Source organism: Streptomyces sp. NPDC012827 (assembly GCF_042900905.1).
Lineage (GTDB): Bacteria > Actinomycetota > Actinomycetes > Streptomycetales > Streptomycetaceae > Streptomyces > Streptomyces gulbargensis.
Genome location: NZ_JBIBBY010000011.1, coordinates 1 through 56,159 on the forward strand (window position 1 = coordinate 1; position 56,159 = coordinate 56,159).

Here is a 56,159-nt window from a genome sequence, read left to right on the forward strand (position 1 = left end):
ACCGCAGCGGCGAACGGCGCGATCTTCGCCTCCGCCAGCGCACGCACCGACTCCCGGAGCATGTCGTGCTCCTCCGAAGGCCGATACAGGTCGAAGTCCTTGCCCATGGTCTGGAGCTCCCCTAAAGACGCGTGGCACCGCAGATTCGCTTGTGGCGCCGCTGATGGCACTGAGTACCCTCAGCAAAACACACTCAGTGCCATCACGCCAGAGCGCCCCGACGGTGATTCACGTCGGGGCGCTCTCGGCGGGGTCCGGGACCGCACGGTCGGTTGGGTTCGGGTTCCGTTCAGGAGTACACCTCGGCGAGGCCGCCGCTCTCCCGGCGCAGCCGGTTGGCGTCGTACTCCCGGCCCAGCCGGCGGGCCCGGTCCTCACTCATGTCCACGCGGTTCAGCAGGACCGGGGTGCAGATGCTCGGCAGGACGTACTGGAGCAGCACCGCCACCCGGTGCGCGAGGTCGTCGCGATCGCAGAGGATCTGCGACATCGCCTGGATCCCGGAGAAGGCCCCCGAGAAGAACTCGGCCGTGTCCGTCACGTCCACGTGCAGCAGCAGCTCCCCGCGCGCCTTCGCGACCGTCAGGATCTCCGACACCTGGTCGATCCAGGCACGGAACGGCGCGGCCCTGTTGACCTCGGACGCACCGCTGTCCAGGGCCAGGGCGACACTCGCCCGCACCAGCGCGTCCCGCTGCAACCGGTGGGTCAGCAGATACGCCTGGTCGACCAGCTCCTGGATCTTGACGTCCTGCGGGGTGAGCGGCACGTCGAGCATCTGGGCCTCCAGCACGCCGAGGGCCAGCTCCTCCTTGGAGGCGAAGTGGAAGTACAGGGCGCCCTTGGTCACCCCGGCACGGGTCAGGATCTCCCCGATGGTCGTCCGCTCGTACCCGCGCTCGGCGAAGACGGACGCGGCCGACTCGAGGAGCAACCGCCGCGTTCGGATTGCACGCGCTTGCTGCGCCAAGGCGCCTCCTGCTGTCTCGCTGTCTGTGCTCAACGTGTGACGTGAAGCATTGAAAAGAAAACCGTGCTCTACGTAATCTACGTCGGGCGGTGTCACCGCCCGGGGGCGCGGGGACGCGAGGGGATTCCATGGATCAGAACCACCGAGGAACGACATCGACCGTCCCCGGGGAGTTCGTCCACCGAACGGATCCCGAGGACATCCTCCCGACGAGCTGGACCCAGCTCAGGGAGAACCGTTTCACCGTGACCGCGCACTGGCCCGCGTCCCATCCTTTCTTCTCTCCGGTCGCGGGAGACCGGCACGACCCCGTTCTGGTGGCCGAGACGATACGACAGGCCACCATGCTCGTGGCTCACGCCGAACTCGGGGTACCCGTGGACGATCAGTTCGTCATGTGGGGCCTCTCCTACTCCGCCGATCCCGAGGTCCTCGCGGTCGACGGGCTCTCCTCCGAGATCACCGTCGACCTCGTCTGCTCCGACCTCACCAGCCGCGGCAACAGCCTGCGCAACCTGCGCAGCACCCTGGTCCTCACCCGTGACGGCCGGCTGCTCGCCACCGGCAGTGCGCTCGCCCGCTGCACCTCCGCCCTCGCCTACCGCAGGATCCGCGGACAGCGCATGGCCGCGCTCGGCCGTCCCGTCCCGCTCATCCCCGGCGTCGAACCGCACCTGGTCGGCCGCGCGCACTCCCGGGACGTGACCCTCGCCCCCGGTCCCGCCCCCCACCAGTGGCAGCTGCGCGTCAACACCGCCCACACCACCCTCTTCCGGCGGCCCAACGACCACGTGCCGGGCATGGTGCTCCTCGAAGCCGCACGCCAGGCGGCCGCCCTCACCGTCGGCGGCGGCAGCGCCTACCTGCCCACCGTCATGAACGTCTCCTTCGCCCGCTACGCCGAACTCGACAGCCCCTGCTGGATCGAGGCCGAGACCGTCCCCACCCGGGACGACTCGGTGACCACCGTCAAGGTCACCGGCCACCAGGACGGCCGGCCCGTCTTCCACTGCGAGCTCACCTCCCCCTCGCGCGGCCTGGCCTTCGCCGGCCTCGGCCTGGGACTCGACCGCCGGCTGGCCGGCTGAACGGGACGGACGCGACCGTGGCACCCCGCCTCCTCCTCACCGGCGCGACCGGCTTCATCGGCAGCCGGGTCCTCGCCGCCACCGCCGGACGCGACGACCTCGCGCACGTACGCCTGCTCACCCGCCGCCCCGTCGCCCCGCCGGCCCGCACGGTGGACGGAGCCGGCACCGCGCCCGCGTACGAGACCGTCCCCGGCGACCTGGCCGACCCCGACTCCCTGCGCCGGGCCTGCGAGGGCGTCGACGTCCTCGTCCACTGCGCCGCGGCCATCGGCGGCGACGAGGAGCTGCTCCGTACCGTCAACGACGAGGGGACCCGCGCCCTGGTCCGGGCGGCCGTACGGGCCGGGGTCACCCGGATCGTCGCCCTGAGCACCGCCTCCGTCCACGGCCGGGGCCCCTTCCGCGCCGCCGCCCCCGGCACCCTGCCGCTCGCGCCGGGCTCCGCGACCAGCCGCACCCGCGCGGCCGCGGAAGGGCACGTGCTCGACGCCGGGGGCACCGTCCTGCGGCCCCATCTCGTGTACGGCACGGGCGACCGCCAGGTGATGCCGGGCCTCGTGCGGCTCCTGGACGTGCTGCCCGGACCCCTCGCGGCCGGCGACACCCTGCATTCCATGATCGACGCGGACACGCTGGGGCGCGTCCTGCTCGGCGCGGCGCTCGCGCCCGGCACCGGACCCGGCCCCTACCACGTCGACCATCCCCGGCCCGTGCCGGTGACCGAGCTGCTCGCCGCGGCCGAGAGGCTCCTCGCCCACCGTGGGGGCCCGCCCCGGGGCGCCGCCGTGGACCTCACCACGGCCCGCGCGCTGCTCGCGGACGTCCCCTTCGCCGCGCACCACCTCGCCATGCTCGCGACCGACCACTGGTTCGCCGACGACCGTCCCTGGACGGAGCTCGGCTGCGACCCCGGCCCCGGCTTCACCGCCGGGTTCGCACGGCACGAGGCCTGGTACCGCCGATCCCTCGGCGGCGTCTGAGGGACGGGCGGTCAGAGCCAGCCGTTGCGGCGGAAGCCCCGGTGGATCAGGAAACAGCCGACGGCGATGACGGCCAGGACCAGCGGGTAGCCGTAGGTCCAGCGCAGTTCGGGCATGTGGTCGAAGTTCATGCCGTACACGCCGCAGACCATGGTGGGGACGGCGACGATCGCCGCCCACGCGGTGATCTTGCGCATGTCCTCGTTCTGCGCGACGGTCACCTGCGCCAGGTGGGCCTGGAGTATCGAGTCGAGCAGGGCGTCGTAGGAGGCGATCTGCTCGGTGACCCGGGAGAGGTGGTCGGCCACGTCCCGGAAGTACGCGCGGATGTCCGGGTCCACCAGCGGTATCGGCCGCGTCGCCAGCTGCTGGAGCGGCCGGCCCAGCGGCGCCACCGCCCGCCGCAGTTCGAGCAGTTCGCGCTTGAGCTGGTAGATGCGCCCGGCCTCCCGCCGGTCCGCCGGTTCACCGAAGACCGCGTTCTCGATGGCGTCGAGGTCGTCCTGCACGGCGTCTGCCACGGCGAGGTAGTCGTCCACCACATGGTCCGCCACCGCGTGCAGGACGGCGGACGGCCCCTTGGCCAGCTGCGCGGGCAGAGCCTCCAGGGCCTCCCGCAGCGGCCCGAGCGAGCCGTGCCCGCCGTGCCGGATGGTGATCACGAAATCGGGGCCGACGAAGGCCATCAGCTCGCCGGTGTCGACCACCTCGCTGGTGGCGGTCAGCTCCTCGTGGTCGACGTACCGGACCGTCTTGAAGACGGCGAACAGGACGCCGTCGTACTCCTCCACCTTGGGCCGCTGATGGGCGTGGACGGCGTCCTCCACCGCCAGCGGGTGCAGGCCGAACAGCTCGGCCAGGCCGGTCAGCTCCTTCTCCTCCGGCTCGTGCAGGCCGATCCACACGAAGCCCTCGCCCGTCCTGCGGACCTGCCGCAGGGCCTCCTCGACCGAGCCGCGGCCGGAGCGTCGTACACCGTCCAGGTAGACCACGCAGTTGACGACCGAGCTGCCGAGCGGGGAGCGCGCGGGGTGGCTGAGGTCGACCGTCCGCCGGTAGGACCGGCGGACGGCGCTGCGCAGACGCTGGATCATCGACACGGGGACACTCCTTCGGCAGAACGACGGTCAGTCTGCCACCGTCCGCGCCCCCGGTGTACGGGGCGGGAGCCGTGCACCGGGGGCGCGGAGCGAAGGAGCGGGGATCCCGCCGGGCCTTCAGGTCACAGGACGACCGGCTTGCCGCCCAGCGTCACCGCCAGCCGGCCGTCGGACGCGTAGGACCAGGCCAGGGCCCCGGTGAAGGAGGAGCAGCGGGACCCGTTCGTACCGTTCCAGAACTGGTTCGAGGCGTCGGCGTCCCCGACGGTCCGGTCGTTGGTGCCGCTGCCGCTCCGGCAGGAGGTGTTGCCGCGGAAGACGGACGTGCCGGCGTCGAACTGGAAGTTGCGCTGGGCGTTGTCCACGGCGAGGTTCCGGGAGACGGACATCGACCCCGGGTTGCTGTTGTAGGTGAAGCCGTGCTTGCCGTTGCGGAAGGCGATGCTGCGGCGTACGACGTGGTCCACCGCGATGCCCTCGCCGCCGAGCTTGTAGCCGTTGCGGTCGCCGTTGGCGTTCTGGGTGCCGTCGGAGAGCGTGCCGTTGTCGTGGGCGAGGGAGTCCTCGATCGTCACGGTGCCGATGGGGCCGGTGTCGGTCTTGGTGTAGAGGTCCCAGCCGTCGTCGATGTTGTGGTGGGCCACGGTGTGGCGGAAGACGTTGCCGGGGCCGACGGTGAGCTTGGCGGCGAACCCGTCCGCGTTCTCGCCCGCGGCGTCGGCGTTGTCGTGGGACTCGGCGCTCAGGATCAGGTTGTTCGACGGCCACTGGTCGCGGGGGGTGGTGGAGGCGATCCGGGAGAGCTGGAGTCCGGAATCGCGGTTGAAGCGGGTGACCGTGCGCTCGATGACGTTGTTGCTGCCCCCGACGAAGATGCCGTTGTCCCCGGCCCGTTCGACGACGATGCCGTGGATGTGCCAGTAGGAGCCGTTGACGGCGAGGCCCCGGTTCGCGGAACCCTCGCTCATCGCCGAGAAGTTCAGCACGGGCGTCTCGCCCGGGTAGGCGGCGAGCTTCGTCCGGGCCGCGGCGGTGCCGTTGTTGCCCGGCGGGATGGTGATCGTCTGCGCGTGGCGGTACGTGCCGCCGCGCAGGTGGATCGTGCCGCCGGGGGTGACCCGGGAGATCGCGGAGGGCAGCGTCGTCGGGTCCGCGAGGGTCCCGGCCGCGCCGGCGGTGCCGTTCGGGGCGACGTACAGCGCCGAGGCGGAGGGCGGCGGGGTGGTGGTGCCGGACACCTCGGCGTCCAGGTGGTCCACGTTGGGCAGGCCGGCCGCGGTGGTGGGGCTCAGGCGCACGGCGTGGGAGCCCGCGGCGACCGGAACGGTCAGGGTCTTGGTCGTCCAGGCGTCCCAGGCGCCGGTGCTCTCGAAGGTGACGGACGCGGCCGTCGTCCCGTTGACGAGGACGTTCGCGGGGCGCGCCGCGGTGGTGCCGTTGGCGAAGCGGACGTGGAGGGTCGCCGTGCCGGCGGTGGGCGCGGCCACGGTGAACTGGACGGCGGCGCCGACCGCGTTGGTGCCGTTGCAGAAACCGCTGCCGGTGTAGCCGGCCCAGTCGGACTCGACGGTGCCGGTGCAGACCGCGGGGGCGGTCTCCGCCTCGTGGCGGGTGGTCGCGGCCTGCGCCGTGATGCCGGACAGCGCCACGAGCGTGCCGGCCAGCAGGCTCACGCTCGCGGTGACGGATCGGGTGCGCATCGATGGGCTCCTGATGTGGGGGAGTGTCGGCCAGAATTCAGCTGAGTGAACGCGAGATGCCGAAAAGGGGGCTAGAAAGCGCTTTCTTCGACGCTAGGGCGAGCATCGTGAACACGTCAATACGTAGGAACGTGAGGGACATTCAGTGATGTGAACACAAGGGCGGGGTGCGACCGGGTGGGGTGGGCTCCCGCCCGGGTGCGGCGCACCGCTCGGCCGCCTACCGTGACGAACGGAAGCGGCCGGTGCTGCCCCCGGCCGGAGGCGGCCGAGGCGGCCGGGCCGGCCCGCGGGCGAGGACCCGGCGGCCGAGCGACCGGCGACGACGCGCGAAGGGGTCATGCCCGTGCCGATGCCCGAGCCCGCTCCCGGTTCCGGTCCCGTCCGGGACCCCGCGCAGGCGGCTCCCGACCGCCGCGTCACCGTCGTCGTGATCACCCACAACCGCCGGGACCAGCTGCTCCGCACCCTGGACCGCCTCGTGGCCCTTCCGGAGCGGCCGGAGGTGGTCGTCGTCGACAACGCCTCGACCGACGGCACGCCCGCCGCCGTCGCCGGCCGCCACCCCGGCGTGGCCGTTCTGACGCCCGGCCGCAATCTCGGCGCACCCGGCCGCACCCTCGGCGTGCGGTACGCCCGGACCCCCTACGTGGCGTTCTGCGACGACGACTCCGGCTGGGAACCGGGCTCCCTGGCCCGCGCCGCCGACCTCTTCGACCGGCACGGCCGCCTGGGTCTCGTCGCCGCCCGGGTACGCGTCGGGGACGGCGGTGAGGACGACCCGCTCAACGAGGTGCTCGCCGCTTCACCCCTCGGTTCGCCCGGCGGTCCGCCCGGACCGCGCGTGCTCGGCTTCCTCGCCTGCGCCGCCGTCGCCCGTCGCGCCGCCTACCTGGAGGCGGGCGGCTACCACCCGCTCCTCTTCCTCGGCGGAGAGGAGACCCTCTTCGCCTACGACCTCCTGGCCCGCGGCTGGGACGTCCGCTTCTGCCCCGAGGTGGTGGCCCTCCACAGCCCCGTCGGCGGCGTCCGCCCCGGCCGGCCCGCCGTGCAGCGCCGCAACGCCGTCGTCACCGCCCTGCTGCGCCGGCCGCTCCCGGTGGCCCTGCGCCAGGCGAGGGCCCTGGCCCTCGACGCCCGCCGGGACCCGGACGCCAGGGACGCACTGCGCGGCGTGCTGGCCAGGCTCCCGGCGACCCTGCGCGAGCGGAGGACCCTGCCGCCGGCCGTGGAGGCGGCGGCGCGCCGCGTCGACCTCCAGGGAACGGCGGCGGGGAAAGCGCGTCCCGGACGCCGGGCCCGGGGCGGGGCGTCCCGTCGCACCTCCCCGCGCGCGGGGAGCTCGGCCGACCACGGCTGAACGGCGCGGTGTGAGCGGGCGTGGGGCCCGGCCGTCGGCCACGGGGGCCCGCCCCTCGGGACGGTAGGACGGTCCCGGGGCTCGGCGGCCCGCCGGCAGGGGTGCCTGCCGGCACTCACCGCCCCGGGCTGGCTCGGGCCCCGCGGTGGTCCTGCCGTCAGGAGCGGGCCTTGCGCGTCCGCGAGCGGTTCTCCTTGCGGATCGCCTCCAGCAGTTCGTCACGGCTCATGCGGGACCGGCCGCTGATCTCCAGGCGCTGGGCCAGCTCGTAGAGGTGGTGCTTGCTGGCCTGCTCGTCCACGCCCTCACCGCTGGGTGCCGGCCGCTCGCGCGGTGTCGCCGCCCGGGCGTCCGACGGCCCCTTGCGGCCGTGTTCCTTGCGCTCCCAGTGGTCCCCGACCTTCTCGTACATGTGCTTGAGGGCGCTGAACGCCACCCGGTGCGCCCGCTCGCCCTCCCCGTACTGGTCCACGGCCGCGTCGTGCGCCTTGATCCAGGTGTGCTGCGCCTCCTCCGGGGAACGTTCGAGGGTCGACGGGAGCTCGTCTCGTCCCGGCATGGTTCACCTCCGCTGCGGTCCGTGGCCGGGGCCCGTCGCCGGGCGCCCCACACCCGGCGGGGCGACGGCCCTGCGACGCAGGGCGCGTTCCCCGGCGGATCCGGACGAAACGCCCTCCGGTCGCGGCCCCGCGCCCTCCCGTGGCGGGTTCGGTGCGCGGGGTGCTCAACCCCGTGGGCGCCACCCCGTGACCTCCTCCGGGTCCACCCCCGTACGCCGGATCTCCCGGCGCAGCCGGTCACGCTCGCGGGCGTACGAGGCGGCCAGGTCACCCGTCACCGAGGCCCGGTGGCGGACGTGGGCGAGGGCGGTGACCGCGAGATCGTGCCGGGAGACGCCGTTGGCGGCGAGGAGGTCGTACGGGGTGGTCGTCGTGCCCTCCTCGACGTAACCCCGGACGTGGAACCGGTCCGGGTTCGGCCGCCCGTGCAGGAGCTGGTGGACGGCGGAGGGGTAGCCGTGGAAGTCGAGGACCACGGGGGTGTCCCGGCCGAACAGCTCCTCGAAGTCGGCGTCCGTCATGCCGTGCGGATGCCGGCCGGGAGGCGCGAGCGAGCAGAGGTCGACCACATTGACCACCCGGAGGCGTACGCCGGGCAGGTCGCGGCGGAGCATCCGTGCGGCGGCGAGCGTCTCGACGGTCGGGATGCCGCCCGCGCAGGCCAGGACGACCTCGGCGCCGTCGTCCGGCTCCGGGTCGCCCCCGTTCCCCTCCTCACCGCTCCCGCGCAGGCCGGTGGAGGCCCACCGCCAGACGGACGCGCCGGCCGCGCAGTGCCGGCGGGCCTCCTCCAGGCCGAGCCACTGGGCGGCCGGGTGCTTCCCCGCCACGACCAGGTTGATCCTGCCGGTGTCGGCGAGGACCCGCTCCATGGTGACGAGGAGGGTGTTGGCGTCCGGCGGCAGATACACCCCGGTCACGGTGCGCCGCTTCGTCAGGAGGTTGTCGATGAAGCCGGGCCCCTGGTGGCTGTAGCCGTTGTGCTCCTGGCGCCACCCCTCACTGGTCAGGAGGTACGTCAGACTGCTGACGGGTGTGCGCCACGGCACCTCGCCGGACGTCTTCAGCCACTTGGCGTACTGGTTGACCATGCTGTCCACGACGGAGGCGAAGGCCTCGTACGTCGGGAAGAGGCCGTGCCGGCCCGTCTGCAGGTACCCCTGGAGCCAGCCCTGACAGGTGTGCTCCGACAGCACCTCCATCACCCGCCCGTCCGGGGCCAGACCCTCCGCGTACAGGTCGACCGGCCAGGTGTACGCGCGTCCCGTCGCCGCCAGCACCCCGTCGAGCTTGTTGGAGGCCAGTTCGTCCGGCGACACGATCCGGAAGTCACGGCGCGCCCCGGTCCTCCGTACCGTCTCGGTCAGCCACTCGGCCAGCACGCGGGTCGGGCTCGCGGAGGCGGTCCCGGGGCCCTCCGTGACGTCGACGGCGTACGGCTCCAGGGGCGGCAGATCCAGGGGGCGGCGCAGGCGGCCGCCGTTGCCGGCCGGGTTCATGCCGATGCGCCGCCCGCCCTCGGGGCAGGCCGCCAGCACGTGGGGCAGGGGACGGCCGTCCGCGTCGAACAGTTCCTCCGGCCGGTACGAGCGCAGCCACGCCTCCAGCGCCGCGAACTGCTCGTCGTCCTCGTGGACGGCGGGCAGCGGGATCTGGTGCGCGCGGAACGTGCCCTCGATGCGCTTCCCCCCGACCTCGGCGGGCGCGCCGAGGCCCTTCGGGCTGCGCAGCACGATCATCGGCCAGGCCGGCCGCTCGGGCACCTCGCCGCCACGGGCCCGGCGCTGGATGTCGGCGATGGCGGCGTGGGCGTCCCGTACGGCATGGGTCATCCGCTCGCTCAGGGGGTCCTCGGTCATGTCCACGATGCGCGGGGCCCAGCCGTACCCCCGGAACAGAGAGGTGAGTTCGTCGGCGGACATGGTGCCGAAGACCGTCGGCGAGGAGATCTTGTACCCGTTGAGGTGCAGCACGGGGAGGACCGCGCCGCTCGTCACGGGGTCCAGGAACTTGGTCGCGTGCCAGGCCGCGGCCGTCGGTCCCGTCTCGGCCTCGCCGTCCCCGACGATGCAGGCGACGAGCCGGTCCGGGGCGTCGAGCGCGGCCCCGAACGCCGTCGACAGGGCGTAACCGAGTTCGCCGCCCTCGTGGATCGTGCCGGGCACGGCAGGGGAGAGGTGGCTGGGGAAGCCGTCGGGCGCGCAGTAGCGGCGGGCCAGTTCCGTCAGGCCGTCCGCCGTGCGCGCGAGCGCCGGGTCGTACTCCGCGTGCGTGCCCTCCAGCCACAGATGGGCGTGGTTGGCGGGGGCGCCGTGGCCGGGCCCGGTGACGAGCAGGACATCGGTGCCCCGCTCCTTCACGAGCGCGTTCAGCGCCGCGTAGGTGAGGGTGATGCCCGGACAGGAGCCCCAGTGGCCCAGGAGCCTCGGCTTGAGGTGCTCCCGGCGCAGGGGCTCGCGGAGCAGCACGTTGTCCCTGAGGTGGATCATGACGGCGGCCACGTAGTCGGCCGCACGGCGGTAGGCCACCGTGCCGGTCCCCGCCCGCTCCGGCACCGGCCGGTCCCAAGCCGTGCCGTCTCTCGCCGCGCCGGCCTGGGGCGTTCCGTCCCGCGCCGTTCCGTCGCGCACCATGAATCGTTTCCTCGCCGCTCGTGGGTCGATGCTCCGGGCGCCGTGGCCCGCCCGGCCGCCGTGGCCCGCCCGGCCGCCGTGGCCCGCCCGGCCGCCGGGGAGCGCCCGGTCGCCGGACGGGCCGCCGGACGGTCGCCGGGTGCGGGCCGGCTCCGTGCCCGGTCGCCGGACGGTCCGGCGGTCAGCCGCCGAGGCGGGCGCGGAGGAGCTGCTTGCCGAGTTCGGCGCCCTTGCGGCTGTCGGACTGCGCCTTGCGGAAGAGTTCCGCGACCTCGCTGTCGTTCTCCCGCTCGGCGTCCTGGATGTACGTCTCCAGACGCAGCGCGTTGTCGAGGCAGCTCTCGACGTACCAGACGAGGTTGTAGTCCTTGTCCTTGGTGCCGGTGATGCCGCCGGTCTCGGTGTCGTGCGTCATGGCGTTTCCCTTCCTTCCTCGGTGGAGCGTTCGGGGGCCGGGCGGGGCGGACGCCGGCGCGCCGTTCTCCGGAAGGGCCGGCGGAACGGACGGGACCCGGCCCGTTCGTCCCGAGGGTTCCGGATTTCCGATGTGCGGCTCTTGTCGCTTCTCGCCCTTTCCGCCCGTACCCGCTGCCCCCTGCGGTATGCGGCCTCCTCTCCGCCAACGGGCGGCGGGTGGCGCGAGGCGGGCGACGTACGGCCGACGGCGTCGAAATTCCGTCGCGCCGCCCCGGGCGAGGGGCGAGACTCCTCCCATGGCTGACATGGGGGCGTTCCGGGAAGCGGTCACGGCGTGGGCGGCCGGGGGGCCCGGCGACGCCGTGACCGAGAGGGCCGCGCTGCTGTCCGTCCGCACGGTCGTCCTGCTCGAAGGCCCGAGCGACGTCGCGGCGGTCGAGGCACTGACCGCACGCCAGGGCCGGGACCCGGCCGCCGAAGGCGTGTGCGTCCTGTCGATGGGCGGGGCCATGAACGCCGGCCGCTTCGCGCGCCTCCTCGGCCCGGCGGGCCTGGGCCTGCGCCTCACGGGCCTGTGCGACGCACGCGAGCGCGGCTACTACGCCCGCGGCTTCGACGCGGCCGGTGCGCGCCACGACTTCTTCGTCTGCGCCGCCGACCTGGAGGAGGAGCTGATCCGCGCGCTCGGCGCCCCCCGGGTGCGCGAACTCGTCGAGGCGGAGGGCGACCTCCGTCCCCTGCGCACCTTCCTGAGCCAGCCCGCCCAGCGGGGCCGTACCGCCGAACAGCAGCTGCGCCGCTTCCTCGGCACCAAGAAGGGCCGCAAGATCCATTACGGCCGGGTCCTCGTCGAGGCCCTCGACCCCGGCGCCGTACCCGCCCCGCTCGAAGACCTCCTCGCCGCCCTCTGACAGCCTCCGGGCCCGACCCCGCGCCGGCTCGCCCCGTGCCGCCCGGCCGGGGGCACCCGGCGCGGGTGAGGCGCCGGCGGTGCTGGAATGGTCCCCATGGCCGACAGCCCGCCCCGCACCGGCACGCCCGCTCCCCCCGAGACGGCCGGCCTCCCCGACACCGACCTGCTCGTCATCGGCGGAGGCCCGACCGGCTGCGCGGCGGTCCGCATGGCAGCGTCCGTCGGCATGCGCTCGGTCCTGGTCGAACCGCGGACCCTGTGCCACACCCTGCACCGCATTCCCGCACTCGACAACGTCCTCGGCGGCCACACCAGCGGTCCCCGGCTCGCCGAGGCCGTCACCGAGGAGGTGACCGGCACCGACCTCTGCCACCTGCTGCTCGGCCACCGCGTCAGCGCGCTCCACGCCACCGGCGACCACGTCACCGCGACCCTCGGCACCGGTGCCCGGCTCTCCGCCCCGTACGCCGTGGTCGCCACCGGCGTCGGCCCCCGCCGCCCCCGCGACACCGCCTGGATCACCGCCCCCGACGGCCCCGTACCGCCACCGCTCTGGGAGGCCGGCGCGGCCGACGCCGAAGGCCGTACGCTCCTCGTCCTCGGCGGGGACCGCCCCATCGGCACGTTCCTGCGGGCCCACCCGGCGGCCCGTACGCGGCTCGTCGTCGCGTACCCGGCGGCCGACGCGTACAAGACCGAGGAGATCCGCGAGGACCCGCGCGTCACCCTGCTGCCCGTCGAGCACCTGACACTGAGCGGCGGAGCCGGCGCCGCCGTGGCGGCCGACGCCGTGGGGCGTGACGGTGCACGGCACACGGTCACGGCCGACGCCGTGTACCTCAGCCTCGGCAGCGCCCCCGTCGCCCCGCCCGGTGATCTCGTGCGCGACGGCGACGGCTACTGCCCCCCGGCGGCGCAGCACCCGCGCGTCCTCGTCGCCGGCGACCTCCGGTCCGCCCGCCACCAGCGGATCATGACCGCGTTCGGTTCCGGAGCAGAGGCCGCCCTGCACGCCTACTACGCCATGTCCTGAGGGGTGACCTGGCCGGCCGGAGGAGGGGGGGCTTCACCCTCCGCCGGGCGGCGGCCCGGGGCTCCGCGCGCCCGTGGCGGCCGCCGCCGGGCGGAGCATCTGCCCCGCCGCGAGCCCGCGATAGGCCGGGCTGCCGGCGAGCAGCTCCTCGTGCCGTCCGGCGGCGACGGCACGGCCCTCGTCCAGGACGATGATCCGGTCGGCGTGCTGGACCGTGGAGAGACGGTGGGCGATCACCAGGACGGCCGCCTCCCGTGCGGCGTCCCTCATGACGGTGGTGAGCGCCGTCTCGTTGACGCTGTCGAGGTGGGAGGTGGGCTCGTCGAGCAGGAGGAGCGCCGGGCGGACGAGCAGGGCCCGGGCCAGGGCGACCCGCTGGCGCTCACCCGCCGAGAGGGTGCCGCCACGGGGCCCGAGCACGCCGCCCAGACCGCCGGGCAGCCTGCGGACCACCCTCTCCAGCCGGGCGAGTTCCACGACGCGCCGCACCTCGGCGTCGGTGGCGCCGGGGGAGCCGTAGGTGAGGTTGTCCCTCAGCGTGCCGTGGACGACGTGGAGGCCCTGGTCCACGACCGCGATCCGCTCCCGGCAGGCCGCGCGGCTCAGCTCCGAGGCGGGCCGCCCGTCGAACAGCAGGCGTCCGGAGTCCGGTTCGTAGAAGCGGGCGGCGAGCGCGAAGACCGTGCTCTTGCCGGCACCCGACCTGCCGACGAGGGCCGTCTGGCCGCGGCGCGGGACGGTGAAGGAGACGCCCCGCAGCACGGGGCGGCCGGCCGTGTAGCCGAAGTGCACGTCGTCCAGGGCGAGCGCCGGCGCCGCCTCCGCGTTCACGCGCTCCCGTTCCCACTCCCGTACGACGGTGATCGCCGCCCGGGTACGCGGCCCGGTAGCCGTCTCCGGCTCCCTGTCCGGTCCCGGCGGTTCGACCGGCAGGCGCAGGGCCCGGTCGATGCGCTGGTAGGCGCCCATGCCCCGCTGGATCAGCCCGACCGCGCGGAAGACCGAGGAGAGCGGGAGGACCAGGTAGGAGGCGTAGAGCAGGAAGGCGACCAGGTCGCCCAGCGAGTTGTCCCGCCCGGCCACCCGCAGGCCGCCGATGACGAGGACGATGAGGAAGGAGCCCTGGACGGCGAGTTCGACGGCGGGGCTCATCAGGGAGGCGAGCTTCGCGGTCCGTACGCCCGCCCCGTACGCCGCCTCGACGCGCTCGCCCACGCGCGCCGCCTCCCGGTCCTCCGCACGGTGGACGCGGACCATCGGCAGGGCGCCGAGCGCGCGGTCCAGGTCCGCGGCGATCGCCCCGACCGATTCCTGCATGCGTTCGGAGGCGGCGCGGATGCCCTGGAGCAGGGAGGCGACCACCACGGCGGCGACGGCCACGGTCAGGGCGACCAGAAGCAGCAGGAGCGGGTCGATCCACAGCATCAGCGCGATCGCCCCCGCCGAGACCAGGGCACCCGTGACGAGGTCGACCAGCGCCTGGGACACCACTTCCCGCAGCAGGGTGGTGTCGGTGGTGACCCGGGAGATCAGATCGCCGCCGCGCTGCCGGTCGTACTCCCGCATCTCCAGGCGGAGCAGCCGCCCCACCAGGCCGTGGCGCAACTGCCGGACGACACCCTCACCCATGCGCTCCAGGACGAAGCGCCCGGCCGCGCCCGTCACCGCCTCCGTGACGAACAGGGCGGCGAGGCCCAGGAGAAGCGGCCACATCACCTGGCCCCGGCCGCTCGCGTCGACGGCGTGCTTGGCGACGAGCGGCTGGGCGAGGCCGAGGGCGGAGCCGACCAGCGTGAGGACGGTCGCGACGACGACGGACGCCCGGTGGCCGGAGGTCAGCCGGTACATGGTCGCGACCGCCGCCCGGGTGGACCGGTCACCCTTCGCCGCGCCCCCCGCCAGGGCCGGGCCGTCCGCCGGAGCGGTGCCGTCCGGGTCCGGGGCGTCCGTGGGCGTGGTCCCGCCCGGGCCCTGCGGGACGGTGTGGGTCATGGGGCCCGCCGGCTCACGGGGGCGACCGTGATCAGCCGGGTGAAGTAGTCGTCGGGGACGCCCTCGTCGACGGGCCGGCCGTCCGCCTCGATCCAGGCGTGCGCGGTGAACGGCGGCACCACCCGCACTCCCGTGCACCAGGTCGGCCAGGCCCCCGTCAGCCGGCACAGCAGCGCCGCTCCCAGCGAACGCGGCAGGCAGCCCTTGGGGCCGGCGCAGCGCAGACTCACCGCGCACATGGCGCTGCGGGCCCGCGCCGCCCGCGCCGGGGTGGCGGGCGCGGCGCCGCGGCGCGCGAGGCCGAGCACCGAACGGATCCGGCGGGGCGGCAGGAAGGAGAGCCCGATCGCCGGCAGCAGGACGAGCCGGGCGGCCAGGCGCCACACCACCGGGACCCCCGTCGGGCGCTCCAGCGCGCTGGGGGTCGTCACGCGGCCAGCCCGGAGGTGCGCAGCTGCCGTACGAGCGCCTCGACGTCGTGACGCGCCTGATCGGGCTCGATCTCGAAGGCGCCGGTGAGGGCGGCGACCGCGTCGGCCTCGTCGCCGCCCGCCATGAGCGTCCTCACCACCAGCGAGCCGGTGGGGTTCAACTCCCAGTACTCCCCGGAGCGTTCGTCCAGGAGCACCGTGCCGTAGTCGGTGTCCGCCGCGGAGACGCCGGCGCCGAACCGCAAGGCCATGGTGTGCGTACCTTCCTGTGAGGGGTTCAGGGCCGGTTCCCGGTACCGGTTCCGGCGGTGACCGCCGGGTCCGCGGGCCGGGACAGGCCGCGCAGCCACACTTCGGCGGCGATGGTCGAATAGAGGATCGCGTCGCGCAGTTCGGGTGTGGACGGGCGCCGGGCGAGCCGGCGCAGGGCCTCGCCGTCGACCAGGCCGAGCCGTTCGAGGTGCGAGTCCTCCCACAGCGCCATCAGGTCGGCGCGGTGTTCGCGCAGGCCGTTGGACGCGTCCATGGACGCGGCGGCCTTCGTGGTGCGCCGCAGGCAGGGTTCGGGGACGATCCCGCTCATCGCCGCCGTCAGGAGCGGCTTGTACCGCCAGGGCGTGACCCGTTCGTCCGGCCGGACCGCGAGGCAGGTCTCGACGACGCGGTCGTCCAGGAACGGCGAGGCCATCGGCACTCCGGCGCGCGCCGCCATCCGGTCCCACTGGCGGATGATCCGCGTGCAGGAGCGGATCTGGTCGAGATCGGCGTGCAGCCCGCGGTCCGGGTGGAGCGGACCGGTGCTCCCGGCGGCCTCGCGCAGGACCCGGTGGATCATCCGTTCGGCGTCGGGGGTGACCCAGTCGAAGATCCGGGGCGGCATGCCCCAGCCGAGGCCGGTGCGCACCGTCGCGGGCAGCGGCGCGCGCAGCTGTCCGGCGGCGTCGCCGAGCCACTTCCCGTACGGCCGGGCGTCGGCCAGCGCGCGGACCGTCTCGCCCAGCGGCCACTGCCACAGGGCGCGGAAGCCGCGCAGCTGACGCAGGGCGAAGAGGGGCCGGGTGCGCGCCAGCCGGTGGTAGTACGCCTCGGAGCACCAGGCGACGTGGTCGCCCCCGATGCCCGTGAGGTGCAGCCGGCTGCCGCGCTCGGCCATGGCCGGCAGGTGGTGCAGGACGCGTGAGCGGTCCATGACGCCGATGGTGGGTTCGTCCAGCAGATCGTCGATCGCCAGCAGATCCTCGTACACGAGCGGTGAGGCGTCGGCGTCCCACACGACGTGCTCGACGCCGGGCATGGCGCGGGCGGCCTGCTCGGCCCAGTACAGATCGGTGTCGGCGGGGTCGCGCCCCGGCCAGGTGCTCGCCACCACGCGGGCGGGGGAGCGGTCGGCGAGGAAGCAGACGGAGGTGGAGTCCAGGCCGCCGGACAGGTCGCAGCTGACCACCCCGCCGCGGGCCGTACGGGCGTCCACCGCCGCGGTCAGGGCCTCCCTGACGGCGGGCGCGCCGTCGGCGAGCGGCCGTACCGGCTCGGGCGGCGTCCACCACGTCGCGTGGCGTACGGTCCTGCCGTCCGGGGCGACGATCAGCGCGTCCCCGGGGGGGACGGCGGTCACGCCCCGCCACATCGGGGCCTCGCCGAGCGGATGGGGGACCGGCCACAGCAGTCTCACCGCCACCTGCTCCGGGTCCGGTTCGGCACCCAGCGCGGCGGCGAGCACGTCGGCGCGGGTGGCGGCCACCCGTACCCCGCCGATGGCGGCGTGGAACACCAGCCGGAGCCCGGACGCCGTGCCCTGTACCCGGAGCCGTCCGTCGAGCGCGCCGACGAGGTGGAAGCTCCCGGGCAGCGTCCGTGCCAGGGCGTCGAGCTGGGCGAGGTCGGACAGGCGTGCGGCACGGCGTTCCAGCTCGGCGGCGTCCACCGGGCAGCAGCCGACGACGGCGAGGGCCGCGCGGCCGGCGTGCGCGGTCACGAGCTCCTGGTCGTGCCACCGCCCCACCAGCCAGGGCCGTCCCGAGGGGTGTGCCAGGACACGTGTCCCGGGGCGCGAGAAGGAGCGGGCCACGGCGGCCGCGTCCTCACGGTCGGTGAAGACCGCGAAGTGCGCGTCGCCGGGGCCCGTCCCCGCACTCTCGTGCAGTTCAGTCATGACGTCGGGTCGGAGCCGTCGGTCGTCAGTTCTTGCTCAGGATGAGCCGGTCGTTGCCGGAGCTCTGGAGGAGCCCCGTCTTCTTCCGGAACGACCCGAGCTTGGCGAGCGTCGGTGCCTCGTATGCCTTCTTCATGACTTCTCCTCAGGTGCGGCTGTACGTCCGCCTCCCTGGCCGTCCACGAACCGGAGCCCGGCCCGCGGCGACCCGGCCGGAGCTCATCGGGAGCCCCCGGGCCGGGAAGCGGTGCGTGTATCCAGCTATGCGCACCGCGCGGAGTCCAACAAGAGTGCCCAAGAAAGTGTGACTATCGGTCGATTTGGTGTGCTGGCCGAAATGCCACCGAGCGTGAAAAGACCATCCGCGTGCGCCCCTGCACGCTCCCCACTCGCCCGCGCACGGAACGGCACGCTCGCGATGAGCGGTCCCGGGAAGCCCCGCGGGGAAACCCGGCGGGGGCGCACGCCGGTGTCGCACGCACACCGATCCCCGCCTCGTCCGCCGATCCGCGCCACCGGGTTCCCTCCGGAGCCGACCCCGGACGAATGGCCGGATCCCGACGCGAGGCGCTGCCGACGCCGGCGCTCCGGGCGCCTTCGATCCCCGGCACCCGGCCCGTTGTCGGTGGGCGTTCCTATGCTGAGGCCATGAAGATCACCGAACGGACACTCGCGGAGGCCTGGCAGCGTACGGCCGCCGGACACGACCTGCTCCACGGGGCCGCGCTGCCGCCCGTGGCCCGGTCGGACGACGAGCTGGAGGAGCTGGCCGACCACTCCGAGGAAGTGGTGGACGGCGGCCTGTGCCTGGTCGTCGACGAGGACGGCACCGTGCGCGTCCATCACGGTCCCTACCGGCAGGTGTTCGCCACCCGTGACCTCGGGCAGGTGCTGTACCTCATCGCCGAGGACGCGGTGCTCCGGCGCGCCGGCGGCCCCGCCGAGGCGGCCGGTGCGCTGGAGCGGATCGACCCGGTGTGGGGCCGACGCTTCCAGGGAGGCGGCCTGGACGACCCGGGGACGGTCGGGGCGTGCGGGCGCGACCCGCTGGAGGGGCTGGCCTGGATCGCCCGGTCCTGGCGCCGGCAGGAGCCGTACACGACCCTCGCCTTCTTCCGCGCGGCGCCCGGCGAACCCGTCGACGCCGAGCGGCTGGCCCTGCTGTACGGGGCCGATCCCGCCCAGGTCGCGGCAGGCACGCGCCTGAAGGACCTGAGGGCGGTGGACGGCGGCCGGACCTACGCGGACCGGCAGTGGGAGAGCTGCTGTTTCGGGCAGGCGGGCGGCTGGACGTACCTGCTGCACCACGACACGCCGCCAGGGGCCTTCGCCGACAAGGAGGCCTACCGGGCGCTCGGCATCACCGAGACGGTCCGGCTCAGCGCCACCACCGCGAAGGCCATCTACACCTTCGACCACGACCGGGACGGCCGCCGCGTCGACGACGGCCTGGGGATGCTGGAGCTGATCTGGTACGAGCGCGGCCGCGCGCCGTACCCCCGGGGCGGCGAACTGGACCACCTCAACCGGGCCGTACGCCGGGCCGAGCTCGACCACCCCGAGCTGACCGACACGTTCGCCCTGTACTTCCACGCCCTGGAGACCTCCCTCGGCCTGCGGCTGCCGCGCCGCCACGTCGAGGAGGGGGAGATACGGGCCGCGTACTGGGCCTGACCGGCGGGCCCGCACCGGCCGGCCCCCCGTGGAGTGACGCCGCGAGGCGAATGGAGCAAGGGCCGGTGACCGGGCGCGGACACCGTCGTTGGGCGTCGCCGAGTGCGACGAAGCGACGAGAGGTGGACCTTGTGGTGGTCAGCGCGGAACACGGCGGCCGGAGCGGGAGCCGGTGGGCGTACATCGGGTCGTTCACGGCCGGGGGCGGCGACGGGATCACCGTCGCCGAGGTGAGGGACGAGGACGGGGCGCTGGTGCCGCGGGCGACGGTGGCGACGGTCGAGAACCCCTCCTGGCTGGCGCTCGACCCCGGCACCGGGGTCCTGTACGCGGCGAGCGACACGGAGCGGGGCGCGGTGGCGGCCCTGCGGGCCGAGGGGGAGAGGCTGACCCCGCTGGGCCCGGCCGTGGAGGTGGGCGGGGAGGGGCCCGCGTACGTCGACTTCGTGGGGCGCCGGGTCCTGACCGCGCACTACGGCTCCGGCGGCGTCGGCACCCTGCCGGTGCGGGAGGACGGGAGCCTCACCGGACCGCCGGTGGTGCTGGCGCACCGGGGATCCGGGCCGGACCCCGAGCGGCAGCGGAGCCCCCACGCGCACCAGGTGCTGCCCGACCCCGGCGGACGCTGGGTGCTGAGCGTGGACCTGGGCACCGATTCCGTACGGGTCTGCGCGCTCGACCCGGAGACGGGGGCGCTGCGGGTGCACTCCGAGACGGTGCTGCGCGCCGGCTCCGGGCCCCGCCACCTGGCGTTCCACCCGGACGGCACCCTGGTGTACGTCCTGCACGAGCTGGAGCCGCAGCTGACGGTGTGCCGCTGGGAGGCGGAGGCCGGGCGTCTGGAAACGCTCGCGGAGGTCGCCGTCGACACGACGGGGCTCCCCGCGGGCGAACGGGCCTACCCCTCGGTGGTGTCCGTCTCGCCCGACGGGCGCTTCGTCCGGGCCGCCGTGCGGGGCAGCGACCGCGTCCTCACCTTCGACCTCACCGACGACGCCGGGAAGCCGCAGCTCGTCGATGTCGTCGAGTGCGGCGGCAGCTGGCCGCGCGACCTGGTGACCGACGCGTCGGGGCGCCGCGTTTACGTCGTCAACGAATGGTCGGGCGACATCACCTGGTTCGACGCGGACCCGGAGACCGGCCGTCTCGTCCGCGCCGGCGCGGTGGCGGTGCCGGCCGCCGCCTGCCTCGTCCTCGCCTGAGCGGGCGGGGCCCGGCCGCCCGCCCGGCGGCGCTCACTCGGCGATCTCGGTCCGTTCCCACCACTCGTACACCGGAAGGGTGCCCTCCGCCGTGTCCTGGCGGCGCGGCGTCGGCCTGAAGTGCTCGTAACCGCCCCGGCGGGGGATCTTCACGTCCTCGCCGGGGTGCCCGGCGGGGACGACCCGCTCGGGCAGCTCGTCCGGCCCGCCTTCCAGAAACACCTTGTGCGCCATGGCACCAGTCTCACCACGGGCGCCGCCGGGCGCACCCGGGGAGCCCGCGTACGGGAGGAACGCCTCGGCCTTCGCGGCGAGCATCGCGTCGAGGAAGGCCGGCGCGTCGTCGCCGAGCATCCGGTACAGCGTGACGAGGCCGGTGATGGCGGTGTCCGCGACCTCCTCCTGCACGTGCCGCCACGTGTGGCTCCGCCCCTTCCGGGGATTGGTGCCCATGGCCCCGATCACGGCCTGCGCCGACTCACCGACCTCCTCGGCCAGCTTCAGCACCTGCAGGGTCCACTGCTGTTCGGGAGAGATCCCCCGTGCGGTGTCCAGGGCCGTGAAGAGGCCGGCGAGGCGGCCGATGGTCTCCCACGGGGCATGCGTGGCCAACGGGGGCTCCTTCCGGGGCGGAGGTCACGTCGGACGATCGGCGATGACGGACCGTCCCGCCGCAGACCTCCCCAGGAAACCCCTCCCTCACCCGCCCGCCGTCTCCCGCTCGTACGGACGCCGGGTGAGCACGCGGACCCCACCGAGGGCCCGGCCCGGCCCGGCCCCGGCGCGGGGGCGTCGGCCTACAGCCAGCCCCGCCGCTTGAAGACGACGTACAGGCTCGTGCACACCACGGCCATCAGGAGGACCGCGAAGGGGTAGCCACCCACCCAGTGCAGCTCCGGCATGTGGTCGAAGTTCATGCCGTAGATGGTCCCGACCAGGGTGGGGGCGAAGGGGATCGCCGCCCAGGCGGAAATCTTTTCGAAGTCCTCGCCCTCGCAGCCCTGACCTGCGCCTCGTACGAGCAGGGGCTCTGGCCCAGTGCCTGGCCGGCCCCGGCCCGCAGCCGCTGACCTCCCTGCCCACTGGCTCCGGCCCGAACGGGTCATCCGGGGCTTCGCCCGCGGCGGCACCGCTGCCCCATTGCAGCGCACCTTCCCTTGCCTGTGCCCTCACCCTCAGGAGATCCCCTTGCGTTTCGCCCGCACCGCCCTGTGCGCTGTCGCTCTCGCCAGCGTCGCGATCCCCGCCACCGCCACCGCCACCGTCGCAGCCAACGTCACACCGGCGTCCCTCCCGCTCGTGCGGGACTGCGACCGACCCGGGCCGTGGGCCATCGGCACCAGCGCCGTCGATATCCGCAAGAACCCCACGGCCCGCTGCTCGACCTGGCCGAGAGCGCACGTACGACGACAGTCCCATCACCGAGATCCTGCGCAACTCCCGCTCCTACGTGAGGGACATGCTCGGCCTCCCCCTGGACCGGGGCATGCTCGCCGAAGCCGCCGCCGTCACGCGGCTCACCGGCCGCCGCCTCGGTCCCGACCGCCGACGCCCTCGAACGCATCGCCAGCATGTCGATGGACAAGCAGCGAGCCCTCGTCCAGGCCTGGCCGTTTTGAAGGCATCCACGGGCCGAGATCTCTCCGACGAAAGTCTTGATGTCGCCGGGCTCACCGCAGTCATGGCCTGCTGTAAGAACTCACTGCGATTGCCAGTGAGACACCGTCTAAGGTCATGATCACTACAAGTGCATTTCCTGCAAGGAGAGTTTATGAGGACCAGCGTCCGCAGACGCCTGTCAGCGACCTTCATCGCCCTGGTGCTGACCGTCGGCGCCATCGGTTCCGCGCAGAGTGCCACCGCCGAGGAGACGGCGCCGGCCGAGACGGCCGCCGTACCGGCGCTCGGGCCGCTGTTCAACACCCCGACGTCCGCCGATCCGGCCGCGCAGAACGCCATCAAGAACCGCGTCCGCGAACTCATTGCGGCTGCCGACGACGGCTCGACGATCCGCATGGCGATGTACCACCTGTGGGACACCACCATCGCCCAAGAACTCGCGCGTGCCCACAGCACACGCGGGATCGACGTCCAGGTGGTCCTCGACGAGACGACGGTCAGCGCCCCGGAGGGCAACCCCGCGTCGTACGACACGCTCAAGGCGGCGCTCGGCACCGACATCGCCAAGAGTTCGTACGTCACCCTGTGTGCCAAGGGCCGGTCGTGCCTGGGCTCGACCACGAGCGGGATCAATCACAACAAGTTCTTGCTGTTCAGCAGCGTCGGCGGCGGCGCGGCTACACAGGTCGTCCTGCAGACGACTTCGAACCTGACCACCTCGAACTACTCCCGTTACTGGAACAGCGCCGTCGGCTTCGCCGGTAACCCCACCCTCTACGCGGCGTACACCTCGTACTTCACCAAGCTGACGCAGCAGGACCGGGCCGCCTGGGACTACACGTCCGCCGGCGCGGCCGACTACAAGGCGTACTTCTTCCCGCGCGCCGGTACCACCGACGAGACCGACACCGTCGTCAACACCCTCGACAACGTCGGCTGCACCTGGAGCGACTCGGCCGGGACCCACCGCACCGCGATCCGCGTGGCGATGCTGAAGATCACCCGCCAGGCGGTCGCCGACAAACTGCGCTCGCTCGCGGCGGCGGGCTGCACAGTTGACATCGTCTACAGCGAGACCGACACCGGTACCTGGAACGCCCTCCACGGCCAGTCCCGCCTCACCGCCCGTTGTTACCAGCACGACCATGACTCCGTCTCCGAGACCCCGAACCGCATCGTGCATTCCAAGAACCTCATGATCGACGGCATGTACGCGGGGGCGCGGGAGAAGCTGGTCTTCACCGGCAGCCATAACTGGAGCGGCCCGGCTCTGCGCGACAACGACGAGACGATGCTGCGGATCACCACGCCCGCGGTGTACGACGCATTCGTGGCCAACTTCGCTCAGACGAAGGCTGCGTCCTTCCCGGGCACGGCGGACGACACCGGCGCCTGCCGCTGACCCCCGCCACGGCGTCCCGCCCGCCGGCTGCCCTTGCCCCACACAGGCCACCAGGCAGGCCCTCCACCACGCGCCCGATGCGGTGGTCGGTGCAGCCGGCAGGCACCCACCAGCGGTGGCGCCATGGACGCGCCCCTCCGGCCGGGGAAGCGCGGAACCCTCTTGAAGGGACGAACGGCGGTGGTGGCGGCAACGGATGGCGTGACGGTGCGCGCACGGAGATCGAGTCAACCGAGATGTCCAGTCGCTGTCACCGGCCGCGTCCGCCTCGGCCTGGACCCGCCGGAGAAGCAGCTCCCACGTGCCGTCCGCCGACCAGCGGCGATCGTAACGTGGCGGCGCGCGCAGATGATACTGCCGTCCGTGCAGGGCATGGCCGTGGCGAAGATTGCCGAGGTGACGTTCACGAGCCCGGACCGGGTTCGTGACGTGATCCATGACTTCAACGCCGACGGTTTCGAGGCGCTTTACCCGAAGTACAAGGGTGGACGCCTAAAGACCTTTGCCCTGCCTGAGTGACGCGAGATCAAGACAATCGCCAAGTCAAAGCCAGCTGAGCATGGCCTGCCGTTTTCAACCTGGAGCCTGGCCAAGTTGGCCGACCTTCTGGTCGCCGAGGGGGTGGTCGACGACATCGGCCACGAGGGCCTGCGGGGCCTGCTCCGCGAGGAGGGTGTCTCCTTGCAACGCGTGAAGACCTGGAAGACCTCCCGCGATCCCGACTACGAGGCCAAGAAGGCCCGGGTCGAGCACCTGAGACGCTCGTCCTCTACCAGGACAAGACAGGAATCGACCCCGCCCACCGCACACCCATCGTGGAAGAAAGGGCCCGTGACGTCGTAGGGGTCCTTCCGTCGGCGATAAGGACCAGCCGAGCGGCACGCGAGCTGCCGGTGGCTGGACACCGCAACGAACTCCGACGCTCTGCAGTCGGGGAGGTAAGCGCTCGCCCCTCAGTACCGCGCATGCTCCCCAAAACCTCGGAACGGCCCGGCCATGTCGTTCGCTATTGTGAAGTTGATCAGCGAATCCAGGTTGCCGTCTACAGCCAGTCCCGCCGCTTGAAGATGACGTACAGGCTCGAACACACCACGGCCATCAGGAGGACCGCGAACGGATAGCCGTACACCCAGTGCAGCTCCGGCATGTGGTCGAAGTTCATCCCGTAGATCGTTCCCACCAACGTGGGCGCAAACAGAATGGCGGCCCATGACGAGATCTTTTTGATTTCCTCGTTCTGTTCGAATCCGGCTTCGGCGAGGGCCCGCATCTCGGCGTTCTGCTGCTGGGTGACCAGAGTCCCGTTGACCGTCAGGATCTCCGTGAGGGCCTGGCGGAATCCGTCGACGCGTTCGCTGGTGTGGGTGACGTGATCGGCGACGTCACGGAGGTAGCGCTGGAGTTCCTCGTCCGTGCCGTATTTGGCGAAGCCCGCCATCAGGCCGTGGAGCATGCCGACGAGGGGGCGGGTGGCGCGCTGGAACTCCACCATTTCCCGGGAGAGTTCGTAGATGCGGCGCGACACCGCCGGGTCGCCGCCGAAGACCTCCGTCTCGATCTCGTCGATGTCGTTCTGGACGCCGGCGACGACGGGGGCGTAACCGTCCACCACCGCGTCGAGGATCGCGTAGAGGACCGCTTCCGGGCCGAGGGCCAGCAGGTCGGGGTCCGCCTCCATGCGGCGGCGCACGGCGGAGAGGTCGGGGGCCGCGCTGTGGCGGACCGTGATCACGAAGTCCGGGCCGACGAAGACGTGCAGCTCCCCGAACTCGACCTCCTCCTGGGCGTCGAGGTAGCGGGCGGCGCGCAGGACGACGAAGAGGGTGTCGCCGTACCGTTCCAGCTTCGGGCGCTGGTGGGCCTCCATCGCGTCCTCGACGGCGAGCTCGTGCAGGTCGAACTCGGCGGCCAGGGAGTGCAGTTCCTGTGCGGTCGGCCGCTGGAGGCCGATCCAGGCCATGCCGTCGGGGTGCTCCCGCAGCTGCCGGAAGGTGTCCGCGAGCGTCGCGGGGGAGGCGACCCGCCGGCCGTCCCGGTAGAGGCTCGCCTGGACGACGCTCGGACCGTCGACGCGTGCGGGCGCGGACGGCGCCGCCGGGGCGGGGGGCGGTTCGGACGGGCTGCGCCGGGTGGCGCGGGGGCGGCGGTCGGGCACGGACCCTCACCTCCTGGATCTCCGGGCACGCTCCGCAGGATATCGGGGGCGGGGTGCCTCCCGACCCCCGGCGCCCCGCAGCGGACCGGCCGGCATCCGGCGCCGGCCCCGCCCCCACCCGGCGCCGGCCCCGTCGGGTACCTCCCCGCCCCCGCCCGCCCGACGCCCCCGCCCTGCCGCGCTCCTGGCCCCCCCCGGAGCGCGAGTACCGTCCCGGGCATGGCCTCCACGACGACGTACCCGGTCCTCGGTCCCCGTGCCCTGAACCGGGCGACCCTCGACCGCCAGCTGCTGTTGCGCCGCGCGCCGCTCACCGCCGAGCAGGCGGTCGGCCACCTGGCCGGGCTCCAGGCGCAGAACACCAGGCCCCCGTACTACGCGCTCGCCGCCCGGCTCGACGGCTTCCGGCCCGCGGATCTGTCGGGGCTCATGGAGTCCCGTACCGTCGCCCGCATCGTGACGCTGCGCTCCACCGTCCACACCCACACGGCCCGGGACGCGGTCGCCCTGCGCGGGTTCGTGCAGGCCGGGGCCATCGACCGCGAGCTGGCCCAGTTCCGCAAGGGCCTCGCCGGGGTGGACCTGGACCGGCTCGCCGCCCGCTCCCGCGCGCTCGTCGAGGCGCGGCCCCGCACCCCGAAGGAACTGCGCGAGGAACTCCTGCGCGACTGGCCCGGCGCCGACCCGCAGTCCCTCTCCGTCGCGGCCCGCTGTCTCCTCCCGCTCGTCCAGGTCACCCCGCGCGGCCTCTGGGGCCGCTCCGGGCGGGTCGCCCTCACCACCGCCGACGCCTGGTTCGACGGACCCGCCCCCGGGCCGGCCGACGCCGACGGGACCGTCCTGCGGTACCTGGCCGCCTTCGGCCCCGCCTCCGTCAGGGACATGCAGACCTGGTGCGGCCTCACCCGGCTGCGCCCCGCCTTCGAGCGCCTGCGGCCCCGGCTCCTCACCTTCCGGGACGAGCACGGCACCGAACTCTTCGACCTCCCCGACGCGCCCCGACCCGACGAGGACACCCCCGCCCCGCCCCGCTTCCTGCCCGAGTTCGACAACCTGCTGCTCTCCCACGCCGACCGCACCCGCGTCGTCCCGCCCGCCCACCGCACCCGCACCTGGACCGGCAACCAGGCCCACCGCGTGTTCCTGCTCGACGGGTTCCTCGCCGGCCTCTGGCACCTCACCGAGGAGAAGGACCGGACCATCCTCACCGTCGAACCCTTCGCCCCCGTGACGCGCGCCCAGCGCGCCGCCCTCACGACCGAGGCCGAACGAACCCTGCGGATCACCGTGCCGGAAGGCGTTCCGTACGACATCGTCCTCACGGAGGAGCGGTAGCCGCCGCCCCGACCGGAGGGAGCGCGGACCGTGCCGAACATGACGGCCTGAAGGCGCGATCGACCACGTTGGCGGGTCGTGCGGGGCTCGCGGTCGACAGCCGGTGGTGGTCGAGCACGGCACTTGACCTCGATCGCGGTTGAGGTCGGAGGCTGACGCCATGACTGCCCACGTCGCCGGCCTCCGGCCGCTCGCACTGCCCGACCCCGCCCGTCCGGACGCCGGCCTCATCCTGGCGTCGCTCTGGCACACCAGGGGGCCCGAACAACAACAGAAGGTCATGACCGGCGTCATGGACGCCTGGGAGAAGGCCCGGCTGCCGGCCGCGTACCTCGCGCGGCACTGTCTGGCGGGTTCCGACGGCCGGACCGTCCTCAACTTCGCCCAATGGACGAGTCCCGAAGCGCACCGGACCTTCGCCGCCGACCCCCGCAACCAGCAGACTCTCGGCAGTGCCATCCGGGCGCTGTACGCGGCGGAGCCGCCAGGCCGTTACGTGCCCTACCGCTTCGCGGGGCGGCACGACGAAGCCGCCCGCCACTTCACCGCGACGTGGTACGACACCGAGGACGACAGGACGGCCCGAGCGCTCGCTGACGAGCTGGCCGAGCGGGTCCCCACCGCCCCGGTGCCCTCGGCCGCGGCGACGTCGTATTTCTTCATCGGCGAGGAGGGACGGCAGCTCCTCGTGCTCGCCGGTTTCCAGGAAGAACCCGGCGGTGCCGGCCCATGGTTCCGGCCCTTCCGCGGGCTGGTGCGGACGAGGCGCTGAACGGGACGCGCGCGTTCCCTTCCGACTCCGACTCCGACTCCGGCGCACGGGGACCTGAAGGTTTCTCCGGATCACGTGGCGGACCTCCTCGCGGAATGTGCCGCGATCCGGAGCAACCCCGGCGTCGAGGCCTCCAGCACCGGTCCGCCGAGGTCGCACGGGGAGTACGTGAGACACCTCCCGGAGCGCCTTCGCAACATCGTCCCTACGGCAGCACCCCCGCCCGCCGCGCCGCCACCACCGCCTCCAGACGGGTGTGGGCGCCGAGTTTGCGCATCGCCGAGCGCAGGTAGCCCTTCACCGTCTCCGGGCGCAGGCCGAGGCTCCGGGCCGCCGCCGCGTTCGTGGCACCCGAGGCGACCGTCGCGAGGACGTCCGTCTCGCGGGGGGTCAGCGTCACCGACGGCGGTCGCGGGGGCGCGCCGGCGGCCGATTCCAGGCGGCCGCAGACGGCGAGCAGCCGCTCGCGGAGGGCCGGGTCGGTCACCCGGGGCAGCAGGCCCCGCAGTTCGCCGTGGGCCTGGCGGACCTCCTCCCAGGAGGGGGCCGGGGGCGGCGGGGCGAGGAGGCCGCGGACCTCCTCCCGGACGGCGAGGGCCTGCTCGACGTCCCGGGCCGCCGCGACCGCCGCGTCGAAGACCCGCTCACCGAGAGGCAGGGCGTCGCGCAGCGCCCCGTACAGCACCCCGCGCACCGTACGGCGGACGACCACCGGCACCGCGATCACCGCGCGCAGCCCCTCCGCCGCCACCGGCCCGTCGTACTCGTGGGTGATGTGCCGGGCCGAGCGGTAGTCCGTGACCGCGCACGGCCGGGACAGGGCCAGGCACTTGCCGCCGAGCCCGGCGCCGGTCGAGACGGCGAGCCCGCGCAGCGCCGGGGTCACCGCCCCGCTGAGCTCCGCGATCCGCATGGCGCGGCCCTCCTGGAGCAGCCCGCCGAAGACGACGGGCAGCCCGCTGGCGCGGCGCAGCCGCAGCAGCGCCCCGCGCAGCTCCACCGTTTCCATCCGCTCGGCCACGGAACCACTCCTTCACCCCCGAACGGGGGTAGTGAGACCTGGGTCACCGATTACACGATGGGCGGGACCGGTCCCGCAACGAGGAGGAGACATGACGGCAACGAGGGCGACGGACGCCACGGAGAGGTTCCGGACCGCCCGGGACTTCCTGCTCCTGCACCGCGAGGAGTACGAGACGGCGTACGAGGGCTTCGCCTGGCCCCGCCCGGAGCGCTTCAACTGGGCGCTCGAATGGTTCGACGTCATCGCCGAGGGCAACGACCGCACCGCCCTGCACATCGTGGAGGAGGACGGCGGCGAGACGCGGATCAGCTTCGCCGAGATGTCCGCCCGCTCCAACCGCGTCGCCAACTGGCTGCGCGCCCAGGGAGTCCGCGCCGGTGACCGGATCGTCGTGATGCTCGGCAACCAGGCCGAGCTGTGGGAGACGATGCTCGCCGCGATGAAGCTGCGCGCGGTCGTCATCCCCGCAACCCCGCTCCTCGGCCCCGCCGACCTGCGGGACCGGGTCGAGCGCGGCCGCGCCCGGCACGTGATCGTGCGCGCCGAGGACACCGCCAAGTTCGACGAGGTGCCGGGCGACTACACCCGGATCGCGGTCGGCGGGAACGGGGTGAGCTGGCTCGGGTACGAGCACGCCGCGCGGGAATCGGCGGAGTTCGAACCCGACGGCGTGACGCTCGCCGACGACACCCTGATGCTCTACTTCACCTCCGGCACCACCGCCCGCCCCAAGCTCGTCGAGCACACCCACACCTCCTACCCCGTGGGGCATCTGGCGACCATGTACTGGATCGGCCTGCGGCCCGGCGACGTGCACCTCAACATCTCCTCGCCGGGCTGGGCGAAGCACGCCTGGTCGAACCTCTTCGCGCCGTGGAACGCGGAGGCGACCGTCTTCATCCACAACTACACCCGCTTCGACCCGGCGCGCCTCATGCGCGAGATGGACCGCCACGGAGTCACCAGCTTCTGTGCCCCGCCCACCGTGTGGCGGATGCTGATCCAGGCCGATCTGGGACTCCTGAGGACCCCGCCGCGCGAGGTCGTCGCGGCCGGCGAACCGCTCAACCCGGAGGTCATCGAATCCGTGCGGCGCGCCTGGGGCGTCACCATCCGGGACGGCTTCGGCCAGACGGAGACGGCCGTACAGGTCTCCAACAGTCCCGGCCAGCGCCTCAAGGAAGGGTCGATGGGCCGCCCGAGCCCGGGCTTCCGGGTGACGCTCCTCGATCCGGTGACCGGCCGGCCCGGTGCCACCGAGGGCGAGATCTGCCTCGACCTGTCCGCCGACCCGGTGGGCCTCATGACCGGCTACCACGGCGACCCGGAGCGTACGGCGGAGGCGATGGCCGGCGGCTACTACCGCACCGGTGACATCGGGACCCTGGACGAGGACGGGTACATCCACTACGTGGGCCGGGCGGACGACGTCTTCAAGGCCTCGGACTACAAGATCAGTCCCTTCGAGCTGGAGAGCGCGCTCCTGGAGCACGAGGCCGTGGCCGAGGCCGCCGTCGTCCCCGCGCCCGACCCGGTACGGCTCGCCGTCCCCAAGGCGTACGTCGTCCTCGCGGACGGCTGGGAGCCCGACGCCGACACCGCGAAGCTGATCTTCGCGCACGCCCGGTCCGTCCTCGCCCCGTACAAGCGCGTCCGGCGCATCGAGTTCGCCGACCTCCCCAAGACCGTCTCCGGCAAGATCCGCCGGGTCGAACTGCGCCGGCTGACCGCCGAAGGCGCCTCGACCGGACCGGAGTTCGCGGAGGGCGACCTGTCGTGACGGCACCGAACCTCTCGTACGCGCACGGGGCCGACCTCACTCCGCTCCTCGGCGACACCATCGGTGCCAACCTCGACCGGGCCGTCGCCCGGTGGCCCGAGCGCGAGGCCCTGGTCGACCTGCCGACCGGCCGCCGCTGGACGTACGCCCGCTTCGGCGCCGACGTGGACCGGCTGGCCGGGGCGCTCCTCGGCAGCGGGGTGCGCAAGGGCGACCGGGTCGGCATCTGGGCGGTGAACCGCGCCGAGTGGGTCCTCGTCCAGTACGCCACCGCCCGTATCGGGGCGATCATGGTCAACATCAACCCGGCCTACCGGGCGCACGAACTCTCCTACGTCCTGCGGCAGGCCGGCGTCTCGTTCCTCTTCGCCTCGCTCGCCCACAAGAGCAGCGACTACCGGGCCATGGTCGAGCGGGTGCGCGGCGAGTGCCCCGCGCTGAGGGAGACGGTGTACTTCGGCGACCCGAGCTGGGACGCCCTCCTCGCCCGGACGGCCGGGGACCTGCGGCCGGAGCCGCTCTCCTGCGACGAACCCGTCAACATCCAGTACACCTCGGGGACCACGGGCTTCCCGAAGGGGGCCACGCTCTCCCACCACAACATCCTCAACAACGGCTACTTCGTGGGGGAGATGATCGCCTACACCGAGCGGGACCGGATCTGCGTCCCCGTGCCGTTCTACCACTGTTTCGGCATGGTGATGGGGAATCTCGCCGCCACCTCGCACGGTGCCTGCATCGTGATCCCGGCGCCGTCCTTCGACCCGGCGGCCACCCTCCGCGCGGTCCAGGACGAACGCTGCACCTCCCTGTACGGCGTGCCCACGATGTTCATCGCCGAGCTGAGCCTGCCCGACTTCGCCTCGTACGACCTGTCCGGCCTGCGCACCGGGATCATGGCGGGTTCGCCGTGCCCGGTGGAGGTCATGAAGCGGGTGGTCACCGAGATGAACATGGCGGAGGTGTCCATCTGTTACGGCATGACGGAGACCTCGCCCGTCTCCACCCAGACCCGCCGCGACGACGACCTGGAACGCCGCACGGGCACGGTCGGACGGGTCATGCCCCACGTGGAGGTGAAGATCGTCGACCCGGCGACCGGCCTCACGGTGGAGCGCGGGACCGCCGGTGAGCTGTGCACCCGCGGCTACGGCGTGATGCTCGGCTACTGGGACGAGCCGGAGAGGACGGCCGAGGCGATCGACGCCGGGCGCTGGATGCACACCGGCGACCTGGCCGTCATGCGGGAGGACGGGTACGTCCGGATCGTCGGCCGCATCAAGGACATGATCATCCGGGGCGGGGAGAACGTGTACCCGCGTGAGATCGAGGAGTTCCTCCACGGGCACCCGAAGATCACGGACGTGCAGGTCGTCGGTGTGCCGGACGAGCGGTACGGCGAGGAGATCCTGGCCTGCGTGATCCCGCGCGACCCGGCCGACCCGCCCACGCTGGAGGAGCTCACCGCCTTCTGCCGGGACCGGCTCGCCCACTACAAGATCCCGCGCCGGCTGGAGGTCCTGGACGCGTTCCCGATGACGGTGAGCGGGAAGGTCCGCAAGGTCGAACTGCGCGAGCGGTACGGGGACGGCGGCTGAGGTTCCCGTACGGGCGCGAAGGCGGCACCGGTACGGGTGCGGGCCCGCCCCCGCCGCGCCCGTACCGGTGCCCGCGCCTCAGGCGGGGCCGGTCAGCTCGCGCCGCATGCAGACGCGGGGCCAGGCGGCCAGACCGTGCGCCGCCTCGGCCCGGCGGATCGCCCGCAGACCGTCGGTGAGCGCGGGGTCCGTGTCGTCGAGCGGGCGGAAGCCGAGCCGCGTGTAGTACGGGGCGTTCCACGGGACCTCGGCGAACGTGGTCAGGGTGAGGGCCGCCAGGCCCCGGTCCCGGGCGGCGGACGCCAGGTGCTCGATGAGCGAGCGGCCGATGCCCCGGCGGGCCACGGCCGGATGGACGGAGATCTGCTCGATGTGGGCGGCGCCGTCGACGGGTTCGGCCAGGAGGTAGGCGACGGGCCGGTCGTCGGGGTCCGCCGCGACCCAGGCGTGGCCCGCGCGGCGGTAGGTGTCCAGGACGTCCAGGGGCAGCGGGTCGTCGTCGGCGACGGCGGTCATACCGAGGGAACGGAAGGGCTCGCCGGCCGCCCGTTCGATGTCCTGGAGCAGCGGAAGTTCAGCCGGAGAGGCCGTTCTGATGCGCATACCACAGTATGGCGCGGACTCATGGGAGGACACCGCCCGCGTCGCGGCCGGGCCGCCGGGACGGCTGGTTCCCGTCGGCCTCGAAAGGACGGTCGAGCAGCCCGCCGTCGCGCGAGAAGCGGGGCAGGAACAGCGCCAGCGCGGGATCTCCGTACAAGGCCACGTACAGCTGCACCAGTCGTCCGTCCGTCACCGCGCTGCGGTGCGAGGGCAGCGGGTACCGCTCGCGCAGGCCGGCGAGCAGGTCCCGCGCCGCGGGCGTGGCCGGGGGCACGAGCAGCAGTGCCGCCGCGGCGAGGACGGCGGCCGTGCCGGCCGCGAGGGGCGCGGCCCCCGCGCCCGGGGCGAGCAGCGCGGCGGCCACCGTCGGGAGCACGCACCACAGCACCCCGCGGGCGGCGCGCCGCCGGTGCGGCGGACGCAGCAGCCCCGCCCGGCCCAGGTCGGCCCGGAGCGCCTCCAGGGCCCGCCGTGCCTCGGGGCGCGGGACCAGTTCGCGCAGAGGGAGGGCCCGGCGCAGGGCACGGTGCACACCGAGCTGGAGGGGATCGGGGGTGCGACCCGGCCCGCCGTTGGCCCGAATCGTACGTTTACGGCCCGCCGCGACGGCCCCGCGCTGATGAAGGGCCACGAGCGCGACCGTGACGGCGGCCCGGGGGCCGCCGCGCAGCATGGCGAGCGCCTGCGGCGAGGGCTCGGAGCCCTGAGGGCCGCCCCCGCTGCGGATTCGCCGGACGTGCAACAGCAGGGCGGCGCACAGCAGTTCGCCGCACGCCGCTCCGATGAACCACCATGTCCCCGTCGGCATGACGCCCCACCCCCCGTGGATGTTCTGCCCGGGAAAGCGTGATCATCACGCGCGATTGGCCGAATTCGTGTACATGGCGCGCCCGCTGTACGGAGTTCAGGCGCCGCCCTCGGCCAGTTCGCCGGCGGCGCGGTTCACGGGCTGCGGGGTACCGGTGAGGTCCAGGACGAACAGCGGCAGTCCGATCTCGGCGGCGCGGGCGCGGGCCTCCGGGGTGTAGCCGGCCAGCGAGAAGAAGACGCCGACGGCGGAACTGCTCAGTCCGGTGAGCCACAGGCACTCGACGGCCCGTAGTCCGGCCGGCCGGGTGCTCGGGTTGACCTGGGCGACCAGGCCCGGCCCGCGCAGATCGATCCCCGAGGCCGGACGCTCCTCGGGCTGGATCACGTCCCGGAAGCCGAGCCACCGCAGGTAGCCGGCCGCTGCCGCCACCGCGTCCCGCGCGGTCCTGATCGTCACGGGCCGGAAGGCGGCCCGCAGGGGCGCCCGGCGGAGCGCGGCGAGTGGGGGCGGGAGGTCGGCGGGATGGCGCTCGGCGAAGGGCCGGGGCGCGGGGGAGCCGGGCGCCGCACGGTCCGGGTCCGCGCCGGGCACGGCCGCCGGACCCCCGGACGGCGGCTCTCCGTCCCGTGGCGCGCCGGCCACCGGTCCGGTGGCCCCGGGCTCGCCGGGGTGCGGCCCTCCCGTCCCCGGGTCCGTGGTGGTCCGGCCGGTGGGGCCCGGGCCGAACCAGTCCGAGCCGGGGGTCCGCGCGGCGGTGCGGGGAGGGGGACCGGCCGGGTCGCCCGCGCCCGTGCCGGCGGAGCCGGGCAGCTCCGCCGTACGGGACGGGGTGCCGGAGCCCGCGGCCGTGCCCGGCCGGTACGCCAGCGGGCCCGGGCCGCCGGTGAGCGGGATCTCCGGGCGCGGCGTCCCGGGCTCCCGCCGGAGGGGCGCGCCGTCGTCGGGGCCGGATCCCGCCACGGGCGGTGCGGGCGCCTCGCCGCCGTTTCCGGCCACGGGACCGGCGGCTCCCGCCTCGGGCGCGGCCTCCTCCACGGGGCCGGACCCGCCGTCACGCCGGTCGGGAACGCGGGGCCCGGACGCCTCGGCGGCACCGGCGGCCTCCCGGTCCCCGGGTGTCGCGGAAGCCTCGCGTACCCCCGGAGTCCCGGACGCCCCGGGCCCGTGGTCCGGCCGACCGTCCGCCGGTTCCGTCCCGTCCACCGCGCGGACCGGGACCCGGAGCACCGCGCCGCAGGCGCAGCCCAGCTCGGGGTGCGGCCAGTCGTCCTCCCGGCCGCAGGCGCGGCAGCGGACCGTGACCCACTCGTCCGTCCAGTTCCGGTGGGTGATCGGCGGGGCCGTCGCGCCCGCGATCACCGGCGGGGTCACCGGGCTCCCGCACGCGCAGGGGAAGACGGGGGCCGTGTACCCCTGGGTCCGCCGGCACTCCGAACAGCGCACCGCCACCGACTCAGCCACACCCAACCCCCTCGCGCTCCGTTCCATCGTCCACCCATCGCGGGTCCGGAGGGAGGGTGTTCGGCCACATCGGTCGTCCCGGCGTACGACTTCTCTTGACGACCCCCGCGCCCCCACCTACATTGCTTCCGTATAGCAGAACAGTATTTCCGCATTACGGAAACAAGCGTTGGAGCCTCCCGAGTAGAGAGTCCCGCTTGCCTCCGCCCGGCCGAAGCAGGAGCACTCCCATGCCTCGTATGACCGCCGCCGCAGCGGCCGTTGAGATCCTCAAGCGCGAAGGCGTCACCAACGCGTTCGGCGTGCCCGGCGCGGCGATCAACCCCTTCTACCGCGAGCTCAAGAACGTGGGCGGCATCGGCCACACGCTCGCCCGCCACGTCGAGGGCGCCTCCCACATGGCCGAGGGCTACACCCGGGCCAAGGCCGGCAACATCGGTGTCTGCATCGGCACCTCCGGCCCGGCCGGCACCGACATGATCACCGGCCTCTACTCCGCCATCGCGGACTCGATCCCGATCCTCTGCATCACCGGCCAGGCCCCGGTCTCGAAGCTCCACAAGGAGGACTTCCAGGCCGTCGACATCGCCTCCATCGCCGGCCCGGTCACCAAGAAGGCCACCACCGTCCTGGAGGCCGCGCAGGTCCCCGGCGTCTTCCAGCAGGCCTTCCACCTGATGCGCTCCGGCCGTCCCGGCCCGGTCCTCATCGACCTGCCGATCGACGTCCAGCTCACCGAGATCGAGTTCGACCCGGAGACCTACGAGCCGCTGCCGGTCTACAAGCCGCAGGCCACCCGCGCCCAGGCCGAGAAGGCGCTGAGCTTCCTCCTGGAGTCCGAGCGCCCGCTGATCGTCGCCGGCGGCGGCATCATCAACGCCGACGCCTCCGACCTGCTCGTCGAGTTCGCCGAACTGACCGGCATCCCGGTCATCTCCACCCTCATGGGCTGGGGCACCATCCCCGACGACCACGAGCTCGCCGCCGGCATGGTCGGCGTCCAGACCGCGCACCGCTACGGCAACGCCACCTTCCTGGAGTCGGACTTCGTCCTCGGCATCGGCAACCGCTGGGCCAACCGCCACACGGGCTACAACCTCGACGCGTACACCCAGGGCCGTAAGTTCGTCCACGTCGACATCGAGCCCACCCAGCTCGGCAAGATCTTCGCCCCGGACTACGGCATCGCCTCCGACGCCAAGGCCGCGCTCGAACTGTTCGTCGAGATCGCCAAGGAGTGGAAGGCCGGGGGCAAGCTCCCCGACTTCACCGCCTGGGCCGCCTCCGCGCAGGAGCGCAAGGCCACCCTCCAGCGCCGCACGCACTTCGAGAACATCCCGATGAAGCCGCAGCGCGTCTACGAGGAGATGAACAAGGCCTTCGGCCCGGAGACCCGTTACGTCACCACCATCGGTCTCTCGCAGATCGCCGCCGCGCAGTTCCTGCACGTCTACAAGCCGCGCCACTGGATCAACTGCGGCCAGGCGGGCCCGCTCGGCTGGACCATCCCGGCCGCGATCGGCGTCGCCACCGCCGACCCGGAGACCCCGGTCGTCGCGCTCTCCGGCGACTACGACTTCCAGTTCATGATCGAGGAGCTGGCGGTCGCCGCCCAGCACAAGGTCCCCTACGTCCACGTCCTCGTGAACAACGCCTACCTCGGCCTGATCCGGCAGGCGCAGGGCGGCCTCGGCATCAACTTCGAGGTCAACCTGGAGTTCGAGAACATCAACACCCCGGAGATCGGCGTCTACGGCGTCGACCACGTCAAGGTCGCCGAGGGCCTCGGCGTCAAGGCGATCCGCGTCGAGGACCCGGAGAAGCTGGGCGAGGCCCTGGAGCAGGCCAAGAAGATGGCCGTCGAGTTCCAGGTCCCGGTCGTCGTCGAGGCGATCCTGGAGCGCATCACCAACATCGCGATGAGCAAGACGGTCGACATGAGCGACGTCACCGAGTTCGAGGAGCTCGCGACCGAGCCCGGCCACGCGCCGACCGCGATCAAGGCCCTCAAGGCCTGACCTTCCCCCGTACGACCCGGGTGCCATGACCAGGCCCCCGCCCCGAGGAGCACCGGGGCGGGGGCCCGGTGTCTTCCCTCGGGCGCCCCGTCCTCAGGAGCCCCCGGCCCGCCCGGCCCGCACCAGAGCGGCGCCCGCCTCCGTCCACTCGTACAGGACCGACCGGCCCGCCCGGCTCCCGCGGACGAGCCCGGCCTCGCGCAGCACCTTCAGGTGCCGCCCCACCGATCCGAGGCCCTGCCCGGTGAGCGCCACCAGCTGACTGGTGGACTTCGGTGAGGCGAGCCGTACGAGAACCCCGGCGCGGGCCCCGCCGAGCAGCGCGCCCAGCGCGCGCGGCACCACCGTCCCCGTCGCGTCCGTCAGGGCGCCCGAGCACGGGTAGACGACCGCGTACCGTTCGGAGCCCTCCCAGGAGACCCACCCCCGGGCCGGGGTGACGGGAACGAGGAGCAGCCGGCCGGCGTCGAGCGAACGGGGCGGGTAGGCGCGGGGATTCACCTGGAGCCGGCCGTCACCCAGCCAGCGCGTCTTCCCGGGGCACAGCTCGTCGAGCGCCGCCGCCCAGCCGTCCCGCGCCAACCGCGCGGTCCGCGCCACCACATCGGCCTCCAGGATCCGGCGGCGACGCGGCCAGTCGGGCAGCACCGTCTCCCGCCACACCCACTCCAGGACGCCCGCCATCCGGCGCGGCAGGTCGTCCGCCGAGCGCAGCGGCTCCGGCACGGGCCCGCCCACCGCGACCTCCAGCTGCTCCACCGCACCGTCCGGCCCGGCATCCCGGACCGCCGCGACCTCCTCCTCGAAGGACCGCTCGCGTTCGCCCGTCGGGGTCGGCGTCAGGAAGTCGGCGTTCCAGGTCGGGCCGATGGCCGCCCGCACGAGGAGCCCGTCCAGCGGTTCCGCGGCGAGGCGCGCCCGGTACGCGGGCAGATGGGCGGTCAGCCAGTCCCGCTCACCCGGGTGGGCGGCGGCCGCCGTGTGCAGGGTCTTCAGGGCCGCGGTCGCCTCGGCGAGCGGCGAGACGACGAACCTGCTCGCCGCCAGCGCGTCCGTACCGATCCGCCACCAGCCCATGTTTCGCCTCCCCGCGAAACATTACCGGTGGCCCCGCGGCCCGGTGAGACTCCGCTCCATGCCCCGCTACCGCGACCTCTTCCGCACGCCGGAGTTCACCCCGCTCTTCCTCGGTGGCGCCGCCCACACCGCCGCCCAGACCGTGACCGGGCTCGGCCTCGCCACCCTCGTCCTCCGGGCGACCGGATCGCCGTTCCTCTCGGCGCTCGCCATGTTCGGCCCGTCGCTCGCCCAGCTCCTCGGCGCCACGACCCTGCTCTCCGCGGCGGACCGGCTGCCGCCGCGTACCGCCCTCACCGCCGTCGCCCTGCTCTTCGCGGGCGGCACCGCGCTCCAGGCGCTGCCCGGGCTGCCGGTGGGCGCGGTCTTCGCGCTCCTCCTCGTCCTGGGTGTGGTGGCCTCGCTCGGCGGGGGCGTCCGGTACGGGCTCCTCACCGAGATCCTGCCGCGCGAGGACCTCCTGCTCGGCCGGTCGGTCCTGAACATGGCCGCCGGGTTCTTCCAGATCCTGGGGTTCGCCACCGGTGGCCTGCTCATCGCCCTGCTCTCCCCGCGCGGCGCCGTCCTCGTCGGCGCGGCCTGCTATCTGGTGGCCGCCCTGTGCGCGTGGTTCGGCCTCGGCGACCGGCGGCCACGGGCCGCCGGCCGGGTCTCACCGGGCGAGACCTGGCGGACCAACGCCCGGCTGTGGTCCTCGCGTCCGCGCCGCCGGGTGTATCTGGCGCTGTGGGTGCCCAACGGTCTGGTCGTCGGCTGCGAGTCCCTCTTCGTCCCGTACGACCCCGGGCACGCCGGGCTCCTGTTCGCCTGTGCCGCGTTCGGCATGCTGACCGGGGACACCGTCGTCGGTCGGTTCCTGCCGGCCGGGCGGCGCCGCTCGTCCGCGGCGCCGCTGCACGTGCTGCTGGCGGCCCCGTACCTGCTCTTCGCGCTCGGTCCGGGGCTGCCGCTCGCCGTCACGGCCGTGACCGTGTCCGCCGTCGGCTACAGCGCGAGCCTGCTCCACCAGGAGCGGCTGGCCGCCCTGGTCCCGAGGGAACTGGTCGGCCACGCCTTCGGGTTGCACGCCTCCGGCATGCTCGCCCTCCAGGGGCTCGGCGCGGCACTCGCCGGAGCCGTCGCCCAGCTCACCACGCCGGCCACGGCGATCACCGTCCTCGCGGCGGCCTCCCTCGCCGTCACCCTGGCGCTGGTGCTCACCGAGGAGCCGTCGAGCGGACCACGACGGTCTCCTCGCACGGCCCGTCGGCGAACAGCTTCAGGGCCTCCAGCTCCGCCGCGTCGACGCTGAGGTCCCAGCGCAGCTTGGTGCCGACCCACTCGCCGACGTAGCGGCAGTAGGCGGCCTGCTCGGCGGGCACCCACCCGGCGGGGTCCCGGCCGGCCTTGTCCTTCTGGCTGCGGGCGGTGACGGCGACCAGCGTGCCCGGCGCCCCCTGGTCGTTGGCGAAGCGCTCGCGGCGGGCCGCCGGCCAGGCGGACGCCCCGGACTCCCAGGCCTCCGCGAGCGGCACGAGGTGGTCGACGCGGAGCGCGGCCGGGTCGCGGACGCTCTGGCCGTCGTAGTACGAGACCCACCGGCCGCCCGTGAGGGCGCAGCCGGCACTGACGGTGGGGGCGTCGGCGGCCTCGTCGAGGAGCACCTCGGCCCGGGTGTCGCAGCCGTCGGCCGCGTCCTCGCCCTTGTTCCAGTGCGGGAAGTGGGATTCCTTGAAGCCGCCCGGGGCCTCGGCGGCCTCGGTGAGCCGGCCCAGGGCGTCGGGGAGGAACAGCACGTCGGCGGAGAGGGCGGGGGAGGGGGCGGCGAGCGGGGAGAGGATCAGCGCGAGCGGGGCGAGACCGCGCACCAGGTTCCTGACCGCGTACGAGTTCTTGATCACGGCAATGGGATAGCGCGCGCGGGGGCCCGAGGGGGCCGTTTCGCGGTGCGTTCCCCCGGCCGGGAACGGCCCGTCACCGCAGAAACGATGCGCTGGATTTCCCGGGGACGTGAAAGAGCGCGGAACCAGGGACCGTAAACCTGGTTCCGCGCTCTCGTTCGTGACCGCCCGACGGCACGAGGCTGGCGCGACAGGACGTTCGCGCCGCCGGGCGGAGTCATGGCCCCTCACGGGGCGGGGAGGTAAGGGGCGTTGGGACCGCGGCGGTGCCGACGGACGTCCGGGCGGTTCCCCTTCCTTCAGGTCAAGAAGGGGGCCCGGGGTCCTGACCACCGCACTGGCTCGGCGCCGCCGCGGTCCTCACGCTGTCCGGTCCGCCGGCCACCCCTCATCCGGGCCGTCGGTCCGGACCGCGTACGGCACCGACCTCCCGTCGGGTACCGTACGCAGCCTTGTGCCGCCTGGACGTCAGTCCTCGCGCAGGGCGTTGACCGCCTCGGCCACACGGCGGCCGTACTCGGGGTCGGCCGCGGCGAAGTGCGCGATGTTCTTCTCGATGACGTCCTCGCGGGAGACCTGGGACAGGCCGCCGGCGATGTTGGCGATCAGACGCTTCTTCTCGTCCTCGGACATCAGGCGGTAGAGCTCACCGGCCTGGAAGAAGTCGTCGTCCTTGGTGTGCAGCGGGGCCTCGTGGTTCCCGGTCCAGCCCTGGACGGCGAGCGGCGCCGAGAGCGGGGTGTCGGTCTGCGCCGGGCCCTGGTACGAGTTGGGCTCGTAGTTCTTGTCGTGGCGCGAGCCGTAGCGGGTGGCCATGACGCCGTCCCGGCCGTAGTTGTCCACGACGGCCGCCTTCGGGGCGTTGACCGGCAGCTGGGTGTGGTTGACGCCGAGGCGGTAGCGGTGGGCGTCCGCGTAGGCGAAGAGGCGGCCCTGGAGCATCTTGTCCGGCGAGGGGCCGATGCCCGGGACGAAGTTGTTCGGGGAGAACGCGGCCTGCTCGACCTCGGCGAAGATGTTGTCCGGGTTGCGGTCGAGGACCAGGCGGCCCACGCGCCGCAGCGGGTAGTCCGCGTGCGGCCAGACCTTGGTGAGGTCGAAGGGGTTGAAGCGGTAGTCCGCGGCCTCGGCGGCCGGCATGACCTGGACGTACAGGGTCCAGGAGGGGTTCACGCCGCGCTCGATGGCCTGGAGCAGGTCCGTCTGGTGCGAGTTGGCGTCCTTGCCGACGAGCTCGGCGGCCTGCTCGGCGGAGAGGGAGCGGATGCCCTGGTTCGTCTTGAAGTGGTACTTGACGAAGAAGGCCTCGCCCGCCTCGTTGGTCCACTGGTAGGTGTGCGAGCCGTAACCGTTCATGTGACGGTACGAGGCCGGGATGCCGCGGTCGCCCATGAGCCAGGTGATCTGGTGGGTGGCCTCGGGGGAGTGCGCCCAGAAGTCCCAGACGTTGTCCGGCTCCTGCTTGCCCGTGAAGGGGTCGCGCTTCTGGGAGTGGATGAAGTCGGGGAACTTGATCGGGTCCTTGATGAAGAACACCGGGGTGTTGTTGCCGACGAGGTCGTAGTTGCCCTCCTCGGTGTAGAACTTCACCGCGAAGCCGCGCGGGTCACGGACCGCGTCCGCGCCGCCGAGCGAGTCGGCCACGGTGGAGAAGCGCAGGAAGAGCTCGGTCTTCTTGCCGACCTCGGAGAGGAAGGCCGCCTTCGTCCAGGCGGTGACGTCGTCGGTCACCTCGAAGTGGCCGTACGCGCCGGAACCGCGGGCGTGCACCACGCGCTCCGGGATGCGCTCACGGTTGAAGCGCGCCAGCTTCTCCAGCAGGTGCTGGTCCTGCAGCAGGAGGGGGCCACCGACGCCGGCGGTGGCGGAGTTCTGGTTGTCGGCGACGGGGGCGCCGGACTCGGTCGTAAGCACGCGCTTCGACATCGTGACCTTCCGTACGGGAGCTGCACTGCTGGATGAAGTGCTCTGGAGCGTAAGTACGCCCGGCAAATAACGTCAACAGTTTGTTGAAAATGAAGACTGGTGTTCCGGACGGCGGCGACGCCTGGGCGCGACAGGACAGGTGTCAGCGCCGCCGCCGCCCGGAAATCGGGGCCCCGCGAGGCGGGGGGCGGGGTCAGACCTGCTGGCCGGAGAGACGCTCGACGGCGCGCAGCAGGGCCGAGTGGTCCAGGCCGCCGTCGCCCTGCGCACGCAGGGAGGCGACGAGCTGGGCGACGACGGCACCGACCGGGAGGGCCGCGCCGACGTTGCGGGCGGCGTCGGTGACGATGCCCATGTCCTTGTGGTGCAGGTCGATCCGGAAGCCGGGCTTGAAGTCCCGGTTCAGGAAGTTGTCCTTCTTGCGGGTCAGCACGGTCGAGCCGGCCAGACCGCCGTTGAGGACGTCGAGGGCGGCGGCCAGGTCCACGCCGGACTTCTCCAGGAAGACCACGGCCTCGGCGCACGCCTGGATGTTGACGGCCACGATGAGCTGGTTGGCCGCCTTCACCGTCTGGCCGGAGCCGTGCGGACCGCACAGGACGATCGTCTTGCCGAGCGCCTGGAGGATCGGGAGGGCCTCGTCGAAGTCGGCCTGCTCACCGCCGACCATGATGGACAGGACGGCCTCGATGGCGCCGGCCTCACCGCCGGAGACGGGGGCGTCGATGACGCGGATCCCCTTCTCCTCGGCGTTCTTCGCCAGGTCGACCGAGGTCTGCGGGGTGATCGACGACATGTCGATGACCAGCGCGCCCTGCCTGGCGTTCTCCAGGATGCCCTCGGGGCCGTAGGCGATCGCCTCGACCTGCGGGGAGGCCGGCACCATGGTGATGACCACGTCGGCGTCCTTGACGGCCTCGGCGATCGAGCCGGCGGCCGTGCCGCCCGCGGCGGCCAGCCGGTCCAGCTTGTCCTGCTCCAGGGTGTAGCCGGTGACCGAGTAGCCGGCCTTGATCAGGTTCTCGGACATGGGCGAGCCCATGATGCCGAGGCCGATCCAGGCGATCTTGGGAAGGTTGCTGCTCATGGGGAGGGTGCCTCTCGAAACAAGGTGGTACGGGGAGAAGTCCTGCGTCAGCGGGCGGCGCGGGCCTCGGCGGGAAGCCATCCGAAGGAGGCGGCGGCGTCGGCGGCCTTGTACTCCAGGCCCACGAAGCCGTCGTAACCGGCCTTCCGCAGCTCGTCGAGCAGCTGCTCCAGGGGCAGTTCACCGGTGCCCGGGGCGCCGCGGCCCGGCATGTCGGCGATCTGGACGTGACCGGTCCTGTCCGCGTACGCGGCGATGACCTGGGAGACGTCCTCGCCGTTCATGGCCAGGTGGTAGATGTCGAGCAGGAACTTGGCGTTGCCGAGCCCGGTGGCCTCGTTGACCTTGTCGACGATCTCGATCGCGGAGGGGGCGCTCACCAGCGGGTAGAGCGGCGACTCCGGCTTGTTGAGGGTCTCGATCAGGAGGATCGCGCCCACCCGGTCGGCGGCGCGGGCGGCCGTGACCAGGTTCTCCAGGGCGAGGGTGTCCTGGGTGGTGGGGTCCACGCCCTCGACGCGGTTGCCGTAGAGCGCGTTGAGCGCCTTGCAGCCGACCGAGGCGGCGAAGTCCGCCGCCACGTCGATGTTGGCGCGGAAGCGCTCCGACTCCTCGCCCGGCACCGAGACCGCGCCGCGGTCCGGGCCGGGGAGCTGTCCGGCGTAGAAGTTCAGTCCCACCAGCTGGGTCCCGGCGTCCTCAAGGGCCTTCTTGAGGGCGTCGAGCTCGCTCTGCTCGGGGGTGGCGGTGTCGATCCAGGGCCACCACAGCTCGACCGCCGTGAAGCCGGCCGCGGCGGCGGCCGCGGGGCGCTCCAGGAGCGGGAGTTCCGTGAAGAGGATCGACAGGTTCACATCGAAGCGCTGGTCCGTGAATCCCATGAGGGGTGCGCTCCTTCCGTATTGCGGAAGTAAGTTTCTGTCTGACGGAATGCTGCAAGGCGGGTGCCGTACTTGTCAAGAGGTCCCCGCAGGTCCGGGGCTGCCGCGGGCCGCGCCGGGCCCGTAGCGTGGGGGCATGGTGCGTTTGAGAGTGGAGTTCACGACCGAGCCGTTCGACCTCGACGAGGCGCCGGCGCACGCGGTCGTGGCCCGTGAGGTCATCCAGTCGGCCGACCTGGACGCCGTGGACGTCGGTCCCTTCGGCAACACGGCGGAGGGCCGGGGCGACGCGGTGCTCACCGCGGTGGACAGGCTGCTGCGCGAGTCCCTCGCGGCCGGGGCGACCCGGGTCTCGCTCCAGGTGAATGTGATCGGGGAGGGCGAGAAGTGACCGAACACCCCTTGGTCGTCGCGGTGAAGCCGCTGGCCGACGCCATGGGGGCCGAGCTGCTCGGCCCCGAGCGGGCGGAGGCGGACGACGTCGTCCTCTCCTGGGAGGGCGAGGAGGTGGTCGCCGTACGGCTGCCGCAGCTGTCGGAGTCCCTCGACCACATCCTGGCGGCGATGGAACGGCGGCACGGGATGCCGCTGGCCGCGCTGGACCGCAAGGCCAAGCAGGAGGTGGTCCGCATCCTGGAGGCACGGGGTGCCTTCTCGGTCCGGCACGGAGTGGAGACGGTGGCCGGCGCCCTCGGGGTCAGCCGGTTCACCGTCTACAACTACCTGAACCGGGAGACCGCCCTGAACAGGGAAAAGGCCGCCAACGACGGTTAGTTGATCACGTACGTCCACAAGCCGTCGTCCGGATGTCGGGACGACGGCTTTTGTGTGGCCGAGTTTTCAACAAAGTGTTGACGTGCTGTTGCGGAGGGCGTTAGCTATCCGCAGCCCGTCCGACGCACAGCGAAAAACAGCCACGGAGGCTTCCCGTGACTTCAGGTACGACCCCGGGCCTCGCCCGGTTCAACACCTCGGCGGACGGCGACGCCGTCGCCGCGCTCCACGAGGTGTGTTCCAGCCCGGCGTGGGGGAGCAAGATCCTCGCCCAGCGCCCCTTCCCCACCGCCGAAGCCCTCTTCCTCGCCAGTGACGCCGCCATGGCCGAGCTGACCGCCGAGGACCTGGCCGAGGCGATGGCGGGGCACCCGCCGATCGGTCGTCCGAAGGCCGGGGACCCGACCTCCTCGCGCGAACAGAGCGGGATGGCCGGCGCCTCCGCGGAACTCAAGGCCGAGATGCTCGAGCTCAACCTGGCCTACCAGGAGAAGTTCGGGCACGTCTTCCTCATCTGCGCCACCGGCAGGACCGGTGAGCAGATGCGCGACGCCATCCGGGAACGGATCGGGAACACGCCCGAGGAGGAGCGCGAGATCGTCCGCACCGAACTGGGCAAGATCAACCGCATCCGCCTGACCCGCCTCGTGGAGGAAGACACCGCATGAGCACCGACACCACGGCCTCCGTGTCCACGCACATCCTGGACACCAGCATCGGCCGCCCCGCCGGGGGAGTGGCCGTCACGCTCGCGGCCCGCGCCGGCTCCGACGCGGCGTGGACCGTGCTCGGCGGCTCCGCCACCGACGCGGACGGACGGTGCAAGGACCTCCCGGCCCTGCCGGAGGGCATCACCCACGTACGTCTCGACTTCGAGACCGAGGCGTACTTCCTGAGCAAGCAGAACAAGCAAGCCGAGGCGCAGCAGGACGCCCCCGCGAATCGGGACAGTGGTGCTGCGGTCGCGTTCTTCCCGGAGGTGGCGATCACGTTCGCCGTCGTACCGGGGGAGCACTACCACGTACCACTGCTGCTCAACCCGTTCGGCTACTCCGTTTACCGAGGGAGCTAGCAGACATGCCCACGATTCTCGGCCAGAACCAGTACGGCAAAGCAGAGAACCGCGTCGTCAAGATCACGCGGGACGGCGCCACCCACCACATCAAGGACCTGAACGTCTCCGTCGCCCTCTCCGGCGACCTCGACGACGTCCACCTCACCGGCTCCAACGCCAACTGCCTCCCCACCGACACGACGAAGAACACCGTCTTCGCGTTCGCCAAGGAGTACGGCATCGAGTCCGCCGAGCAGTTCGGCATCCACCTCGCCCGCCACTTCGTGACGAGCCAGGAGCCGATCAAGCGCGCCCGGATCCGCATCGAGGAGTACGCCTGGGAGCGCATCGCCACCTCCGAGGCCAACTCCAAGTTCATCGGCGCCGACGAGGTGAACCACTCCTTCGTCCGCAAGGGCCAGGAGACCCGCGTCACCCAGATCACCTACGACGGCCAGAAGTGGGAGGTCATCTCCGGCCTCAAGGACCTGGTCGTCATGAACTCCACCAACTCGGAGTTCTGGGGCTACATCAAGGACAAGTACACCACCCTCCAGGAGGCGTACGACCGCATCCTGGCGACGCAGGTGTCCGGCCGCTGGCGGTTCAACTGGACCGACGACGACCAGCGCATGCCCAACTGGGAGCGGTCCTACGAGCAGACCAGGCGCCACATGCTCGAGGCCTTCGCGGAGACGTACTCGTACTCGCTCCAGCAGACGCTGTACCAGATGGCCACGCGCATCATCAACCACCGCTCGGAGATCGACGAGGTCCGCTTCTCGCTCCCGAACAAGCACCACTTCCTGGTCGACCTCGAGCCCTTCGGTCTGAAGAACGACAACGAGGTCTACTACGCCGCCGACCGCATGTACGGCCTCATCGAGGCCACGGTCCTGCGGGACGGCGCCACGGCGCAGATCCCGGTCGACATGACCAACCTCTAAGCGGCACTGAGTCACCGGCCCCGTCCGCCCGCAGTCGGCGGGGCCGGTGCACCAGACCGGAGGGAACCTCCCATGGCTCAGCCTGCACAGGGGCCGGCAACCGCCGAAGGCCCGTGTTCCACCCCGCCGTCCACCTCGGCCGACTGCCACCCCGTGGACGAGAAGCTCCCCGCCTCGCGGCTCGTCCCCGCGGCTCTCCAGCACATCGCCGCCATGTACGCCGGCGTGGTCACCCCTCCGCTCATCATCGGCCAGGCGGCCGGCCTGGACGCCGCCGGGATGACCCGGCTCATCGCGGCCGGCCTGCTCATCGCCGGCTGCGCGACCATCCTCCAGACCCTCGGCCTCGGACGCTTCGCCGGCAACCGGCTCCCGTTCGTCAACGCCGCCTCCTCCGCCGGCATCGCGCCGATGCTCGCCATCGCCGAGACCAGCGCTCCCGGACACCAACTCCCCGCGATCTACGGCGCGGTGATGGTCGCCGGAGTCTTCTGCCTCGCGGTCGGACCCTTCTTCGGCAGGCTCCTGCGCTTCTTCCCGCCGCTCGTCACCGGCGTGGTCATCACCCTCATCGGGGTCACCCTGATGCCCGTGCCCGTCAGCTGGGCCCAGGGCGGTGACCGCACCGCGGGCGACTTCGGCGCCATGAGGTACCTGGCACTCGCCGCCTTCACGCTCGTCGTCATCCTGCTCTTCCAGCGCTTCGGCAAGGGCTTCGTCAAGCAGATCGCCCTGCTGCTCGGCCTCTTCCTCGGCACCCTGGCCGCGATCCCCTTCGGCATGGCGGACTTCAGCGCCCTGCGCGAGGCCCCGCTCGCCGCGCTGCCCGCCCCCTTCGCCTTCGGCGCCCCCGAGTTCCAGCCCGCCGCCATCCTCTCCCTCTGCATCGTCATGCTGGTCCTGATGACGGAGTCCAGCGCCGGCATGCTCGCCCTCGGAGAGATCTGCGACCGGCCCAGCGACGGCCGGACCATCACCCGCGGCCTGCGCACCGACGGCGTCGCCACGCTCCTCGGCCCCGTCTTCGGCGGCTTCCCGACCTCCGCCTTCGCGCAGAACGTCGGCGTCGTCTCGCTCACCCGGGTCCGCTCCCGGTACGTGGTCGCCGCCGCCGGCGGCGCCCTGCTCGTCCTCGGTGCCTTCCCCGTGCTCGGCGCGGTCGTCTCCATGGTGCCGATGCCCGTCCTCGGCGGCGCCGGCATCGTCCTCTTCGGCTCGATCGCCGTCAGCGGCATCCGCACCCTCTCCGAGGCCGGACTCGACGACAGCTCCAACATCATCCTGGTGGCCGTCGCGCTCGGAGCGGGCATCATCCCGCTCGCCGCGCCCACCTTCTACGCCGGCTTCCCGGCCTGGGCGCAGACCGTGCTCGGCTCGGGCATCAGCGCGGGCGCGCTCGTCGCCGTCCTGCTGAACCTGTTCTTCCATCATCTCGGCACCCGGAGCCGCCAGGCGGCCCCGGCACTCAAATCCTCCTAGGGTCCTGCCGTGCCCACCCCACCCCAGAGGAATGAAGGAAGCACCGCCATGGCAGCACCTTCGGCAGCCCCCCAGCGGACCGTCATCGAGAACGCGGCGATCGCGACCGTCGACGCGCACGACACCGAGTACGCCTCCGGCCACCTCGTCGTCGCCGGCAACAAGATCGAGTCCATCGGCGCCGGACGGGCCCCCGAGGGCCTGGAGAACGTGGTCCGGCGGATCGACGCCACCGGCCACCTGGTCACGCCCGGCCTGATCAACACCCACCACCACTTCTACCAGTGGATCACCCGGGGCCTGGCGACCGACCACAACCTCTTCAACTGGCTGGTCGCGCTCTACCCGACGTGGGCGCGGATCGACGAGCCGATGGTGCGCGCCGCGGCCCGGGGCTCGCTCGCGATGATGGCGCGCGGCGGCGTCACCACCGCCATGGACCACCACTACGTGTACCCGGTGGGGTCCGGGGACCTGTCCGGCGCCATCATCGGCGCCGCCTCCGAGATGGGCGTCCGCTTCACCCTGGCCCGCGGTTCCATGGACCGCAGCGAGAAGGACGGCGGCCTGCCGCCGGACTTCGCCGTCGAGACGACCGAGGGTGCGCTCGCCGCGACCGAGGAGACGGTGAAGAAGTACCACGACGCCTCCTTCGACTCGATGACCCAGGTCGCCGTCGCCCCCTGCTCGCCCTTCTCCATCTCCACCGAACTGCTCCGTGAGGGCGCGGCCCTCGGCCGGCGCCTCGGCGTGCGGATGCACACCCACGGCTCGGAGACCGTGGAGGAGGAGAAGTTCTGCCACGAGCTGTTCGGCATGGGCCCCACGGACTACTTCGAGTCCACCGGCTTCCTCGGCGAGGACGTGTGGATGGCGCACTGCGTCCACATGAACGACTCCGACATCGCCGCCTTCGCCCGGACGAAGACCGGTGTGGCGCACTGCCCCTCGTCCAACGCGCGCCTCGCCGCCGGCATCGCCCGCGTCCCCGACATGCTGAAGGCGGGCGTCCCCGTCGGCCTCGGCGTCGACGGCACCGCCTCCAACGAGTCCGGCGAGCTCCACACCGAGCTGCGCAACGCCCTCCTCATCAACCGCCTCGGCGCGCACCGCGAGGCCGCGCTCAACGCCCGCCAGGCGCTGCGCCTCGGCACCTACGGCGGCGCCCAGGTCCTCGGCCGCGCGGACAGCATCGGTTCGCTGGAGGCCGGCAAGCTCGCCGACTTCGTCCTCTGGAAGATCGACGGCCTCGCCCACTCCACGATCGCCGACCCGGTCACCGCCATCGTCTTCGGCGCGGCGGCCCCGGTCACCGCGTCCTTCGTCAACGGCAAGCAGATCGTCGAGAACGACCGCCTGCTCACGGTCGACGAGGACACCATCGCGCGCGAGGCGCGCACGGAGTCCCAGCGCCTGGCCCGCATCGCGGCCCAGGGCTGACCTCCCCCAGGAGTCCGACCGGGGGGGACGGCCCCCGGTCGGTCGCCGCGGACCCGAGCGGGGTCCGCGGCAGCCGGTCCGGGGGGTGGCGTACGCCAAGTCGTACGGCACCCCCCGGGACGGTGAACCCGCGTCCGCGCCCCCACCGGACACCCCGTCAGCGCGCCGGACCCCTCCGCCGGCGCGACCCGCACCGCCCCGCAACGAGCCGCACCTCCTGCACCACGCACCGCACGCACCACCTCCCTGACACCCTCGTCGCCGCCGACGTGTAACCGACCGGAGGAACCGCCGTGGCCGCCAAGCCCCAGGTTCGCAATGTGCCAGACGCAGGCTCAGCCCCAGAAGACCGGACCAAGCACCCGGTCGACGAGACCCTGCCCCCCGTCAAGATGCTCACCAGCGGTCTCCAGCACGTGGCCGCGATGTACGCGGGCGTGGTGGCCCCGCCCCTGATCGTCGGAGCGGCCGTGGGCCTCTCCGGCACCGAACTGACGTTCCTCACCGGGGCCAGCCTCTTCACCGCGGGCCTCGCCACCTTCCTCCAGACGCTGGGCGTCTGGAAGATCGGCGCCCGCCTGCCGTTCGTCAACGGTGTCACCTTCGCCGGTGTCGCCCCCATGCTCGCGATCATCGACACCACCGAGGACAAGGCCGACGCCCTTCCGGTCATCTTCGGCGCGATCATCGTCGCCGGACTCATCGGCTTCGTCGCCGCGCCCTGGTTCTCCCGCCTCGTGCGGTTCTTCCCGCCGGTCGTGACCGGCAGCGTCATCACCCTCATCGGCGTCTCCCTCCTCCCGGTCGCCTTCGGCTGGGCTCAGGGGCCCGATCCCAAGGCGTCCGACTACGGCTCGATGACCTTCCTGTCGCTCGCCGGCATCACGCTCGTCGTGGTGCTGCTCCTGCGCCGGTTCACGCGCGGCTTCCTCAAGCAGATCGCCGTTCTCGTCGGCCTGGTCATCGGCACGCTGATCGCCATACCGTTCGGCGTCACCGACTTCTCGCCGGTCGCCGAGGCCGACATCGTCGGTTTCCCGTCCCCCTTCCACTTCGGCGCCCCCCAGTTCGCCGTCGCCGCGATCATCTCCATGTGTGTGGTCATGCTGGTCTCCATGACGGAGTCGACCGCCGACATGCTGGCGCTCGGCGAGATCGTTGACCGGCCCGCCGACGAGAAGACCATCGCGGCCGGACTGCGCGCCGACACCCTCGGCTCCGCCATCAGCCCGTTCTTCAACGGCTTCATGTGCAGCGCCTTCGCGCAGAACATCGGCCTGGTCGCCATGACCCGGATCCGCAGCCGCTTCGTCGTCGCCTGCGGTGGCGGCTTCCTGGTCCTGATGGGCCTCTCGCCGGTCGCCGCCTCGCTGATCTCGGTCGTGCCGCGACCGGTGCTCGGCGGCGCGGGAGTCGTCCTGTTCGGCTCGGTCGCCGCCAGCGGCATCCAGACCCTGGTCAAGGCCGGCCTGGAGAAGGACAACAACGTCCTGATCGTGGCCGTGTCGCTGGCCGTCGGCATCATCCCGATCACGAAGCCGGAGTTCTACCACTCCTTCCCGGAGACGGCGAAGATCATCCTGGACTCGGGCATCTCCACCGGCTGCGTCGCCGCCGTCCTGCTCAACGTGGTCTTCAACCACCTCGGCCGGCGCAAGGACGACGACCAGGTCACCGCGCCCATGGAGCCCGGCGAGGAGATCTCCGGGACCCGCGAGGCGAAGGCGGCGCACGTCCACTGAGCCCCGCCGTCCCGCCCCCGGCCGCCCCGGTCCCCGCGCACGCCGCGGAGGCCGGGGCCGTGGTGCTGATCAACCCCAACACCTCCACCGCCACGACCGCGATGATGACCGGCCTCGCCCGGCGGGCCCTGGGACCGGACCGCCCCGTCCGGGGCGTCACCGTCCGCCGCGGGCCCGCCGTGCTCACCGATCCCGAGGCCCTGCGCGCCGCCGCGCCGCAGGTCCTGGCCGCCGGCATCCGGGCCCTGGCCGGCGGCGACTGCGCCGGGCTCCTCGTCGCCGCCTTCGGCGACCCGGGCCTGGACCTGCTGCGCGCGGCGGCCCCCGTCCCCGTGGTGGGCATCGGTGAGGCGGCCCTGCGGGAGGCCGCCGCCGACGGCACCCCGTTCGGCATCGCCACCACCACCCCGCTCCTCGCCGACGCGATCACGGCGCGCGTCACCGCCCTCGGCCTCGCCGGCCGGTACACGGGCCTGCGCCTGACGGCGGGCAGCCCGGAGCGGCTCTCCGCCGACCCGGCCCTGCTGCTCGACCGCCTGGAACGGGCGGTGCGCGCCTGCGCCGAACGGGACGGCGCCCGGGCCGTCGTCATCGGCGGAGGTCCGCTCGGCGAGGCGGCCGAGAGCCTGCGGCCCCACCTCCCGGTCCGGCTGGTGGCCCCGATCCCCGCCGCCTGCCGCGCGATCACGGCGATGGCGCTCCGCCTCTGAACCCCTCCGGACGCCACGGGAGCCCCCTCACCGTTCCAGGGCGATGCGGCGGTGGCACTCCTGCGCCAGAGCCGGGTACGCCGCGGCGATGGCCTCGTACAGGCGCCGGTGCAGGAGCCGCCGGGCCTCCCCGCGCGCCCCGTCCCCGTACAGGCCGTCGAGCAGCGACTCGTACCGGGACAGGGCGTGCCGCAGATAGCTCACCTGCCAGCGGACCAGCGCCCCGGGGCCCGGGGCGGCGCCGGCCGGGGCGCGGACGGCCAGCAGGCGGCGGTGGCGCACCGCCCGCCGTTCCAGCTCCGGGCCCGGCAGCCGGGGAACCTCGATCGGCGCCGCGCCGATGGCGGCGAGCACGGCGGCCCGGCGCCGGTCGGCGAGCGCCACCGAGGCCGCCGACCTCGCCCCGGCGACGGCCGCCGCCCCGGCGAACTCCGGTGTCCGCTCCACCGCCTCCACCCGGGCCAGGAGGTACAGCCGTACCGGCGTGAGCGAGAAGCGGCGCGGGTCGCGCCCCTGCACGTCCGGGGCGCCCAGCAGCTCCCGCACCATCGCGTCGGTCCAGCCCCGCCGCCGTACCCCGGCCTGGCTCAGATAGGTCGTACGATCCGTCACCGCTCCCCCTCGGTCGATTACACAGAGTGACGATTCCAGTGAAGCGCACCCCACTGACAACGGCCCTCTTGCCCCGCCCCGCCCCCTCGTGGGATATAGGTCCAGACCATTCCGACGGAGGGAGGCCGTCCCGTGCGACGCCCGCTGGCCACACGCCTGTCGACGCTCCTGACCCCGCTCCTCGCCCTCGCGCTCGCCGCCTGCTCCGGCCCCGCCGCCCCGCCGCCGGACACCCGCGCCCCCACCGCCCCCACCGGCCTCACCGCCACCTCGGGCAGCGCCACCACCGTTCACGTCATGTGGAGCGCGGCCACCGACGACCGCGCCGTCACCGGCTACGTGGTCCACCGCGACGGCCGCCCCGTGAAGGAGCTGCCCGGCACCTCCCTCATGACCGACGTCGTCGGCCTCACCCCCGCCACCCGCCACACCTTCACCGTCCGCGCCCGCGACGCCGCCGGAAACGTCTCCCCACCCAGCGCCACCGTCTCCGTCACCACCCTCCGCGCCGCCGCCGAGGACCGCACGCCCCCCACCGCCCCCGCCTCCCTGCGCGCCACCGCCGACGGCTCCGGCGCCGCCGTCCTGACCTGGACACCGGCCCGCGACGACACCCGCGTCACCGCCTACGACGTCCACCAGGCCGACGTCCGGATCCACACCGCCCCCGGCACCGCCACCACCGCACGCGTCACCGGCCTGCGCCCCGGCACCGCCTACTCCTTCACCGTCCGCGCCCGCGACGCCGCCGAGAACACCTCGGCCGACAGCCCGCACGCCGACCTCACCACCGCCCCCGCCCCCGGCGCACCCGCCAACACCGCCCCCACCGGCCTCGCCGCCACCTCCGCCCGCGGCGCGATCACCCTCACCTGGACCCCGCCCCGCACCGGCCGCCCCGTCACCCACCACGAACTCCACCTCGACGGCCGCTTCGCCACCACCATCGTCTGGGGCGCCGCACCACCCGCCGGCCGCGCCACCTACACCTTCACCGTCCCCGACCCCCCGGGCACCCGCCACACCCTCACCCTGCGCGCCCGCCTCCCCGACGGCACCTGGGGCGACTTCTCCGCACCCCGGACCGTGGTGGTGCGATGACCCTGCGCAGGCGCGCGGGCGCACCCCGGATCTACCCTGGGAGCGTGGCCGAGACCGTTCTGACCAACACCGGACTCGACAGGTTCCTCGCCCTCCTCGACGGGAAGCCCGAGCACCGCGAGCCCGCCTTCGCCCGTGCCGCCGAGGCGGTCCTGGGCCTGCTGGCCGTGCGCGGCGCCGACCGCACGAGCGGACTGCCCGAACCGACGCCCGCCCTCGTCCGGCACCTCCTCCTGGAGGACCTGCCCACCTTCGTGTCCGCGGCACCCGACGAGCTCGCCGCCTACCCGGCCGTCCTCGGCGAACTGGCCGGACGGTTCGACGAGGAGCTGCGCGAACGGATCGCCGCCGCCGTCGACGAGTGTGCCCCCGACTTCGAACGCGCCATGCGCGACCCCGGCAACCTCACCTGGCACCGCTGGTACGCCTCCCTCCTGCGGTCCTGCGGCGCCGACCTCACCGACCCGGAGGACGTACGGGGCCGGCTCGGCTCGCTCGACGGCGCACCCCTGCCCGACGGGGCGCGCCGCGCCGACCTGATGGCCCGCACCGCCCTCGCCGACGTCCTCCTCTCCGAGGCCCTCACCCGGGCGTACGTCCGGGACGCCGGGGCGCCCCCGCCCACCGGCCCGCTCCTCGACGACCACACCGTCGCGGCCGGCATCGGCGGGGTGGCCGCCGCGCTCCTCGACCGGTGGACGGCGGCCGGGCTCGCCGAACAGCTCGCCGGACCCTACGCCCGGTTCGCGCCCGGCCCCGACGCCTTCCCCCATCTGGCCCTGGCCGACACCCTTCTGGGCGAGCACCTCGACTACTACGGCGACCCCTCGGTCCCCGTCCCCCCGCCGCCCGCGATCGAACCCGGCCCCATCGAGGAGGACGCCGACGCCCTCACCGCCGCCGTGGAGGACCTGGCGCGAAACGGCCCGGGAGTCCTCGGGGGCGAGGCCGCGCACCTGCTGTACGCGAGCTACCAGCGCGGCAGCACCCCGGAGTCCGTCGCCCGCAAGGCCGCCGAGTACGAGGACTGGTCCGTGGACCCGGCGCTGGAGGACCTGCCCGTCACCGTGCCGGACGAGGCCCCCGCCGCGTACCGCACCCCGCCCCTGCCCGAGCTCGTGCGGCTCCTCGGCCTCCCCGCGCCGAGCGAGGCCGACCGGGCCCGGCTCGACGGCCCGGCCCGCGACCTGGCCGCCGTCGTCGACCGGCTCGCCGCCACCGGACTGGTCTTCCGCACCGGTGACGCCTTCGGGCTCACCCCGCGCGGCGCGGGAGCCGTCCGCTACCTCCTGAGGGTGCGCGGAGTCGCCGCGCCCGACGCCGCCGAGACCGCCGGGTGGAGTGCGCGGACCCTGGTCGCCGCGTCCGCCGGCTGGCCCGCGCCCGCCGCCGCGCGCGTACTCGCCGGCTGGCTCCACGCGCGCGTGGACACCGCACACGCCTGGTCCGAGCTGCTCTCCGCGCTCGGCACCGTCCACGCGGGCACCCCGGACGCCGCCGCCGTACGCGGCCTGTTCGGGCTCCTCGACACGGGCACGGCCCCGGCCGACGCCCTGCGCGGCGCCCTCGGTGACCCGGTCGTCGGCGCCCGCGCGTACGAGGCGCTGCGCGCCCGTGGCGAGCCGGCCGACCATCTGCGGGTGCCCACCTCGGCGAAGGCGCTGCGGGTCCTGGACCACCTGCCCGGCAAGAAGGGCCCTTTGGAGTCGCGGCGCGCCGCCTTCGACGAGGCGGCGGCCGCCTGGCCGGGCGGCTCGGCCGCTCTGGTCCGGGCGATGGCCGAGGCGGACCGCCCCACCGCCGAGCGGGTCCTCGGCCCCCTCGGGATCAGCCTGCGGTGAGGTACATGCCCGAGGCCCCGGCGCCCGCCGTGTTGCGGCAGCTGTGGTTCCCGGTGGGCGTGGCGTGGATCAGGGCGAGACAGCGGCCGAGGGCCTGCTGCCCGTAGAAGCCGGGGTGCATCGACTCCTGCACGAGGCCCTGGGTGCTCTGGCTGTCGATCCACCGCGCCCATTCGCTCGTGGCGGCCGAGGGCGGCACCGTCGAGGTGACCTGACGGCTCGCCTTCGCGCACACCTCCCGGCCCTGCAGGGCGTCCCGCAGGTCCATGAACTGCACGCCCTTGGCGACCGCGACCTGCTTCAGGCGGCCCGCGATCTGCGGAACGAGGGAGTCACGGGCCCAGTCGGAGTCGGCGTTCCAGAAGGGGCAGCCGCCGGTGTTGGTGCGCGCCCAGCCGCTCTCGGCGTACCGGTTCTCCGCGGCCCGGGGGATCGGGGAGGGGTACGACTGGAGCACGATCCGGTAGTCGGAGGCGGCGTAGCCGGCGCCGGTCATGACCGCCCGGATCTCGTCGACGGACCGTCCGACGTCGGCCATCACCCCGTCGATCTTCGCGTCGACCTCGGCCTGCTGGTCGTCGTGGCAGTAGGAGTACCAGACGATGTAGTCGGTCGCGCAGGTGCTGATGATGTCGGCGAAGCCCAGGTCGTTGCCGCCGATGGAGAGCGCGATCAGCTTCACGTCGTGGGAGGCGGCGACGGCGGCCAGCTGGTCGGCCTGCGGCGCCTCGCCCTTGTAGGGCTGTCCGCCCCGCGAGGCGCGGAAGACGTTGGCCGTGGTGGCCCCGGAGCAGGCCAGGTTGACGAGCGCGGAGGCGATC

At 73.2% G+C, this 56,159-nt stretch carries 49 protein-coding genes and 2 pseudogenes (1 of these 51 running past the window's edge); 26 read left to right on the forward strand and 25 right to left on the reverse strand.

Annotated features, from left to right (window positions below):
- Nucleotides 1–289 precede the first annotated feature (289 nt).
- Nucleotides 290–1,003, reverse strand: coding sequence for a ScbR family autoregulator-binding transcription factor (locus ACFY60_RS23270; protein WP_389459257.1), 714 nt, complete (start codon nt 1,001–1,003; stop codon nt 290–292).
- A 95-nt stretch (nt 1,004–1,098) separates the two neighbouring features.
- Here ACFY60_RS23270 and ACFY60_RS23275 point away from each other — a divergent pair, with 95 nt between their 5' ends.
- Complete coding sequence (locus tag ACFY60_RS23275) at nt 1,099–2,058, forward strand: ScbA/BarX family gamma-butyrolactone biosynthesis protein (protein ID WP_388615194.1); 960 nt, start codon at nt 1,099–1,101, stop codon at nt 2,056–2,058.
- 17 nt (nt 2,059–2,075) lie between these two features.
- Nucleotides 2,076–3,041, forward strand: a complete 966-nt coding sequence (locus ACFY60_RS23280; RefSeq protein WP_388615192.1) for an NAD-dependent epimerase/dehydratase family protein — start codon at nt 2,076–2,078, stop codon at nt 3,039–3,041.
- Nucleotides 3,042–3,052: 11 nt separating this feature from the next.
- Here ACFY60_RS23280 and corA read toward each other — a convergent pair whose 3' ends face one another.
- Together corA and ACFY60_RS23290 are read right to left on the reverse strand one after the other, a co-directional pair.
- Complete coding sequence (corA, locus tag ACFY60_RS23285) at nt 3,053–4,135, reverse strand: magnesium/cobalt transporter CorA (RefSeq protein WP_388615240.1); 1,083 nt, start codon at nt 4,133–4,135, stop codon at nt 3,053–3,055.
- Between the two features lie 128 nt (nt 4,136–4,263).
- On the reverse strand, nt 4,264–5,841 hold the full coding sequence (locus tag ACFY60_RS23290; RefSeq protein ID WP_388615189.1) for a carbohydrate-binding protein: 1,578 nt from the start codon (nt 5,839–5,841) through the stop codon (nt 4,264–4,266).
- 352 nt (nt 5,842–6,193) lie between these two features.
- Here ACFY60_RS23290 and ACFY60_RS23295 point away from each other — a divergent pair, with 352 nt between their 5' ends.
- Entirely contained in the window at nt 6,194–7,201 is a 1,008-nt protein-coding gene (locus ACFY60_RS23295) for a glycosyltransferase family 2 protein (RefSeq protein ID WP_388615238.1), read from the forward strand.
- A gap of 157 nt (nt 7,202–7,358) precedes the next feature.
- On the opposite strand, the gene ACFY60_RS23300 is transcribed toward ACFY60_RS23295, so the two are convergent.
- The 3 genes from ACFY60_RS23300 to ACFY60_RS23310 all read right to left on the reverse strand — a co-directional run bounded on the left by ACFY60_RS23300 (nt 7,359) and on the right by ACFY60_RS23310 (nt 10,809).
- The gene (locus ACFY60_RS23300) at nt 7,359–7,760 is read right to left on the reverse strand and encodes a ChaB family protein (protein WP_388615186.1); all 402 of its coding nucleotides are present in this window, start codon (nt 7,758–7,760) and stop codon (nt 7,359–7,361) included.
- A 165-nt stretch (nt 7,761–7,925) separates the two neighbouring features.
- A complete protein-coding gene (locus ACFY60_RS23305; RefSeq protein ID WP_388615183.1) occupies nt 7,926–10,394 on the reverse strand; it encodes a phosphoketolase family protein in 2,469 nt (822 codons plus the stop codon).
- A 181-nt stretch (nt 10,395–10,575) separates the two neighbouring features.
- Nucleotides 10,576–10,809: a hypothetical protein gene (locus tag ACFY60_RS23310; protein WP_309054386.1), complete on the reverse strand. Its 234-nt coding sequence runs from the start codon at nt 10,807–10,809 to the stop codon at nt 10,576–10,578.
- 298 nt (nt 10,810–11,107) lie between these two features.
- On the opposite strand from ACFY60_RS23310, the gene ACFY60_RS23315 reads away from it, so the two are divergent.
- Both ACFY60_RS23315 and ACFY60_RS23320 read left to right on the forward strand, forming a co-directional pair.
- Nucleotides 11,108–11,722, forward strand: a complete 615-nt coding sequence (locus ACFY60_RS23315; RefSeq protein WP_388615179.1) for a TOPRIM nucleotidyl transferase/hydrolase domain-containing protein — start codon at nt 11,108–11,110, stop codon at nt 11,720–11,722.
- Nucleotides 11,723–11,818: 96 nt separating this feature from the next.
- The gene (locus ACFY60_RS23320) at nt 11,819–12,757 is read left to right on the forward strand and encodes an NAD(P)/FAD-dependent oxidoreductase (RefSeq protein WP_388615176.1); all 939 of its coding nucleotides are present in this window, start codon (nt 11,819–11,821) and stop codon (nt 12,755–12,757) included.
- Between the two features lie 33 nt (nt 12,758–12,790).
- On the opposite strand, the gene ACFY60_RS23325 is transcribed toward ACFY60_RS23320, so the two are convergent.
- From ACFY60_RS23325 to ACFY60_RS23345, 5 genes are read right to left on the reverse strand one after another with little or no spacing between them, the layout of a single operon-like run.
- Nucleotides 12,791–14,749, reverse strand: a complete 1,959-nt coding sequence (locus ACFY60_RS23325; RefSeq protein WP_388615174.1) for an ABC transporter ATP-binding protein — start codon at nt 14,747–14,749, stop codon at nt 12,791–12,793.
- Entirely contained in the window at nt 14,746–15,180 is a 435-nt protein-coding gene (locus ACFY60_RS23330; RefSeq protein ID WP_388615171.1) for a lasso peptide biosynthesis B2 protein, read from the reverse strand. The genes ACFY60_RS23325 and ACFY60_RS23330 overlap by 4 nt, the downstream gene beginning before the upstream one ends.
- Complete coding sequence (locus ACFY60_RS23335) at nt 15,177–15,431, reverse strand: lasso peptide biosynthesis PqqD family chaperone (RefSeq protein ID WP_388615169.1); 255 nt, start codon at nt 15,429–15,431, stop codon at nt 15,177–15,179. The genes ACFY60_RS23330 and ACFY60_RS23335 overlap by 4 nt, the downstream gene beginning before the upstream one ends.
- Before the next feature lie 26 nt (nt 15,432–15,457).
- Nucleotides 15,458–17,332 (reverse strand): lasso peptide isopeptide bond-forming cyclase, encoded by a 1,875-nt coding sequence (locus ACFY60_RS23340; protein ID WP_388615166.1) that lies wholly within the window; start codon nt 17,330–17,332, stop codon nt 15,458–15,460.
- Nucleotides 17,333–17,357: 25 nt separating this feature from the next.
- Nucleotides 17,358–17,468 carry a keywimysin-related RiPP gene (locus ACFY60_RS23345; RefSeq protein ID WP_345286276.1) on the reverse strand — a complete coding sequence of 37 codons (111 nt, stop codon included), beginning with the start codon at nt 17,466–17,468 and terminating at the stop codon, nt 17,358–17,360.
- Nucleotides 17,469–17,980: 512 nt separating this feature from the next.
- Between ACFY60_RS23345 and ACFY60_RS23350 the strand changes: the two genes are divergently transcribed.
- Both ACFY60_RS23350 and ACFY60_RS23355 read left to right on the forward strand, forming a co-directional pair.
- Complete coding sequence (locus ACFY60_RS23350; RefSeq protein WP_388615163.1) at nt 17,981–19,006, forward strand: hypothetical protein; 1,026 nt, start codon at nt 17,981–17,983, stop codon at nt 19,004–19,006.
- 131 nt (nt 19,007–19,137) lie between these two features.
- Nucleotides 19,138–20,208 (forward strand): lactonase family protein, encoded by a 1,071-nt coding sequence (locus ACFY60_RS23355; RefSeq protein WP_388615160.1) that lies wholly within the window; start codon nt 19,138–19,140, stop codon nt 20,206–20,208.
- A 33-nt stretch (nt 20,209–20,241) separates the two neighbouring features.
- Here ACFY60_RS23355 and ACFY60_RS23360 read toward each other — a convergent pair whose 3' ends face one another.
- Together ACFY60_RS23360 and ACFY60_RS23365 are read right to left on the reverse strand one after the other, a co-directional pair.
- A complete protein-coding gene (locus tag ACFY60_RS23360) occupies nt 20,242–20,442 on the reverse strand; it encodes a DUF5988 family protein (RefSeq protein WP_388615236.1) in 201 nt (66 codons plus the stop codon).
- A gap of 563 nt (nt 20,443–21,005) precedes the next feature.
- Nucleotides 21,006–21,191: pseudogene (locus tag ACFY60_RS23365) on the reverse strand (CorA family divalent cation transporter); the annotation flags it as partial.
- 788 nt (nt 21,192–21,979) lie between these two features.
- Between ACFY60_RS23365 and ACFY60_RS23370 the strand changes: the two are divergent.
- Together ACFY60_RS23370 and ACFY60_RS23375 are read left to right on the forward strand one after the other, a co-directional pair.
- A complete protein-coding gene (locus ACFY60_RS23370; protein ID WP_388615158.1) occupies nt 21,980–23,230 on the forward strand; it encodes a phosphatidylserine/phosphatidylglycerophosphate/cardiolipin synthase family protein in 1,251 nt (416 codons plus the stop codon).
- Between the two features lie 348 nt (nt 23,231–23,578).
- Nucleotides 23,579–23,986, forward strand: a pseudogene (locus tag ACFY60_RS23375) (transposase); the annotation flags it as partial.
- A gap of 286 nt (nt 23,987–24,272) precedes the next feature.
- On the opposite strand, the gene ACFY60_RS23380 reads toward ACFY60_RS23375, so the two are convergent.
- Nucleotides 24,273–25,385, reverse strand: a complete 1,113-nt coding sequence (locus ACFY60_RS23380) for a magnesium and cobalt transport protein CorA (RefSeq protein WP_388615155.1) — start codon at nt 25,383–25,385, stop codon at nt 24,273–24,275.
- Between the two features lie 219 nt (nt 25,386–25,604).
- Here ACFY60_RS23380 and ACFY60_RS23385 point away from each other — a divergent pair, with 219 nt between their 5' ends.
- Both ACFY60_RS23385 and ACFY60_RS23390 read left to right on the forward strand, forming a co-directional pair.
- Nucleotides 25,605–26,720 carry a winged helix DNA-binding domain-containing protein gene (locus ACFY60_RS23385; RefSeq protein ID WP_388615152.1) on the forward strand — a complete coding sequence of 372 codons (1,116 nt, stop codon included), beginning with the start codon at nt 25,605–25,607 and terminating at the stop codon, nt 26,718–26,720.
- Between the two features lie 160 nt (nt 26,721–26,880).
- A complete protein-coding gene (locus ACFY60_RS23390) occupies nt 26,881–27,492 on the forward strand; it encodes a hypothetical protein (RefSeq protein WP_388615149.1) in 612 nt (203 codons plus the stop codon).
- A gap of 205 nt (nt 27,493–27,697) precedes the next feature.
- On the opposite strand, the gene ACFY60_RS23395 is transcribed toward ACFY60_RS23390, so the two are convergent.
- On the reverse strand, nt 27,698–28,501 hold the full coding sequence (locus tag ACFY60_RS23395; protein ID WP_388615234.1) for a response regulator transcription factor: 804 nt from the start codon (nt 28,499–28,501) through the stop codon (nt 27,698–27,700).
- 103 nt (nt 28,502–28,604) lie between these two features.
- Here ACFY60_RS23395 and ACFY60_RS23400 point away from each other — a divergent pair, with 103 nt between their 5' ends.
- Complete coding sequence (locus ACFY60_RS23400; RefSeq protein WP_388615146.1) at nt 28,605–30,296, forward strand: AMP-binding protein; 1,692 nt, start codon at nt 28,605–28,607, stop codon at nt 30,294–30,296.
- Nucleotides 30,293–31,894: an AMP-binding protein gene (locus ACFY60_RS23405; protein ID WP_388615144.1), complete on the forward strand. Its 1,602-nt coding sequence runs from the start codon at nt 30,293–30,295 to the stop codon at nt 31,892–31,894. Before ACFY60_RS23400 ends, ACFY60_RS23405 begins: the two co-directional genes overlap by 4 nt.
- Nucleotides 31,895–31,972: 78 nt before the next feature.
- On the opposite strand, the gene ACFY60_RS23410 is transcribed toward ACFY60_RS23405, so the two are convergent.
- From ACFY60_RS23410 to ACFY60_RS23420, 3 genes are all read right to left on the reverse strand, one after another.
- On the reverse strand, nt 31,973–32,497 hold the full coding sequence (locus tag ACFY60_RS23410; protein WP_388615141.1) for a GNAT family N-acetyltransferase: 525 nt from the start codon (nt 32,495–32,497) through the stop codon (nt 31,973–31,975).
- Between the two features lie 19 nt (nt 32,498–32,516).
- Nucleotides 32,517–33,305, reverse strand: a complete 789-nt coding sequence (locus ACFY60_RS23415) for a TIGR04222 domain-containing membrane protein (protein WP_388615139.1) — start codon at nt 33,303–33,305, stop codon at nt 32,517–32,519.
- Nucleotides 33,306–33,401: 96 nt separating this feature from the next.
- Nucleotides 33,402–34,679: a hypothetical protein gene (locus ACFY60_RS23420; RefSeq protein WP_388615136.1), complete on the reverse strand. Its 1,278-nt coding sequence runs from the start codon at nt 34,677–34,679 to the stop codon at nt 33,402–33,404.
- Between the two features lie 320 nt (nt 34,680–34,999).
- On the opposite strand from ACFY60_RS23420, the gene gcl reads away from it, so the two are divergent.
- Complete coding sequence (gene gcl / locus ACFY60_RS23425) at nt 35,000–36,787, forward strand: glyoxylate carboligase (protein WP_388615134.1); 1,788 nt, start codon at nt 35,000–35,002, stop codon at nt 36,785–36,787.
- A 93-nt stretch (nt 36,788–36,880) separates the two neighbouring features.
- Here gcl and ACFY60_RS23430 read toward each other — a convergent pair whose 3' ends face one another.
- Nucleotides 36,881–37,864 carry an ArsR family transcriptional regulator gene (locus ACFY60_RS23430; RefSeq protein WP_388615131.1) on the reverse strand — a complete coding sequence of 328 codons (984 nt, stop codon included), beginning with the start codon at nt 37,862–37,864 and terminating at the stop codon, nt 36,881–36,883.
- Nucleotides 37,865–37,922: 58 nt separating this feature from the next.
- Here ACFY60_RS23430 and ACFY60_RS23435 point away from each other — a divergent pair, with 58 nt between their 5' ends.
- Nucleotides 37,923–39,155, forward strand: coding sequence for an MFS transporter (locus ACFY60_RS23435; protein ID WP_388615128.1), 1,233 nt, complete (start codon nt 37,923–37,925; stop codon nt 39,153–39,155).
- Here the strand turns inward: ACFY60_RS23435 and ACFY60_RS23440 are convergent.
- The 4 genes from ACFY60_RS23440 to ACFY60_RS23455 form a co-directional block, all read right to left on the reverse strand.
- On the reverse strand, nt 39,061–39,744 hold the full coding sequence (locus ACFY60_RS23440; protein ID WP_388615125.1) for an HNH endonuclease: 684 nt from the start codon (nt 39,742–39,744) through the stop codon (nt 39,061–39,063). The genes ACFY60_RS23435 and ACFY60_RS23440 overlap by 95 nt on opposite strands.
- Nucleotides 39,745–40,212: 468 nt before the next feature.
- Nucleotides 40,213–41,670, reverse strand: a complete 1,458-nt coding sequence (locus ACFY60_RS23445) for a catalase (RefSeq protein WP_388615123.1) — start codon at nt 41,668–41,670, stop codon at nt 40,213–40,215.
- A 193-nt stretch (nt 41,671–41,863) separates the two neighbouring features.
- On the reverse strand, nt 41,864–42,757 hold the full coding sequence (locus ACFY60_RS23450) for a 2-hydroxy-3-oxopropionate reductase (protein ID WP_388615120.1): 894 nt from the start codon (nt 42,755–42,757) through the stop codon (nt 41,864–41,866).
- A 47-nt stretch (nt 42,758–42,804) separates the two neighbouring features.
- Nucleotides 42,805–43,638 (reverse strand): TIM barrel protein, encoded by an 834-nt coding sequence (locus tag ACFY60_RS23455; RefSeq protein WP_388615117.1) that lies wholly within the window; start codon nt 43,636–43,638, stop codon nt 42,805–42,807.
- 139 nt (nt 43,639–43,777) lie between these two features.
- Between ACFY60_RS23455 and ACFY60_RS23460 the strand changes: the two genes are divergently transcribed.
- The 9 genes from ACFY60_RS23460 (at nt 43,778) to ACFY60_RS23500 (ending at nt 51,784) form a co-directional block, all read left to right on the forward strand.
- Entirely contained in the window at nt 43,778–44,029 is a 252-nt protein-coding gene (locus tag ACFY60_RS23460) for a hypothetical protein (RefSeq protein ID WP_309049929.1), read from the forward strand.
- 44 nt (nt 44,030–44,073) lie between these two features.
- Nucleotides 44,074–44,412, forward strand: coding sequence for a helix-turn-helix domain-containing protein (locus ACFY60_RS23465; protein ID WP_388615231.1), 339 nt, complete (start codon nt 44,074–44,076; stop codon nt 44,410–44,412).
- A gap of 155 nt (nt 44,413–44,567) precedes the next feature.
- Nucleotides 44,568–45,080 carry a 2-oxo-4-hydroxy-4-carboxy-5-ureidoimidazoline decarboxylase gene (gene uraD, locus ACFY60_RS23470; RefSeq protein WP_388615115.1) on the forward strand — a complete coding sequence of 171 codons (513 nt, stop codon included), beginning with the start codon at nt 44,568–44,570 and terminating at the stop codon, nt 45,078–45,080.
- Nucleotides 45,077–45,484 (forward strand): hydroxyisourate hydrolase, encoded by a 408-nt coding sequence (gene uraH, locus ACFY60_RS23475; RefSeq protein WP_388615112.1) that lies wholly within the window; start codon nt 45,077–45,079, stop codon nt 45,482–45,484. Before uraD ends, uraH begins: the two co-directional genes overlap by 4 nt.
- A gap of 5 nt (nt 45,485–45,489) precedes the next feature.
- Nucleotides 45,490–46,413 (forward strand): factor-independent urate hydroxylase, encoded by a 924-nt coding sequence (pucL, locus tag ACFY60_RS23480; protein ID WP_309049922.1) that lies wholly within the window; start codon nt 45,490–45,492, stop codon nt 46,411–46,413.
- A 72-nt stretch (nt 46,414–46,485) separates the two neighbouring features.
- The gene (locus ACFY60_RS23485; RefSeq protein WP_388615109.1) at nt 46,486–47,892 is read left to right on the forward strand and encodes a nucleobase:cation symporter-2 family protein; all 1,407 of its coding nucleotides are present in this window, start codon (nt 46,486–46,488) and stop codon (nt 47,890–47,892) included.
- A gap of 48 nt (nt 47,893–47,940) precedes the next feature.
- Nucleotides 47,941–49,332 carry an 8-oxoguanine deaminase gene (locus ACFY60_RS23490; protein ID WP_388615106.1) on the forward strand — a complete coding sequence of 464 codons (1,392 nt, stop codon included), beginning with the start codon at nt 47,941–47,943 and terminating at the stop codon, nt 49,330–49,332.
- Between the two features lie 392 nt (nt 49,333–49,724).
- On the forward strand, nt 49,725–51,074 hold the full coding sequence (locus ACFY60_RS23495) for a nucleobase:cation symporter-2 family protein (protein ID WP_345286409.1): 1,350 nt from the start codon (nt 49,725–49,727) through the stop codon (nt 51,072–51,074).
- Between the two features lie 59 nt (nt 51,075–51,133).
- Nucleotides 51,134–51,784 (forward strand): aspartate/glutamate racemase family protein, encoded by a 651-nt coding sequence (locus tag ACFY60_RS23500; protein WP_388615103.1) that lies wholly within the window; start codon nt 51,134–51,136, stop codon nt 51,782–51,784.
- 27 nt (nt 51,785–51,811) lie between these two features.
- On the opposite strand, the gene ACFY60_RS23505 is transcribed toward ACFY60_RS23500, so the two are convergent.
- On the reverse strand, nt 51,812–52,396 hold the full coding sequence (locus ACFY60_RS23505) for a hypothetical protein (RefSeq protein WP_388615101.1): 585 nt from the start codon (nt 52,394–52,396) through the stop codon (nt 51,812–51,814).
- A 132-nt stretch (nt 52,397–52,528) separates the two neighbouring features.
- On the opposite strand from ACFY60_RS23505, the gene ACFY60_RS23510 reads away from it, so the two are divergent.
- The gene (locus ACFY60_RS23510; RefSeq protein ID WP_388615099.1) at nt 52,529–53,497 is read left to right on the forward strand and encodes a fibronectin type III domain-containing protein; all 969 of its coding nucleotides are present in this window, start codon (nt 52,529–52,531) and stop codon (nt 53,495–53,497) included.
- 44 nt (nt 53,498–53,541) lie between these two features.
- Complete coding sequence (locus ACFY60_RS23515) at nt 53,542–55,338, forward strand: hypothetical protein (RefSeq protein ID WP_388615097.1); 1,797 nt, start codon at nt 53,542–53,544, stop codon at nt 55,336–55,338.
- Here ACFY60_RS23515 and ACFY60_RS23520 read toward each other — a convergent pair.
- Nucleotides 55,325–56,159, reverse strand: partial view of a GDSL-type esterase/lipase family protein gene (locus ACFY60_RS23520; RefSeq protein WP_388615094.1) — the 3' portion only. The gene runs 323 nt beyond the window's last position; 835 of the gene's 1,158 nt are visible here — the last part of the coding sequence; the start codon falls outside the window, past its right edge; it ends in the stop codon at nt 55,325–55,327. The genes ACFY60_RS23515 and ACFY60_RS23520 overlap by 14 nt on opposite strands.

Excerpts from the sequence above, each read along its gene's own strand:
- ACFY60_RS23300 (WP_388615186.1), bottom strand. The coding sequence starts at position 7,760 with ATGCCGGGACGAGACGAGCTCCCGTCGACCCTCGAACGTTCCCCGGAG.
- ACFY60_RS23320 (WP_388615176.1), top strand. The coding sequence starts at position 11,819 with ATGGCCGACAGCCCGCCCCGCACCGGCACGCCCGCTCCCCCCGAGACG.
- ACFY60_RS23445 (WP_388615123.1), bottom strand. The coding sequence starts at position 41,670 with ATGTCGAAGCGCGTGCTTACGACCGAGTCCGGCGCCCCCGTCGCCGAC.
- ACFY60_RS23340 (WP_388615166.1), bottom strand. The coding sequence starts at position 17,332 with ATGACTGAACTGCACGAGAGTGCGGGGACGGGCCCCGGCGACGCGCAC.
- ACFY60_RS23485 (WP_388615109.1), top strand. The coding sequence starts at position 46,486 with ATGGCTCAGCCTGCACAGGGGCCGGCAACCGCCGAAGGCCCGTGTTCC.
- gcl (WP_388615134.1), top strand. The coding sequence starts at position 35,000 with ATGCCTCGTATGACCGCCGCCGCAGCGGCCGTTGAGATCCTCAAGCGC.
- ACFY60_RS23275 (WP_388615194.1), top strand. The coding sequence starts at position 1,099 with ATGGATCAGAACCACCGAGGAACGACATCGACCGTCCCCGGGGAGTTC.
- ACFY60_RS23345 (WP_345286276.1), bottom strand. The coding sequence starts at position 17,468 with ATGAAGAAGGCATACGAGGCACCGACGCTCGCCAAGCTCGGGTCGTTC.
- ACFY60_RS23450 (WP_388615120.1), bottom strand. The coding sequence starts at position 42,757 with ATGAGCAGCAACCTTCCCAAGATCGCCTGGATCGGCCTCGGCATCATG.
- ACFY60_RS23430 (WP_388615131.1), bottom strand. The coding sequence starts at position 37,864 with ATGGGCTGGTGGCGGATCGGTACGGACGCGCTGGCGGCGAGCAGGTTC.
- ACFY60_RS23400 (WP_388615146.1), top strand. The coding sequence starts at position 28,605 with ATGACGGCAACGAGGGCGACGGACGCCACGGAGAGGTTCCGGACCGCC.
- ACFY60_RS23310 (WP_309054386.1), bottom strand. The coding sequence starts at position 10,809 with ATGACGCACGACACCGAGACCGGCGGCATCACCGGCACCAAGGACAAG.
- ACFY60_RS23455 (WP_388615117.1), bottom strand. The coding sequence starts at position 43,638 with ATGGGATTCACGGACCAGCGCTTCGATGTGAACCTGTCGATCCTCTTC.
- ACFY60_RS23335 (WP_388615169.1), bottom strand. The coding sequence starts at position 15,431 with ATGGCCTTGCGGTTCGGCGCCGGCGTCTCCGCGGCGGACACCGACTAC.
- ACFY60_RS23390 (WP_388615149.1), top strand. The coding sequence starts at position 26,881 with ATGACTGCCCACGTCGCCGGCCTCCGGCCGCTCGCACTGCCCGACCCC.
- ACFY60_RS23385 (WP_388615152.1), top strand. The coding sequence starts at position 25,605 with ATGGCCTCCACGACGACGTACCCGGTCCTCGGTCCCCGTGCCCTGAAC.
- ACFY60_RS23490 (WP_388615106.1), top strand. The coding sequence starts at position 47,941 with ATGGCAGCACCTTCGGCAGCCCCCCAGCGGACCGTCATCGAGAACGCG.
- ACFY60_RS23395 (WP_388615234.1), bottom strand. The coding sequence starts at position 28,501 with ATGGAAACGGTGGAGCTGCGCGGGGCGCTGCTGCGGCTGCGCCGCGCC.
- ACFY60_RS23465 (WP_388615231.1), top strand. The coding sequence starts at position 44,074 with ATGGGGGCCGAGCTGCTCGGCCCCGAGCGGGCGGAGGCGGACGACGTC.
- ACFY60_RS23305 (WP_388615183.1), bottom strand. The coding sequence starts at position 10,394 with ATGGTGCGCGACGGAACGGCGCGGGACGGAACGCCCCAGGCCGGCGCG.
- ACFY60_RS23435 (WP_388615128.1), top strand. The coding sequence starts at position 37,923 with ATGCCCCGCTACCGCGACCTCTTCCGCACGCCGGAGTTCACCCCGCTC.
- ACFY60_RS23415 (WP_388615139.1), bottom strand. The coding sequence starts at position 33,305 with ATGCCGACGGGGACATGGTGGTTCATCGGAGCGGCGTGCGGCGAACTG.
- corA (WP_388615240.1), bottom strand. The coding sequence starts at position 4,135 with ATGATCCAGCGTCTGCGCAGCGCCGTCCGCCGGTCCTACCGGCGGACG.
- ACFY60_RS23360 (WP_388615236.1), bottom strand. The coding sequence starts at position 20,442 with ATGGCGCACAAGGTGTTTCTGGAAGGCGGGCCGGACGAGCTGCCCGAG.
- ACFY60_RS23410 (WP_388615141.1), bottom strand. The coding sequence starts at position 32,497 with ATGCGCATCAGAACGGCCTCTCCGGCTGAACTTCCGCTGCTCCAGGAC.
- ACFY60_RS23315 (WP_388615179.1), top strand. The coding sequence starts at position 11,108 with ATGGCTGACATGGGGGCGTTCCGGGAAGCGGTCACGGCGTGGGCGGCC.
- pucL (WP_309049922.1), top strand. The coding sequence starts at position 45,490 with ATGCCCACGATTCTCGGCCAGAACCAGTACGGCAAAGCAGAGAACCGC.
- ACFY60_RS23290 (WP_388615189.1), bottom strand. The coding sequence starts at position 5,841 with ATGCGCACCCGATCCGTCACCGCGAGCGTGAGCCTGCTGGCCGGCACG.
- ACFY60_RS23325 (WP_388615174.1), bottom strand. The coding sequence starts at position 14,749 with ATGACCCACACCGTCCCGCAGGGCCCGGGCGGGACCACGCCCACGGAC.
- uraH (WP_388615112.1), top strand. The coding sequence starts at position 45,077 with ATGAGCACCGACACCACGGCCTCCGTGTCCACGCACATCCTGGACACC.
- ACFY60_RS23350 (WP_388615163.1), top strand. The coding sequence starts at position 17,981 with ATGAAGATCACCGAACGGACACTCGCGGAGGCCTGGCAGCGTACGGCC.
- ACFY60_RS23370 (WP_388615158.1), top strand. The coding sequence starts at position 21,980 with ATGAGGACCAGCGTCCGCAGACGCCTGTCAGCGACCTTCATCGCCCTG.
- ACFY60_RS23495 (WP_345286409.1), top strand. The coding sequence starts at position 49,725 with ATGCTCACCAGCGGTCTCCAGCACGTGGCCGCGATGTACGCGGGCGTG.
- ACFY60_RS23295 (WP_388615238.1), top strand. The coding sequence starts at position 6,194 with ATGCCCGAGCCCGCTCCCGGTTCCGGTCCCGTCCGGGACCCCGCGCAG.